Source organism: Maritalea sp. (genome assembly GCF_051251695.1).
GTDB lineage: Bacteria > Pseudomonadota > Alphaproteobacteria > Rhizobiales > Devosiaceae > Maritalea.
This window is the reverse complement of the sequence record NZ_JBPOEU010000019.1, coordinates 1-55,261: the sequence shown is the minus strand read 5'-3', so window position 1 is coordinate 55,261 and position 55,261 is coordinate 1. Positions and strand designations below refer to the sequence as shown.

Below are 55,261 nucleotides of genomic sequence, written 5' to 3'. Positions count from 1 at the left end.
GCTGATGGCCCTATGCCTCAAACACGTGAGCACATTCTTCTTGCCCGTCAGGTTGGTGTTCCAGCGCTTGTTGTTTTCTTGAACAAAGTTGATCAAGTTGATGACGAAGAGCTTTTGGAATTGGTTGAAATGGAAGTTCGTGAGCTTCTTTCTTCTTATGAATTCCCTGGTGACGACATTCCGATTATTGCAGGTTCTGCTTTGGCAGCGCTTGAAGGTCGTGATGACGAAATCGGCAAGAACAAAATTCTTGAGTTGATGGCGGCTGTTGATGAGTTTATCCCAACACCAGCACGTCCTGTTGATCAGCCATTTTTGATGCCAATTGAAGATGTGTTCTCAATTTCTGGCCGTGGTACAGTTGTTACCGGTCGTGTTGAGCGTGGCATTGTTAAAGTTGGCGAAGAAGTTGAAATCGTTGGCATTAAAGACACACAGAAAACAACAGTTACTGGTGTTGAAATGTTCCGTAAGTTGCTCGACAGCGGAGAAGCTGGCGACAATATCGGTGCTTTGATCCGTGGTGTTGATCGTGAGCAAGTTGAGCGTGGCCAAGTTCTTTGTAAGCCAGGTTCAGTAACGCCGCACACCAAGTTCATTGGTGAAGCGATTATTCTGACGAAAGACGAGGGTGGTCGTCATACGCCATTCTTTGACAACTACCGTCCACAGTTCTACTTCCGTACAACTGACGTGACTGGTGTTGTGACTTTGCCAGAAGGCACCGAAATGGTGATGCCTGGTGACCGTGTTGAGATGAATGTTGAATTGATCGTACCGATCGCGATGGAAGCTCAACTGCGCTTCGCTATTCGTGAAGGTGGCCGTACCGTTGGTGCCGGCGTCGTTTCAAAAATCATCGAGTAGTCTTTTTAAAAGACTACAAGAGACTTAAGGCGGCCTTCGGGTCGCCTTTTTTGTTGCCTGTTTTAAACCTAGATCGCCAAACTTACGGTCAAATCTTCCATAATATCGGTAGCCTAAACTTCAGCCCTCATGCTTTAGCGGCGGGACGATTGTCAACAAAATTCGAAGGGGGTTTAACAAACTTCCTAAGTAACCAGATATTCATTCTTGTTGCTCATGATATTTCTAATACTGAAAGCAAATTTAAGTTTCAATTAGGGGTGATTTCATTGACGTTTGACCAGTTGCGTGCCCGAGGGACTCAGGCAATTTCATTAGTAGCTCTCGTGTTTGCGATTGCCGTTGCCGTGGTTGAGTATATTGTACAAGGCTCGCCCGGGCTTGGTACGGCGTTGGGTACAACAGGTGTTGTATTTCTCGCAATCACCTTTCTTTGGAAGAAAAACTCACCAACTTTTCGTTATCTTGCGGTGACGGTTATGATGGCTGAGGTGATGGCGATCCTGATCGCTACGCGCGGTCAGCCCTACCAAATTGATATGCATATGGCATTTTTCGCTTCGCTGGCCTTATGTGCGCTTTTGTATGATTTTCGCGCGATTTTGGTCGGTGCTGTTGTCGTTGCAGTCCACCATTTGGGTCTTGGTCTAACTTTTGATACGCTTGTATTTTACGGCGGTGGATCATTGGGACGTATCGTTTTACATGCGGTTGTCTTGGTTGTTGAGGCTGTTGCTCTTGTTTGGCTGACACGAAATACGACGGAACTGTTTAGGCTTACCGAGCAAAAATCTGAAGAAGTTGCCCAACAAGCTGAACAAGTGCGTGAAATGAGCGTCGAGGATGTAAGAAAGTCTGAGGTCGCCCGTGAAGAACGCACATTGATGCTGAACGAGTTGCAGATGGAGTTTGGTGAGGTCGTGGCCGCGGCGACAAACGGCGACTTTAGCCGTCGGGTGCGAAACAACTTTGAAGTTGATGCGCTCAATAAGCTCGCGACTGACGTGAATGAGTTGGTTGATGAAGTCGAAAAAGGGGTGAGCGAAACAGGCCGTGTGCTTTCTTCGCTTGCAAATGCAGATTTGACCGACCGGATGAATGGTAATTACCGCGGCGCCTTTGATACTTTAAAGCGCGACACAAATCGAGTTGCTGACAAACTTACGGACGTAATAGGTCAGTTGCAAATGACCTCTGGTACATTGCGAGCGGCGACAGGTGAAATTTTATCCGGTGTCTCTGATTTGAATGAACGCACCTCCCGGCAATCGATTACCTTGCAGCAAACATCAAATGCTATGACAGACATGGCAAAAACCGTTGCGGAGAATGCCTCGTTGGCAGAAAATGCACGCACATCCGCGCGAGCTGCTCACGGTACGGCGAACCAGGGCAGCGAAGTCATGGAGGACGCTAATCAGGCGATGGGCCGAATTACCGCCGCCTCAAATAAGATCTCCGATATTATTTCGCTTATCGACGACATCGCTTTCCAGACAAACCTTTTAGCGCTTAATGCGTCCGTGGAAGCAGCGCGGGCCGGTGAAGCTGGTAAGGGCTTTGCTGTTGTTGCGGTGGAAGTGCGGCGGTTGGCCCAGTCGGCTGCAGAAGCATCTTCTGATGTGAAAACGCTTGTGAAGGAATCTTCAGACGAAGTGAGTAGCGGTAGCAAGCTTGTTTCCCAAGCCTCAGACAGTCTTTCAGGTATCGTTACAGCTGTGCGTGAGATGACGGAGCTGATGGAAGCTATTGCGGAACAAAGCCACGATCAGGCGTCTTCCATTGATGGCGTTTCAAGTTCGATGAAACAGTTGGAAGAGATGACCCAACATAATGCCGCCCTTGTAGAAGAGACAAATGCGGCAATTGAACAAACTGAGTCCCAAGCCACTGAGCTGGATAAAATTGTTGAGGTGTTCAACCTTGTCAGACACGAACCTTTGAATGACACTTTCCACACTCAAGGCAACTTTGCCAAACAGGCTCGAGCGTCTTAGGGCCAAGAAATCTGGAAATTGACCTTGTCAAAAATCAGCGACATTCCGGCCAAATCGATTGACGAGAAGCAAAAGGGTGTTGGACCATTTGTGCCGGCGCTGATTTTGATGGCACTTATGCTGGTCTTTGGCGCGATAGGGCTTTCTGAGGCACCGGCCCAGGGCGAAATGGCCGTCGTTTTTGCGCCATTTCAGCCCGAACAAAAATACGTTTCGCGTATCATTAAATCTGGGGCTCAATATATCAGCCCCAGTCGTTTTCACAATGTTATCGTTGTCAATGTGGATAGCGCGGCGGTTCGTGAAAGTTTGCGGCAGCAAGGGGCGCTTTTCTTTGTAAATGCCGGTGGCCTCTGCGCGCCAGTGGTATGATGTTAGAAATGCAAGCCTGAAACGTGTCAGAAGTGTTGAAGTAGAGCATGCTCTTTTGTCAATTTAACTGCGATAATTATGCTTGTACTGTCACCGTGTTGACTGATGGCACAAGACCTCCGTTCAGTACTGAGAATTTGACCTAAACCGCTCGTTCTTCCTCCCCAATAGCGCCCGACCTTAAACGCGTTAAGAGTTGAGACAACTCCCTATGAGTGAATTGAATTGAGTCTGTCATCGTCCTAGAGTCAAAAACAATAGGAGGAAAGAAACATGCTCATTTGGATTGTTGTCGGTATTGCACTGTATTTTTTGCAGTTGCTATTGTCCAGTTTAATCAGAATTCCCCAGATCGGAATTGCTAAATATGTTGGTTCGCGTGACGACCTGCCAGAACTTCCCGTAATTGGCCAGCGCGCCAGCCGTGCTTTCAACAATATGCGGGAAAGTTTCCCGATTTTCCTTGGGCTTGCCGTATTGAATCTGGTGTTGGGGGATGTTTCCAGCGATGCTATTCTTGGCGCGCAAATGTTTGTGATCGCAAGGGCTGTATATGTCGGAACGTATCTCGCAGCAGTCCCATGGGGGCGTTCACTGGTTTGGTCAGTAGGATTTCTTGGTCTCTTGTTCATGCTGAAACCAATCGTCTTAGCAATTTAGTAAAAAACTACGTACAAAGCACTTGCAACAAATCGCTGTTGGCATTAGACCCTTGCCAGCGGCTTTTGTCGCACATGCAGGGGTGTAGCTCAGTTGGTAGAGCATCGGTCTCCAAAACCGAGGGTCGTGAGTTCGAGTCTCTCCGCCCCTGCCATTTAAATCATTGAAATTGTTGGCGGCCGGACTTTTGTGTAAGTGCTGCTTTGTATCATTGGTCCATGACTTTTGTATCATTGGACCATGTCCAAAGACGCCCCAGCAGGTTGCTGAGGCGTTTGTTTTTACGGGTATTAGTTGCTTATTTTGCCGCCCATGGCGCTTGGTAAGCAAGTTACTTGCACCTGATATTGTAGATAATCGCTTTCGGTGTCGGTGTTCCAATAACCCCAGTCATTCTTTTTGGCTTTGTTTTTTCGCGCTGCGACGGCTTCTAGGTTGAATGTTGCGTGAGCAGTTGTGGATTGTTTTTGGTTTAGGACCGCAACTTTTGATGATCCGTTTTGGCGTTTTTGGGCCAATAATGCATTGCATCTATCGACTGGCGAGCCGCCAACCCAAGTTAGTTTTGAAACGGGCACTTTAAGTGCGTAGTTCCGTTTCCAAGTGCGATATGCGCCGTTGCTTACATCACGCCCAACGAAATTCTTTCTCCATTCTGTTGAATCAAGACCTTCGAAAAAGTTCGCCTTTTTTGTGCTCAAAGATGCGCCGACAATGCGTTCGCCGTTCGTGGCGCGGGCGTATAGTTCAAAAAGGAAGCGGTGCTTGTTGGTTTTTATGCTCGTGTAGCCTGAGCCGTTGGCTCTAACCTCGATCGGAATAACGTCGACGCCGCCCTTGCTGACTTTGACGCTTTGGATCCAGTCTTTTGCGTATGATGTGGTTGGTGCTAGCGTCGCTGCTGCCAATGTTAGGAGTAAAAGTGCTTTTGATGCTTGTTTCATGATTTGCCCTCAAGAAATTCGTGTTGTTGATGGGCGTAAATTGGTTGGCTGCGGCTGAACTATAGCTGAACGGAGTTGTCAGGTTTCTGCGATGTTTGGGGTTTTGGCGTATCACCTTTCGAAAAATTTATGTTATTATAAAAGCTTAACTGGAAAAACCTCAGTTTCAATTCTATCCTTTAAGGGCGGGGCGCGAAGGAGAACTGAACATGACCAACTTCAAAACAAGCATTTTGGCGATTGGACTGGGTGGGCTAATCGGCCTTTCTGGCCTTAGCAATGTTTATGCACATGGGGAAAAATTGCCATTAGGGGATGGGCAGGTTTCTTCGTCGCCAAAGGTGGATAATGTTTATTCATGTCAACAGCAGTTCAATCCGAACGCGCCGGGTGCGCAGGCCACCGGAGACTGGATCGTTGGCGATTACTGGTACCCAGAACTTAAGCCCACGGTCGATGGTGATGTAAAATGGTCCGACGGCGGTGTGCAGGTTTCAGTGAGCGGTGGTACGCGAATGGTGACGTCCAACTTGTTGCCAACACACGGCACTGGTATTTATCCTGTGCAACGGACTGATGATGCTTATCAGTATGATCGCAATCCCAATTCGATTGAGGCGCAAAATCTATCTCTAAATTTGCCTGCGGACCCGCAAGTTGCCTCATCTGCTAGCTGTGTGCCGATGGGCATGATCGGGATTTCGCTTTCTGGTGCTGCGATTTTTAACGCATTGGACGCGCGCGGAGATGATGCGCCAGCACATGAAATTCAGGATGAGTGCAACGGTCACCCGGAACGCGATGGTGTTTATCACTATCACAATGCATCGTCTTGCATGGTTGCGCAGGAAGAAACTGCAGACGGGCATTCAGGTTTAGTTGGATATGCGATGGATGGTTTTGGAATTTATGGCATGGAAGGCGAGGGCGGTGTTCATCTGAGTAATGACGATTTAGATGCTTGTCACGGACATGTCGAAACTGTCGTCTGGGACGGCATCGAAACGGAGATTTATCATTATCATTTGACCGACGAATATCCATACACCATTGGTTGCTTTGTCGGCACGCCGGTGAACTAGTGTGATCGAAAGTATTGAATTGCCTTTGGGTTGGTGATGGCAATGGAGAAGCCTTCCCAAAAGATAGCGCCGTAGGTGCGTTCGGACTTTTGTTTGGATGGATCGCCCAGCGCGCTAGTGTTGCGCGACCGAATTTGCTTTATCCCCAAATAGATCAAATAGGCGGCGCCCAGTATTTTGACGATCGTAAATGCAGTTGATGACGCGGCGAGTACGGCACTGACGCCGATGATTGAAGCCACTGAAACAAAAAACATTCCCAATGCATTGCCCAGGGCCTGGCAAAGAGCTGCAAACATGCCTTTGGTCGCACCGTTGCTGATGGCAAGTAAGATGGCTGGGCCGGGGCTAAAGATATTTAGGGCCGCAATTGCGCAAAAAGCGAGCCAAGTTTGGATGGTCATTTTGAATGGCTCTTGAACTGGCGAGAATTTAGGCTTACATCTCTGCGAAGCATCCCGCAAGGCTTATCGAAAGATGACCCATTTCTACGCGGCAAAGGGGTTGCGTTTTCGCACATGAAGGTCTAATACAGCGGTTCCAGCCGTGCGGGCGACTCGCGCGGCTATTTGGTTATGGACACACGGAAGCAGTTTCGTGTTGAAACTCAAGGGAATTTTATGGCGCGGACAAACCCGTTCACATTTTTGCAGCAAGTCCGATCGGAAGTTGCAAAGGTCGTATGGCCAACCCGTAATGAAACTTTGGTTTCAACGATTATGGTTTTGATCATGGTGGCTTTGGCCAGTGTGTTCTTTTTAGCGGCGGACCAAATTGTAGCTTGGTTTGTAGGATTGCTACTCAGCATTGGCTGAGTATTGATGATAAACGGTAAGGTTTTTTACTGATGGCAAAACGCTGGTATATCGTCCAGGCCTATTCAAATTTCGAGCGCAAAGTCGCCGAGTCAATTCAAGAAAAGATTGTGGCCACTGGCCTTGATCACTTGTTTGATAATGTGCTGGTTCCAACCGAGAAGGTTGTGGAAGTGCGTCGTGGCCGTAAGGTTGACGCAGAGCGTAAGTTTTTCCCCGGTTATGTTCTTGTAAATATGGAACTTACCGATGAGACGTTTCACTTGATCAAAAATACGCCGAAGGTTACGGGTTTTTTGGGTTCAGAGCATAAGCCGATCCCAATTTCCGAAGCCGAAGCGAATTCAATTTTGCATCAGGTACAAGAAGGTGTTGAGCGGCCTAAGCCGTCAATCAGCTTTGAAGTTGGTGAAGCTGTTCGTGTGTCGGACGGTCCATTTGCTAGCTTTAACGGTGTGGTTGAAGAGGTTGATGAAGAGCGCGCGCGCCTTAAAGTTGAAGTATCTATCTTTGGCCGGGCAACCCCGGTTGAACTGGAATATGGTCAGGTTGAAAAAGCCTAACCATTTAACCCTGTGTGGGAGAGGGTGCTGATTGGCCAAATCAGCACATAAAACCTTGCACCACGCTGTTGTGAATGTCCGCATGGTGCGGACGCATTTGAAAAGGCAACAAAATGGCAAAAAAGATTGAGGGCTATCTTAAGCTCCAAGTGCCGGCTGGCGCAGCTTCGCCGTCACCCCCGATTGGTCCTGCATTGGGTCAACGTGGTTTGAATATTATGGAATTCTGTAAGGGTTTCAACGCTGCAACACAGGAAATGGAAAAGAATTCACCGATTCCGGTGACGATTACCATTTTTGCGGACAAAAGCTTCACATACTCAATGAAGCAACCGCCAGTGAGCTACTTTTTGCTGAAGACTTTGGGCTTGCCTAAAGGGTCGCAAAAGCCAGGTCACGAAGTTGCGGGTTCTGTTTCGCAAGACCAGTTGCGCGAAATCGCAGAAAAGAAAATCCAAGATCTAAACGCGGACACAATTGAAGCGGCGATGGCACAAATCGCAGGTTCAGCTCGCGCGATGGGTCTTGAGGTTCAGGAGTAAACGAGAATGGCTAAACTAGGTAAACGTACCGTCGCTGCTCGTGAAGCTGTTGACCGCAAGAAACTTTACACATTGGACGAGGCTGTTGCGCTTGTGAAAAGCAATGCGACATCTAAGTTTGATGAGACAATTGAAATTGCAATGAACTTGGGCGTTGACCCTCGTCACGCTGACCAAATGGTTCGTGGTGTGGTTGCGCTGCCAAACGGCACAGGCCGTACGGTTCGTGTTGCTGTTTTTGCTCGTGATGCGAAGGCTGATGAAGCCAAAGCAGCTGGTGCAGACATTGTTGGTGCTGAAGAGCTTGTTGATGAAGTTCTTAAAGGCAAAATCGATTTCGATCGTTGTATCGCTACACCAGACATGATGCCTCTTGTTGGTCGCTTGGGTAAAGTATTGGGTCCTCGTAACCTTATGCCAAACCCTAAAGTGGGCACAGTGACACCAGATGTGAAAACGGCTGTTGAAGCTGCAAAAGCCGGTTCTGTTGAATTCCGTGCTGAAAAAGCAGGTATTTTGCACGCCGGTGTTGGTAAAGCATCATTTGACGAAGCTAAATTGGTTGAGAACATCAAAGCATTTGCTGATGCAGTTCAAAAATCAAAACCAGCTGGCGCAAAAGGCACTTTCCTTCTGCGTGTTGCTTTGACATCTACAATGGGCCCTGGCGTTCATGTTGATGTGTCATCTGTTCAAGCTTAACTGCTGAGCGTATGGCAATAGGCACTTATGGGGAATTTCCTGGGTGCTAAAACAAAAGAATTCGGGTGGTTTCGGTCACCCGATTTCAGATCCCAACGTTTGGGGTTTGAATAAGACCTGTCCGAGACTGTAGGTGTTCCGTGAAGGGACTTAAAATTCCAGCCAACAATAGACGGCGTGACAACCGATACAGAATTTGCCCGAATGGGTGTTTTAATGTTTCGGTTCGAACAAACCAGTTTTGCCCAAGCTTTGTTTGGTCATTTCAGGTTGGCAGGCATTTCACCGTTGCTTTGGTCATCTGATTTGATTGGACGAGCAAAGCATCAAAACTGTAACGGTTTGAGGGGAACCTTGAACCTTTAGTGGAGAGAAGCAGTGGATAAAGCGGAAAAGCGAGAGCTGGTATCGTCATTGCAAGATGCGTTTAGCGCATCTGGTTCTGTCGTTGTAGCTCAATATTCAGGCTTGACAGTTGCCGACATGGAAGATCTGCGCGTGCAGATGAAACAAGCCGGTGGCCAAGTTAAAGTTGCGAAAAACCGCCTTGCCAAGCTCGCTCTTGAAAATGCTGATATTGCGGATTTCGGTGAATATCTCACCGGTCCAACAGTATTGACTTACGCAGAAGATCCAATCACGGCAGCGAAAATTTCTGCCAAGTTCGCTAAGGGCAATGATAAGTATATTGTTCTTGGTGGCGCGATGGGTGAAACCAAGCTGGACGCAAAAAGCGTTGCAGCATTGGCTGAACTTCCAAGTCTTGATGAATTGCGTGCGAAACTTGCAGGTCTTGTTAAACAACCTGCAACAAACATCGCTGCAATCCTCAATGCACCTGGTGGTCAAATTGCTCGGGTTATCTCAGCATATTCTACAAAGGGCGAAGAAGCGGCATAGCGCCTTCGCATCAAAACCACAGTTCGAATTGAAATATATAAGGAAAATACAATGGCTGATCTAGCAAAGCTCGTTGAAGACCTATCTGCCCTAACCGTTCTTGAAGCATCAGAACTTTCTACAATGCTTGAAGAAAAATGGGGCGTTTCTGCCGCTGCTCCAGTAGCTGTTGCTGCTGCAGCAGGCGACGCTGGTGGCGCTGCCGCTGAAGAGCAAACAGAATTCGACGTAATTCTGACTTCTGCAGGCGACAAGAAAATCAACGTGATTAAAGAAGTTCGCGCAATAACAGGTCTTGGCTTGAAAGAAGCTAAAGACCTTGTTGAAGGTGCACCTAAAGCTGTTAAAGAAGGCGTTTCTAAAGCTGAAGCTGAAGAGCTTAAAGGTAAGCTTGAAGCTGCTGGCGCTGGCGTCGAACTTAAGTAAGTCTTTGGAAGTGGCGCGGTATTAAGCCGCGTCACTTTCTTTCGCTCTGCGTAAATGAGCGTAAAAAATTTGGTCCGTTACATCTGGCGGGCGAAGTTGCGGTAAACAAAAAATAGGGCAGATGTCCCGAGTGCCGACGGCTGATTGTCGGCATTCTGGACAGTTGCCCTTAAGTTATTTCAAAATATAGGAGCGGGCATGACCACCAACTACCAAGGTCGTCGTAAAGTACGCAAATCCTTTGGCAGCATTCGAGAAGTCATCGAAATGCCAAATCTGATTCAAGTTCAAAAAGCATCATATGATAAATTTTTGATCGTTGACGCCCCAGAGGGCGGTCGTGATGACACAGGACTTCAATCAGTATTTAAGTCAGTTTTCCCTATCTCTGATTTCGCCGGCACAGCATCATTGGACTTCGTGTCCTATGAGTTTGAACAGCCAAAATATGATGTAGATGAATGTCGTCAACGCGACATGACATTTGCGTCGCCTTTGAAGGTCACTCTTCGTTTGATCGTTTTCGAAATCGACGAAGAAACGGGCGCGAAGTCAGTTAAAGACATTAAAGAACAAGACGTTTACATGGGCGATATGCCGTTCATGACCGGCAACGGTACGTTCGTTGTTAATGGTACTGAGCGTGTTATTGTTTCTCAAATGCACCGTTCACCAGGTGTGTTCTTTGATCATGACAAAGGCAAGTCTCATTCATCAGGCAAATTGTTGTTTGCCGCGCGTATCATTCCATATCGCGGCTCTTGGCTCGATATCGAATTTGATGCGAAAGATGTTGTTTATGCCCGCATCGATCGCCGTCGTAAAATTCCGGTTACGTCTTTGCTCAAAGCTTTGGGTATGGATGCAGAGGAAATTCTGGATACATATTACAACACAATCACCTATGATCGCACTGAAGCGGGATGGCGTCAGCCATACGTTTGGGAAAAATTGCGTGCCACTAAGCCGCTAAAAGACCTGATCAATGCCGACACTGGTGATGTTGTACATGAAGCTGGCAAAAAGCTTTCTGCACGTGCGGCGAAAAAGCTGCATGAAGGCGGCATGACCCACATTTTGGTTGAAGATGTTGATTTGTTCACCAACTATGTTGCTGAAGATCTGATCAATGAAGAAACCGGCGAAATCTACATGGAAGCCGGCGACGAGCTTGATGAAGAAACACTCGCTAAATTGGTTGAAGCAGGCTTTGATAGCATTCCGGTGCTTGATATTGACCACGTAACTGTGGGCGCATATTTGCGCAACACATTGGCGTTGGACAAAAACGAGTCTCGTGAAGATGCATTGTTCGATATTTATCGGGTTATGCGTCCGGGTGAGCCCCCCACCATCGATACAGCCGAAGCGATGTTTGAATCATTGTTCTTTGATTCCGAGCGTTATGATTTGTCTGCCGTTGGTCGTGTGAAATTGAACATGCGTCTTGACATTGATTGTGAAGACACAGTTCGCGTTCTGCGCAAAGACGACATTGTTGAAGTTGTCCGTACGTTGGTTAACCTTCGCGATGGCAAGGGTGAAATTGACGACATCGACAACCTCGGTAACCGTCGTGTGCGTTCAGTTGGCGAGTTGATGGAAAACCATTACCGTCTTGGCTTGTTGCGCATGGAACGTGCGATCAAAGAGCGGATGTCATCTGTCGAAATCGACACCGTGATGCCTCAAGATTTGATCAACGCGAAACCAGCTGCCGCTGCGGTACGTGAATTCTTTGGTTCATCACAGCTTTCACAATTTATGGACCAAACCAATCCGCTTTCAGAGATTACGCATAAGCGTCGTCTTTCAGCGCTTGGCCCTGGTGGTTTGACACGGGAGCGTGCTGGTTTTGAAGTACGCGACGTTCACACCACTCACTATGGTCGTATCTGCCCGATTGAAACACCAGAGGGTCCAAACATTGGTTTGATCAACTCTTTGGCGACGTTCGCTCAAGTCAACAAATATGGCTTTATCGAAGCGCCATATCGTAAAGTTGTCGACGGTAAAGTGACCGATGATGTTGTCTATCTTTCAGCGATGGAAGAAGCCAAGTATAACGTTGCGCAAGCGAACGCGAAACTGGCGGACGATGGCGGATTTGCGAACGAGTTGGTGACATCACGTCATTCAGGTGAGGTGTCTTTGACACCACGTGAAGCGATCGATTTGATGGACGTTTCACCTAAACAGGTTGTTTCGGTTGCGGCTTCACTTATTCCATTTTTGGAAAACGATGATGCGAACCGTGCTTTGATGGGTTCAAACATGCAGCGTCAGGCTGTGCCATTGCTTCGCGCACAGGCACCGTTTGTTGGTACTGGCATGGAAGCTGTTGTGGCGCGCGATTCAGGTGCGGCGATTGTTGCGAAACGTCCAGGTATTGTTGATCAAGTTGATGCGACACGTATCGTTATTCGTGCGACGCAAGAAACTGACGCTTCAAAGTCTGGTGTGGATATCTACACGTTGATGAAGTTCCAGCGTTCTAACCAGTCTTCATGTATCAACCAGCGGCCTTTGGTTGTTGTGGGTGACCATGTTGATGCTGGCGATACAATTGCTGATGGCCCGTCTACGGATATGGGTGATCTAGCACTTGGTCGGAACGTTCTCGTGGCGTTTATGCCATGGAATGGCTACAACTATGAGGATTCAATCCTTCTTTCTGAAAACATCGTGAAAGATGACGTGTTTACGTCAGTTCACTTGGAAGAGTTTGAAGTGATGGCGCGGGATACCAAATTGGGTCCTGAGGAAATCACACGCGATATTCCAAACGTTTCTGAAGAAGCTCTGAAAAACCTCGACGAAGCAGGCATCGTTCATATTGGTGCAGACGTTGAAGCTGGCGACATTTTGGTGGGTAAGATCACACCAAAAGGCGAAAGCCCAATGACACCAGAAGAAAAGCTCTTGCGGGCGATCTTTGGTGAAAAAGCGTCTGATGTTCGTGATACGTCTTTGCGCGTTCCTCCTGGGGACGCGGGTACAGTTATCGAAGTTCGTGTGTTTAACCGCCACGGCATTGATAAAGACGAACGTGCGATGGCCATTGAGCGTGAAGAAATTGAACGTTTGGCGAAAGATAGGGATGACGAACAGTCAATCCTTGATCGTAACGTTTATGCGCGTTTGAAAGAGATGTTGTTCGGCAAAGAAGCGACAGCTGGTCCAAAGGGCTATGTTGCGGGCACTAAGCTTAACGACGTTGTTTTTGAAAGCCAGCCTCGTTCTAAATGGTGGCAGTTTGCTGTCGACGAAGACAAAGTGATGTCTGAAATCGAAGCTTTGCAAGGTCAGTATGAAGACAGCCGTACACAGCTAGAGCAGCGTTTCATCGACAAAGTTGACAAACTTCAGCGTGGTGACGAATTGCCACCGGGCGTTATGAAGATGGTCAAAGTCTTTGTTGCGACTAAGCGTAAAATCCAGTCTGGCGATAAAATGGCCGGCCGTCATGGTAACAAGGGTGTTGTATCGCGCATTATGCCGATTGAAGACATGCCTCACTTGGCTGACGGTACGCCAGTTGACATCGTTTTGAACCCACTTGGCGTGCCAAGTCGGATGAACGTTGGTCAGATTTTGGAAACACATCTTGGTTGGGCCTGTGCCGGTATGGGCAGGAAAATCGGCGAGATGTATGATACTTACAAGCGTGAAGGTCAGAACAATGTCGCGCCGCTTCGTGAAGAGTTAGACGCTCTTTATACGGACGACAAATATATTGCTGATCTTGATGACGATAGTGTTGTTCGTTTGTCTGAGTATTTGGGCACCAAAGGCGTTTCAATCGCAACACCAGTTTTCGATGGTGCAAAAGAAGCTGACATTGTCGTGATGCTTGAGCAGGCAGGGCTTGCAGCCTCTGGTCAATCTCGTTTGATCGATGGACGTACTGGGGAAGAGTTCGACCGTGATGTGACCGTTGGTTACATTTACATGCTCAAGCTCGGCCACATGGTGGATGACAAAATCCACGCACGTTCTATTGGACCATACTCTCTTGTTACCCAGCAGCCGCTTGGTGGTAAGGCACAGTTTGGTGGTCAGCGCTTTGGTGAGATGGAAGTGTGGGCACTTGAGGCATATGGCGCAGCTTATACGCTTCAAGAAATGCTTACTGTTAAATCGGATGACGTTGCTGGCCGGACGAAAGTCTACGAAGCAATCGTTCGGGGCGATGACACGTTTGAAGCTGGAATTCCAGAAAGCTTTAACGTGTTGATCAAGGAAATCAGATCACTTGGTCTCAATGTTGAATTGAGTAGCGCAAGCGAAGATGACTTTGAAGATGAGGATGAGCAGGAACAGATCGAACAAGGTCAACCTGCAGATGCAGCTGAGTAATCAGAGCATTCTTAATCGCTTTAATTTTCCGCAGGTATTGAAGGGGATCGGGAGACGTTCCGCCCCACCTGCAACAAAGGAGATACGAAATTGAACCATCAAGTTATGGATCTTTTCAATCCGCAAACTCAGGCGCAAGTGTTCGATCAAGTTAAGATCAGCATTGCGAGCCCTGAGAAAATTCTTAGCTGGTCTTTTGGCGAAATCAAAAAGCCAGAAACGATCAACTATCGTACGTTTAAGCCGGAGCGTGATGGCTTGTTCTGTGCGCGTACATTTGGTCCGCAAAAAGACTACGAATGTCTTTGCGGCAAATATAAGCGCATGAAGTTCAAAGGCGTGATCTGTGAGAAGTGTGGCGTTGAAGTCACCTTGTCTCGGGTTCGTCGTGAGCGTATGGGCCATATCGAACTAGCAGCACCGGTTGCACACATTTGGTTCTTGAAGTCACTTCCTTCTCGTATCGCGCTATTGCTCGATATGACGTTGAAAGACGTGGAACGTGTTCTTTATTTCGAACATTATGTGGTTATTGAGCCGGGTCTTAGCCCGTTCAATGTGAACCAGTTGATCACGGAAGAAGAATTTATCGACGCCCAAGACGAATATGGCGCCGATAGCTTTACCGCGATGATTGGTGCGGAAGCCATTCGTGAGATGCTTGCGGCGCTTGACTTGGAAAAGTTGGCAGCAACACTTCGCGTGGAAATTGCAGAAGCAACCACAGAGCTTAAGCCGAAGAAATTGGGCAAGCGCCTTAAAGTTGTTGAGCAGTTCATCGTTTCGGGCAACCGTCCTGAATGGATGATCATGACGATCGTGCCGGTTATTCCACCTGAGCTGCGCCCATTGGTGCCGCTAGATGGTGGCCGTTTCGCGACGTCTGATTTGAACGATTTGTATCGTCGGGTGATCAACCGTAACAACCGTTTGAAGCGTTTGATGGAGCTTCGGGCGCCTGACATTATCATTCGTAACGAAAAGCGGATGCTTCAGGAATCTGTTGATGCGTTGTTTGATAACGGTCGTCGTGGTCGTACGATTACTGGCGCGAACAAACGTCCACTGAAATCTCTTTCAGACATGCTGAAGGGTAAACAGGGTCGTTTCCGTCAGAACTTGCTTGGTAAACGTGTTGATTATTCTGGTCGTTCAGTGATCACCGTGGGCCCTGAGTTGAAACTGCACCAATGTGGATTGCCGAAAAAGATGGCGCTTGAATTGTTCAAGCCGTTTATCTATTCGCGTCTTGAAGCAAAAGGTCTTTCAACAACGGTTAAGCAAGCGAAAAAGCTGGTTGAAAAAGAACGTCCCGAAGTTTGGGATATCTTGGACGAAGTTATTCGTGAGCACCCAGTGATGTTGAACCGTGCGCCTACATTGCACCGTTTGGGCATTCAAGCGTTTGAACCGACATTGATCGAAGGTAAAGCTATTCAGCTTCACCCACTGGTTTGTGCTGCGTTTAACGCTGACTTTGACGGTGACCAAATGGCGGTTCACGTGCCTCTTTCACTGGAAGCCCAGTTGGAAGCACGCGTATTGATGATGTCTACAAACAACATCTTGCACCCAGCCAACGGTCAGCCGATCATTGTGCCATCGCAGGATATCGTTTTGGGTCTTTATTATCTGTCTTTGATGTCAGACAATGAACCAGGTGAGGGCATGGCCTTCGCTTCTATGGGCGAAATTGAGCATGCTCTTTCTCGCGGCATCATTACGCTGCACACCAAAATTAAAGGCCGCTTCAAATCGGTTGATGCTGAAGGCAATGAAACAAGCGAAATTCATGAGACCACGCCTGGTCGTATGATGATCGCCAAATTGCTGCCCAAGAGCGACAAAGTGCCGTTCTCTGAGTGTAACCAATTGATGACGAAGAAAATGGTCTCAAAATTGATCGACACGGTTTACCGTGGTTGCGGTCAAAAAGAGACAGTGATCTTCTGTGACCAAATTATGGAACTTGGTTTCCGTAATGCGTGTAAAGCTGGTATTTCGTTTGGTAAGGATGACATGGTTATTCCTGATACCAAGGCGAAGATCGTTGACGATACTCGTCGTCAGGTTGAAGAGTTCGAACAGCAGTATAATGACGGCTTGATCACACGCGGCGAGAAGTACAACAAAGTTGTTGATGCTTGGGCCAAATGTGGTGACAAAGTTGCTGATGAGATGATGGCTCGGATTTCGTCTGTTCAGATGGATGAAGAAACCGGACGTCAAAAACCGATCAACTCGGTTTACATGATGGCGCACTCTGGTGCGCGTGGTTCACCAGCTCAAATGAAGCAACTTGCGGGTATGCGCGGTTTGATGGCTCGTCCTGATGGCGGCATCATTGAAACGCCGATTATCTCGAACTTTAAAGAAGGTTTGACCGTTAACGAGTACTTTAACTCGACCCACGGTGCGCGTAAGGGCTTGGCTGATACGGCGATGAAAACTGCGAACTCGGGTTATCTAACTCGTCGTTTGGTTGACGTTGCTCAAGATTGTATCATTACAACAAATGATTGCGGCACAGACGATGGTCTGACGATGACGCCAATTATCGATAGTGGTAACATTATCGCTTCGATTGGTAGCCGCATTCTTGGTCGTACTTCTGCTGAAGACATCGTACATCCTAAAACTGGCGAAGTGCTGGTTGCTAAGGGCGTGTTGATGGACGAAGCTGACGCAGACCGCGTTGAAGCTGGTAAAGTCAACTCAGTTAAGATCCGTTCGGTTCTAACTTGTAAGCAGCGCCACGGCGTTTGTGGATCATGTTACGGACGTGACCTTGCACGTGGTACACCTGTTAATATGGGTGAAGCGGTTGGTGTTATCGCCGCTCAGTCAATTGGTGAGCCGGGTACACAGCTGACCATGCGTACATTCCACATTGGTGGTACAGCGCAGGTTGTTGATACCTCGTTTATTGAGGCTAACCACACGGGTAAGGTTTCGTTCCGCAATGGAACTGTGGTGAAAGATAGTGAAGGCAAATGGGTCAATATGAGCCGTTCGCTACAACTTGTGATCACAGGCGATGATGGCAATGAACTTGGGCATCATAAAGTGCCGTACGGTTCAGCTTTGAAAGTTGAAGTTGGCGACATGATCAATGCTGGCCAACGTGTTGCTGAATGGGATCCTTATGTTCGTCCAATCTTGACTGAACTTGCGGGTGAAATCGGCTTTGAAGACCTTGTTGACGGCGCGTCTGTTTCAGAACAGACCGACGAAAGCACAGGCTTTACCAAGCGTTTGGTTATTGACTGGCGTTCAAACCCACGTGGCGAACATCTTAAGCCTGCTCTTACGATTTTGGGCAAAGACGGCAAAGTTGTTCAATCGGAACGTGGCAGCGATGCGCGTTACCTCTTGTCAGTTGATGCGGTTATCGCGGCTGAGCCGGGTTCAAAAGTTGGACCAGGTGACGTTATTGCGCGTATCCCACTTGAAAGTGCGAAAACAAAAGACATTACCGGTGGTTTGCCACGGGTAGCGGAATTGTTTGAAGCGCGTCGTCCTAAAGATCATGCGATTATCGCTGAGATCGATGGAACAATTCGCTTTGGTCGTGACTACAAGAACAAACGTCGTATCGTTATCGAACCTCGTGATGAGACAATGGAGCCAGCGGAATATCTCATTCCAAAAGGTAAGCCATTCCATCTTCAAGAGGGGGACCCGATTGAGCGTGGCGAATATATCTTGGACGGCAATCCTGCACCTCACGACATCTTGGCAATTAAAGGTGTTGAGGAGTTGGCGAGATACCTCGTGAATGAAATTCAAGAGGTTTACCGTCTGCAGGGTGTGGGCATCAACGATAAGCACATCGAAACGATCGTTCGTCAGATGCTGCAAAAAGTTGAAATCACGGATCCAGGTGATTCAGGTCTGATCAAAGAAGAAAATGTTGATACGATCGATTTTGATGAACTCAATGAGCGGTTGGTTGCTGATGGTCGTAAGCCAGCAGTGGGCGTACCTGTTCTGTTGGGTATCACCAAAGCGTCACTGCAAACACGTTCGTTCTTCTCAGCGGCTTCATTCCAAGAGACAACACGCGTGCTGACTGAAGCCGCGGTTAGCGGTAAGGCTGATCCACTTGAAGGTCTGAAAGAGAACATCATCGTTGGTCGCTTGATCCCAGTGGGAACAGGTGCCTTCACAGCGGATACACAGCGTATCTCTGGGAAACGTGATGATCTCATTTTGGCTGAGCGTAAGCGTCAAGCTGACGAAGAGCTTGCTACCCGCAATGCACTTCGCCTTGAAGCATCGCCTGAGACAAGTGAACAACCTGCTGAGTAGTTGCCAGTAGCGGCACCTAGCTACATGCAAAATTTACGGAGGGCGTCCCAGTGGGGCGCCCTTTGTCGTTAAAGCGGTGAATCACCTGTTTGAAGTGGTGATTCTGCAAAGTGGCCTAAGTGGTTGAAATATGATTCAAAATTGGTGCTTTTATCTAATTCAAGCGCTAATATTGATTAGTTTGATTGAATATTACGGGTTGGGTCCATCAATATCGACCTGATTGGCTGAATTCGCAAAAAAATGCCAGAAACCCTTGACGTCAGGGCCAGATCGAACTAATAACGCCCTACCTTCACAGTAGGTCGTGAAGCACCAAAATATTCGGGTCAGCCTAAAAGGCCTGAAATACAAGTGCTTCAAACACACTGACGGGTAACAGACGCGACAATTGCGAGACGCAAGATTTCCTGTTTACAGGTAATCCTCTGTATTATTTGGCGCTGCCGAGCCCCTATTTGGGGAAGGGCGGGTGCCATGTTGGTTGTTGTGAACTGTTAAACATGAGTTTTTGAACGGATGAAAAAGAAGGTTCGAGCAATATGCCGACCATAAACCAGTTGATCCGCAAGCCAAGGCAGCCAAAGCCGAAGCGGAACAAAGTACCAGCGATGGAAGCGAACCCGCAAAAGCGTGGCGTTTGCACCCGTGTGTACACAACGACCCCTAAGAAGCCTAACTCTGCGTTACGTAAAGTTGCGAAGGTTCGTCTAACGAACCAGCGTGAAGTTATTTCTTATATTCCAGGTGAAGGCCACAACCTACAAGAACACTCTGTTGTTCTTATTCGCGGTGGCCGTGTACGTGACCTTCCAGGTGTACGTTACCATATTTTGCGCGGCGTTTTGGATACCCAAAGCGTCAAGGATCGTAAACAACGTCGTTCTAAGTACGGCGCAAAGCGGCCTAAGTAAGGAGCTGTTGTAATATGTCACGTCGACATCGCGCAGAAAAACGAGAAGTCAACCCGGATCCAAAGTTCGGTGACCTAGTCGTTACGAAATTTATGAACTCGCTCATGATTGATGGCAAAAAGTCAGCAGCAGAGCGTATTGTTTACGGTGCATTCGACTTGGTCGAAGAGCGTACGAAACAAGATCCAGTTGGTGTGTTCCACACGGCTTTGGATAATATTCGCCCAGCGGTTGAGGTTCGTTCTCGCCGTGTTGGTGGTGCGACTTATCAGGTGCCTGTGGAAGTGCGGACTGAGCGTCAGCAAGCTTTGGCCATTCGTTGGTTGATTATTGCTGCTCGCGGCCGTGGTGAAAACACAATGGTTGATCGTTTGTCAGGTGAGCTAATGGACGCCCTTAACGGTCGCGGCCAAGCTGTTAAAAAACGTGAAGATACGCACCGGATGGCTGATGCCAACCGTGCATTCTCACACTACCGCTGGTAGAGCGAAAAGGGTATCACGATTATGTCTCGCGAATATAAGATCGAAGACTATCGCAATTTCGGTATCATGGCGCACATCGATGCGGGTAAAACCACAACGACTGAGCGGATCCTTTATTACACCGGTAAAAGCCACAAGATTGGTGAAGTGCACGATGGCGCTGCAACCATGGACTGGATGGAGCAAGAGCAGGAGCGGGGCATAACAATTACCTCTGCTGCAACAACTACATTCTGGCCTGGTCGTGACGGCAAAAAACGTCGCTTCAACATTATTGATACACCAGGACACGTTGATTTCACGATTGAAGTTGAACGTTCACTGCGTGTTCTTGATGGCGCGGTTGCATTGCTTGATGCGAACGCAGGTGTTGAGCCACAAACCGAAACTGTTTGGCGTCAAGCTGATAAGTACAACGTGCCGCGCATGGTTTTTGTCAATAAAATGGACAAAATCGGCGCTGATTTCTACAACTCTGTAGATATGATCAAAAAGCGCTTGGGTGCTATTCCAGTTGTTATGCAGTTGCCAATCGGTGCTGAAAACGAATTTGCTGGTGTTGTTGATCTTATTGAGATGAACGCTCTTGTTTGGAAGTCTGAAGCGCTTGGCGCTGAATGGGATGTTGTTGAAATCCCTGACGACTTGAAAGACAAAGCTGTTGAATTTCGTGAATTGTTGATCGAGACTGTTGTTGATCAAGACGAAGCTGCAATGGAAGCTTATTTGGAAGGCGTGATGCCTTCTAACGATAAGATCCGTGAATTGGTTCGTAAGGGTACAATCGACGTAGCTTTCTACCCAGTATTCTGTGGTTCTGCCTTTAAGAACAAGGGTGTACAGCCTCTTCTTGATGCTGTGGTTGATTACTTGCCGTCTCCCATCGATATTCCAGCTATCACTGGTATTGACGTGCGCACTGAAGAACCTGTTACACGTCATGCTTCTGATGATGAGCCATTTTCAATGCTTGCGTTTAAGATTGCTAACGATCCTCACATGGGTTCATTGACATTCTGTCGTATTTACTCTGGTACGCTTGAAGCTGGTTCTGCTGTAGAGAACACAGTTAAAGAGAAAAAGGAGCGTGTTGGTCGTATGTTTGAGATGCACTCAAACAGCCGCGAACAAATTCAAAACGCTTATGCTGGTGATATTGTTGCTATCGTTGGTCTTAAGGACACAACAACTGGCGACACTCTTTGTGCCCCGAATTCAAAAGTAATTCTTGAGCGCATGGAATTCCCAGATCCAGTTATTGATATTGCTGTGGAGCCAAAGACTAAAGCTGACCAAGAAAAGATGGGCCTCGCGCTTAATCGTCTTGCTGCTGAAGATCCAAGTTTCCGGGTGAAATCAGACGAAGAGAGCGGCCAAACAATTATCTCAGGTATGGGCGAGTTGCACCTCGACATTCTTGTGGATCGTATGAAGCGCGAATTTGGCGTTGAAGCGAATATTGGTCAGCCTCAAGTGGCATACCGGGAGACAATCACCAAGGTTGCAGATCACGACTATACCCACAAGAAACAATCTGGTGGTTCTGGTCAGTTTGCGCGCATCAAGTTCACAATTGAACCTGGTGAACCAGGCGTGGGTCTAGAGTTTAACGACACTGTTACTGGTGGTAACGTTCCTAAAGAATACATTCCAGGTGTTCACAAAGGTGCGAAGTCTATCATGGCATCCGGTCCAATTGCTGGTTTCCCATTGGTTGACGTTAAGTTCACTTTGAAAGACGGCGCATATCATGATGTTGACTCATCTGTGATGGCGTTTGAATTGGCCGGTCGTGCTGGTTTCCGTGAAGCTATTAAGATGGCTGGACCGAAACTTCTCGAACCGATCATGAAAGTGGAAGCGGTTAGTCCTGAAGAATATACCGGTTCAATTATTGGTGATCTGACTTCACGTCGTGGTCAGGTTCAAGGTCAAGACATGCGTGGCAATGCTACGGTTATTGATGCATTCGTTCCATTGGCCAACATGTTTGGTTATGTGAATACATTGCGCTCAATGAGCCAAGGTCGTGCCCAGTTTAGCATGGTGTTTGATCACTACGCACAAGTGCCACAACAAGTGGCTGATGAAGTTGTGGCGCAAAGCGCCAGTTAATTTTGAGTTTAACGCCAGCACTACGCTGATACGAAATACGGAGAGAGCGATATGGCGAAGGAAAAGTTTGAGCGGAACAAGCCGCACGTAAACATTGGAACGATTGGTCACGTTGACCACGGCAAGACAACATTGACAGCAGCGATTACGAAAGTATTGGCTGAGGCTCAAGGTGGTGTTGCTACGGCGTTTGACGAGATTGACAAAGCGCCAGAAGAAAAAGCACGTGGTATTACGATTTCTACTGCTCACGTTGAGTATGAGACAGACAATCGTCACTACGCACACGTTGATTGCCCGGGTCACGCTGATTATGTGAAAAACATGATCACTGGTGCGGCGCAAATGGATGGCGGGATTTTGGTTGTTAACGCAGCTGATGGCCCTATGCCTCAAACACGTGAGCACATTCTTCTTGCCCGTCAGGTTGGTGTTCCAGCGCTTGTTGTTTTCTTGAACAAAGTTGATCAAGTTGATGACGAAGAGCTTTTGGAATTGGTTGAAATGGAAGTTCGTGAGCTTCTTTCTTCTTATGAATTCCCTGGTGACGACATTCCGATTATTGCAGGTTCTGCTTTGGCAGCGCTTGAAGGTCGTGATGACGAAATCGGCAAGAACAAAATTCTTGAGTTGATGGCGGCTGTTGATGAGTTTATCCCAACACCAGCACGTCCTGTTGATCAGCCATTTTTGATGCCAATTGAAGATGTGTTCTCAATTTCTGGCCGTGGTACAGTTGTTACCGGTCGTGTTGAGCGTGGCATTGTTAAAGTTGGCGAAGAAGTTGAAATCGTTGGCATTAAAGACACACAGAAAACAACAGTTACTGGTGTTGAAATGTTCCGTAAGTTGCTCGACAGCGGAGAAGCTGGCGACAATATCGGTGCTTTGATCCGTGGTGTTGATCGTGAGCAAGTTGAGCGTGGCCAAGTTCTTTGTAAGCCAGGTTCAGTAACGCCGCACACCAAGTTCATTGGTGAAGCGATTATTCTGACGAAAGACGAGGGTGGTCGTCATACGCCATTCTTTGACAACTACCGTCCACAGTTCTACTTCCGTACAACTGACGTGACTGGTGTTGTGACTTTGCCAGAAGGCACCGAAATGGTGATGCCTGGTGACCGTGTTGAGATGAATGTTGAATTGATCGTACCGATCGCGATGGAAGCTCAACTGCGCTTCGCTATTCGTGAAGGTGGCCGTACCGTTGGTGCCGGCGTCGTTTCAAAAATCATCGAGTAGATTTAACAGCGCATAGGCGGCGCGTTTTCAACGTGCCGCTGACGCGTATTTTTAGGAAGCATCGACATGAATGGTCAAAACATTCGTATCCGGCTTAAAGCGTTCGACCATCGAGTACTCGATAGTTCAACGAGTGAGATCGTAAACACTGCTAAGCGCACAGGCGCTCAAGTTCGTGGCCCGATCCCATTGCCAACACGAATTGACAAATACACTGTCAACCGTTCGCCGCACGTTAATAAAAAGAGCCGCGAACAATTTGAAATTCGGACTCACAAGCGTCTTTTGGACATTGTTGAGCCTACTCCACAGACAGTGGATGCACTCATGAAGTTAGACTTGGCGGCCGGTGTGGACGTCGAGATCAAACTTTAAGATAAAAGAAAAAGGTGTAAACCGATGCGTTCAGGTGTGATCGCACAGAAGCTGGGCATGACCCGGATCTTTACAGAAGATGGACAAGACATCCCTGTAACGGTTCTCGGTCTTCAGAACTGCCAAGTTGTCGCTCAGCGGACGGCGGACAAAGATGGTTATACAGCGCTCCAATTGGGTGCTGGTACGGCCAAAGTAAAGAATGTAACTCGAGCTGGCCGTGGCCATTTCGCGGTTGCTAAAGTTGAGCCTAAGCGCAAGCTGGCTGAATTCCGGGTAACGGAAAGCAACATGATTGATGTGGGCGCCGAAATGTTGGCCGACCACTTTAATATCGGTCAGTTGGTTGACGTGTCTGGTACTTCAATCGGTAAGGGTTTTGCCGGTGCGATGAAGCGTCACAACTTTAGCGGCATGCGTGCTACTCACGGTGTTTCTATCTCTCACCGTGCACATGGTGCGACCGGTCAGTGTCAAGATCCAGGTAAAGTCTTCAAAGGTAAGAAGATGGCTGGTCATATGGGTGCTGTTCGTTCAACTACTCAGAACCTTAAAGTGATTAAGACCGATGTAGATCGTGGCTTGATCATGGTTCAGGGTGCTGTGCCAGGCTCAAAAGGCGGTTGGATTATGGTTCGCGACGCTGTTAAAAAAGCAATTCCTTCGGATGCACCAACACCTGGTTCATTCAAAGCAATTGAAGCAGCAGCTACACCAGCAGCAGAAGTTCAAGAAGGGGGCGCTGAATAATGGAATTGTCAGTAACAACTCTTGAAGGTAAAGCAGCTGGTAAAGTTGAGCTTGCAGATGACGTGTTTGGTCTAGAGCCACGCGCAGACATTTTGCACCGTATGGTTCGTTATCAGCAGTTGAAAAAAATGGCTGGTACGCACGAAACTAAAGGTCGTTCCGATATTCGCGGAACAACCAAGAAGTTCGTACGCCAAAAAGGTTCAGGTGGCGCGCGTCACGGTAACCGTAAGGTTCCTCAGTTCCGTGGTGGTGGTCGTGCTTTTGGTCCGGTTACTCGTTCACATGCGATTGATTTGCCGAAAAAAGTTCGTGCCATGGCGCTAAAACATGCTTTGTCTACCAAAGCAAAATCTGGTGACTTGGTCATTCTTGATAAAGCCGAAGCAAAAGAGCCTAAGACTGCTGCACTACTGAAGTCTTTTGGCGCACTTGGTTTTGACAATGCATTGATTATCGGTGGCGCTGAATTGGACGAGAACTTCTCTCGTGCAGCAAGCAACATCATGCATATCGATGTTTTGCCGGCTCAAGGTATCAACGTTTATGACATCCTTCGTCGCACTAAATTGGTCTTGACCAAAGCGGCATTGGAAAGCTTGGAGGCACGTTTCTCATGAGCACTGAACGCGCATACAACATTATTCGCAACCCAGTTGTGACAGAGAAATCAACTATTGCTTCCGAGCATAACCAAGTTGTTTTTGACGTGGCGATTGACGCGACTAAGCCTGAAATTAAGGCTGCTGTTGAAGGTTTGTTCTCTGTAAAGGTACAAGCGGTCAACACGCTGATCCGCAAAGGCAAAGAAAAACGTTTTAAGGGCCGTGTTGGTCAACGTAAAGACGTTAAGAAGGCCATCGTAACTTTGGTAGAAGGTCAGTCTATTGACCTTTCAACCGGACTTTAGGGTAGGGACGATTAAAAAATGGCTTTGAAGCATTATAATCCCACCACGCCAAGCCAACGTGCTTTGGTCGGTATTGATCGCTCTGAACTACACAAGGGCGGCCCGGTCAAGAAGTTGACGTCTGGTTTGACGAACAAGGGTGGTCGAAATAATTCTGGTCGCATCACTATGCGTCGCCAAGGTGGCGGTGTTAAGCGGTCATACCGTTTGATCGACTTCAAACGTCGCAAGTATGACGTTGTTGGTACTGTTGAGCGTTTGGAATATGATCCAAACCGTACAGCCTTCATCGCGCTTGTGAACTATGAAGACGGTGAACAAGTTTATATCTTGGCGCCACAGCGCTTGGGTGCTGGTGATAAAGTTGTCGCCTCACGCAATGCGGTTGATGTGAAGCCAGGTAATGCGATGCCACTTGAGCGTATGCCAGTGGGTACGATCGTACACAATGTTGAGATGAAGCCCTTGAAGGGTGGCCAAATGGCGCGTTCAGCTGGAACTTATGTTCAGTATGTTGGCCGTGACCAAGGAATGGCAATTCTTCGCTTGGGTTCTGGTGAACAACGTCTTGTTCCTGGTTCTTGTATGGCAACTGTTGGTGCGGTTTCAAACGCCGACCATTCGAACACAAATATTGGTAAAGCTGGCCGTAATCGCTGGTTGGGTAAACGTCCAAGTGTTCGTGGTGTTGCAATGAACCCGGTTGATCACCCACACGGTGGTGGTGAAGGTCGTACTTCTGGTGGTCGTCACCCAGTGACACCTTGGGGTAAACCAACTAAGGGCAAGCGTACACGCTCAAATAAATCCACGGACAAATTCATTGTTCGTTCACGTCATCAGAAGAAGGGCAGGTAGGTCAAATGACACGTTCTGTTTGGAAAGGTCCGTTTGTAGACGGATATCTGATCAAAAAAGCCGAGAAGGTCCGCGAAGGCGGCCGCAACGAGGTTATCAAAATCTGGAGCCGTCGCTCTACTATTTTGCCTCAGTTTGTTGGATTGACCTTTGGTGTTTATAACGGCCAGAAACACGTGCCTGTTAATATTAGCGAAGAGATGATTGGCCACAAGTTTGGCGAATTCTCTCCGACCCGGACATATTACGGACACGGCGCCGATAAGAAGGCGAAGAGGAAGTAACGATGGGTAAGGCAAAGCGGGAACGTTCGCTTAAAGACAACGAGGCACGAGCAGTGTTGCGCCAAGTGCGCACCAGCCCTCAAAAGCTGAACCTCGTTGCAACTACCATCCGTGGTAAGAAAGTTGAAAAGGCCTTGGCTGAATTGACTTTCTCTCCTAAGCGGATTGCAAAAGACGTGAAAAAGACATTGGAAAGCGCCATTGCCAATGCGGAGAACAACCACGGTCTGGATACAGACGCATTGGTTGTTGCTGAAGCATATGTCGGCAAATCGCTTGTGATGAAACGTTTTCGTCCGCGTGCACGTGGTCGTGTAGGAAAGATTTTGAAACCTTTCTCACACTTGACAATCGTTGTGCGTGAAGTTGAGGAGGCCGCATAATGGGCCATAAGATCAATCCAATTGGTTTTCGCCTTGGCGTAAACCGCACTTGGGACAGCCGCTGGTACGCCAACAAAGGCGAATTCGGAACGTTGTTGCAAGAAGATTTGAAGATCCGCAAAATGCTTGAGGAAACACTCAAACAAGCTGCGGTATCTAAGATCGTTATCGAGCGTCCTCACCGGAAGTGTCGTGTGTCTATTCACACAGCCCGTCCTGGTATCGTGATCGGTAAAAAGGGCGCTGACATTGAAAAGCTTCGTGCAAAAGTACGTAAGTTTACAGATTCAGAAGTGCACTTGAACATTGTTGAAGTTCGCAAGCCTGAAACAGATGCAACTTTGGTTGCGCAAGGTATCGCACAGCAACTTGAACGTCGGGTTTCATTCCGACGCGCAATGAAGCGTTCGGTACAAACAGCAATGCGCATGGGCGCTCAAGGCATTCGAGTGAATGTTGCGGGTCGTTTGGGCGGTGCTGATATTGCGCGGACTGAATGGTATCGTGAAGGTCGGGTTCCGTTGCACACTTTGCGTGCGGATATCGACTATGGTACTGCAGAAGGCGAAACAACATTCGGCATTATCGGTATTAAAGTTTGGATTTTCAAAGGCGAAATTCTTGAACATGATCCGATGGCACACGAACGTCGTGCTACTGAAGGCTCAGGGGATAAGAAACCTCAGCGTCAGCAGCGTCGCCAGAACGCCGGTTAAGGAGCATATTGAAAAATGTTGCAACCTAAACGCACTAAATTCCGCAAAATGCATAAAGGCCGCATTCGCGGTGTTGCAAAAGGCGGTAGCGCTTTGAACTTTGGGTCTCACGGCCTTAAAGCACAAGAGCCAGAACGTGTGACGTCGCGCCAAATTGAGGCTGCTCGTCGCGCAATGACTCGCCATATGAAACGGGCGGGTCGAGTATGGATCAGAATTTTCCCTGATGTACCAGTAAGCTCTAAGCCTACTGAAGTCCGGATGGGTAAAGGTAAGGGTTCTGTAGATTATTGGGCCGCTCGGGTTAAACCTGGTCGGGTCATGTTTGAGATCGACGGTGTGTCGGACGAAGTTGCTCGTGAAGCCTTGCGCCTAGCAGCAATGAAGTTGCCGATCAAGACACGTGTTGTTACACGTATCGCCGACTAAGGGATCGATGAGATGAATGCGAATGATGTGCGGACTAAAACCGCAGACGAGCTGAACCAAGAATTGTTAAACCTTAAGAAAGAGCAGTTCAATCTGCGCTTTCAAGGTGCAACTCAGCAGCTTGAAAATACCGCGCGAATTCGGCAAGTACGCCGCGACGTCGCACGGGTGAAAACAATCCTGCGCGAAAAAAGCGTAGCAGGCGAGTAGGAGCGGCTTGATGCCAAAGCGTATATTGCAAGGGACTGTAGTCTCTGACAAGAACGATAAAACGATTGTTGTGCGCGTCGAACGTCGATTCACACACCCACTTTTGAAAAAAGTGGTACGTCGTTCAAAGAAATATCAGGCTCACGATGAAGCTAATGTTGCCAAAACTGGTGATATTGTCCAAATCGAAGAATGTGCGCCGATTTCGAAGAATAAAAGATGGACCGTTGTTCCTGCCTCTTAATTGAGTGCAGAATTTCGGATTTGGATTTAAGTAGAGGTTGGGTTACACCAACCGACAATTAAGAAGGCTACCAGTCATGATTCAGATGCAGACGAATCTCGATGTCGCGGATAATTCCGGTGCGCGTCGTGTTATGTGCATCAAGGTGCTGGGCGGCTCTAAGCGTAAATACGCTTCTGTTGGCGACACTATTGTTGTTTCCGTTAAAGAAGCTATTCCGCGTGGCCGTGTTAAAAAGGGACAAGTTATGCGTGCAGTAGTTGTACGTACAGCTAAAGACATCCGTCGTCCTGATGGCACTACGATCCGTTTTGACCGCAATGCAGCGGTTTTGGTGAACACTAGTGAAGAGCCAATCGGCACACGTATTTTTGGCCCAGTTCCTCGTGAATTGCGTTCCAAGAACCACATGAAGATTGTTTCGCTTGCGCCGGAGGTGCTCTAGCAATGGCCGCAAAGATTAAAAAGGGTGACAAGGTTATTGTCCTCACTGGTCGCGATAAGGGTAAAACCGGCGACGTGTTGAACATTAACCCAAGCGACAACCGTGCGCTTGTACAGGGTGTAAACCTTGTTAAACGTCACACACGTGCAACTCAAACTGATGAGGGCGGCATCTTGACAAAAGAAGCGCCGATTCATCTGTCAAACATTGCGCTTGTTGATCCTAAAGAGAACAAGGCAACTCGTGTTGGTTTTGTTGTTAAGGATGGCGAGAAAAAGCGCGTTGCGAAACGCTCGGGAGAAGTGATCAATGGCTGAGAACAACGTCCCACGCCTACGCACGCACTATGATGAAGTTGTTCGTGCGGCTTTGGCCGAAGAATTTAACTACAAGAACCCAATGCAAATCCCAAAACTCGAGAAAATCGTGTTGAATATGGGTGTGGGTGCTGCGGTTAATGACAGCAAAAAAGTCAAGTCAGCTGCTGCTGATTTGGAAGCTATTGCTGGTCAAAAAGTTGTTATTACACACGCAAAGAAATCAATTGCGGGCTTTAAAGTTCGTGAAGAGATGCCTTTGGGTTGTAAAGTGACACTTCGCAAGGCGCAGATGTACGAATTTATGGACCGTTTGGTGAACATTGCTTTGCCACGCGTACGTGACTTTCGTGGGTTGAATATAAAAAGCTTTGACGGTCGTGGCAATTTTGCTATGGGCATCAAGGAACATATTATTTTCCCTGAAATTAATTACGACCAAGTAGACCAAATTTGGGGCATGGACGTGATTGTTTGTACGACTGCAAACACAAATGAAGAAGCGTTGGCGCTTCTTAAGGGCTTTAACTTCCCGTTTGGGCAAACAGCCTAAGACGTGACAGTCGGATAAGGACTATAGAAGAATGGCAAAGAAAAGCGCCGTAGAGAACAATGAGAAAAAGCGTAAAATGGTTGCACGTGATGCAGCTAAGCGCGCCGCTCTCAAAGCGATCACAAAAGACGCATCAATTCCACTTGAAGAGCGGTTTCAGGCTCAGCTTAAATTAGCTGCTATGCCTCGCAATGGAGCCGCAACTCGTGTGCGCAACCGTTGTGAAGTTACCGGTCGCCCTCGTGGTTATTATCGTAAGCTCAAATTATCACGTATTGCATTACGCGATTTGGGCAATAAGGGAAAAATCCCTGGCCTCGTGAAATCGAGCTGGTAAGGAGAATTAAGCGATGAGTTTTACTGATCCGCTTGGTGATATGCTAACACGTATTCGGAATGCGCAAATGCGCAGCCGGACTACTGTTAAAACACCTGCATCTAAATTGCGGGCTCGTGTGTTGGATGTTTTGAAGTCTGAAGGCTTTATTCGTGGCTATACTGTTTCTGAATTTGAAAACGGTGTCTCGGAAATTGACGTTGAGTTGAAATATCTTGACGACAAGCCTGTCATTCGCGAAATCCAACGTGTTTCAAAACCTGGCCGTCGTGTGTATGCCTCTGTGAAAAGTATTCCACAGGTTGCAAATGGCTTGGGCGTTTCGATCGTTTCTACACCAAAAGGTGTAATGGCTGATCATGAAGCACGTATAAACAATGTTGGTGGAGAAGTTTTGTGCCGCGTCTTCTAGACCGGTTACGATTTTCCTTTATTAAAGCTACGGTTTGATCCGAGAAGGCAAAATAAAATGTCTCGTATTGGCAAGAAACCAGTCGCCCCAGTAGATGGTGTGACGGTCACAATCGAAGGCCAGACAATCAAGGCAAAAGGCCCAAAAGGCGAGTTGTCTGTTGATCTGGTAAGTCTCGTGACTGTTGAAATGACCGACGAAGGCGTCCAGGTCACTCCAGTAAACGACAGCAAAGCTGCTCGTTCTGCATGGGGAATGTCACGTACATTGGTACAGAATATCGTTACTGGTGTTAAAGAGGGTTTCCAAAGGAAGCTGGTTATCACAGGTGTTGGTTACCGGGCGCAAATGCAAGGTTCAGACCTTAAATTGGCGCTAGGTTTTTCACACGATGTGATCTTCAAAGCTCCTGAAGGTATCCAAATTCAAGCGCCTCAGACGACAGAGATTATTGTCTCTGGTGCTGATAAGCAAATTGTTGGGCAAGTTGCCGCAAACATTCGCGAATTCCGGCCACCTGAGCCCTATAAGGGCAAGGGTATCCGTTATGAAGACGAATATATCTTCCGCAAAGAAGGTAAGAAGAAGTAAGGACGCGAAATTATGGCGAACCGCAGCCAATCCAAGGACCGCCGCAAGGCGAGGGTACGTCGCGCAGTTAAGTTGCGCGCTAATGGGCGTCCTCGTTTGTCGGTATTCCGCTCTGAGAAAAATATTTATGCTCAGGTCATCGATGATACAACAGGGCGCACAGTTGTTGCCGCTTCAACTTTAGACAGCGATGTTAAAGTTGAAAAAGGCTCCAACCAATCAGCAGCTGGTGAAGTGGGCAAATTGCTCGCAGCACGTGCAGTAAAAGCTGGTGTTGAAGACGTTGTATTTGACCGTGGTGCATATCTTTATCATGGCCGTGTGAAAGCTTTAGCAGAAGCTGCACGCGAAGGTGGTCTACGCTTCTAATGGGTGCGTTGACTGTATTTGAAACGAATAAGAAGAACTGGTTGAGACGATGAGAGACAATCAAGAGCGCGATAGCGAATTTGTTGATCGCCTAGTCCACATCAATCGCGTGGCGAAAGTTGTAAAGGGCGGACGTCGTTTCGGTTTTGCTGCACTTGTTGTGGTTGGTGATCAAAAAGGCCGCGTTGGCTTTGGCCATGGTAAAGCACGTGAAGTGCCTGAAGCGATCCGCAAAGCAACAGAACAAGCCAAGCGTCAAATGATCCGTGTGCCACTACGTGAAGCACGTACATTACACCATGACGTAAATGGTCGTCACGGTGCGGGTAAGGTTTTGCTTCGTGCAGCTCCTGCAGGTACTGGTATTATTGCTGGTGGCCCGATGCGTGCGGTTTTTGAAACTTTGGGTATTTCGGACATTGTTGCGAAATCTCAGGGTTCAGCAAACCCATATAACATGGTACGCGCTACCTTTGATGCTTTGAAAAACCTTGAAAGCCCACGTTCAGTTGCTGCACGTCGTGGTTTGAAAGTTTCTGAAGTCCAAGGTCGTCGTCGTGAAACTGACGTTGGCGAAACAGCAAGCGCTTAATAGGCGGTTGAACTGGAGTTGAGACATGGCTGATAAAACAGTAACAGTAGAGCAGACCGGTAGCCCGATCCGCCGTACTCAAGACCAGCGTGCTACGCTTGTTGGTCTTGGTTTAAACAAGATGCATCGCCGTCGTACGCTGGAAGATACACCAGCGGTACGGGGCATGATCAAAAAAGTTTCCCACCTCGTTCGCGTTGTCGACGAGAAGTAATTGAAGGATTTGTCATGCGACTGAATGAGTTAGCCGACAATGAAGGCTCGTCAAAAGACCGTACCCGCATTGGTCGTGGTATTGGTTCTGGCAAAGGCAAAACAGGTGGACGCGGTGTTAAAGGCCAAAAGTCACGCTCAGGTGTGTCTGTAAATGGTTTCCGTGGTGAACAAACTAACCTGATTCAGCAAATGCCTAAGCGTGGGTTTAACAACCCATTTGCGAAGAAGTTTAATGCTGTGCGTTTGGACCGTATTCAAACAGCTATCGATGCTGGTCGGTTGGACGCTAAAGGCGTGATTGACGTTACTGCACTTGTTGGTGCAGGCGTTATTCGCCGGGCAAAAGACGGTCTTCGTTTGATTGCTGGCAACAATGAATTCACTTCGAAAAAAGTGACGTTCAAAGCTGACCACGCTTCAAAAGGCGCTTTGGCGGCTGTTGAAGCTGCTGGCGGTAAAATTGATCTGCCAGCTGCAGCACCCGCTGAAGCTGAATAATCGTAAACATTTTTCCTTGAGTTAAGGACTGAGCTATATGGCTTCGGCAGCAGAACAACTTGCCCGGAACTTAAATTTTTCGACCTTTGCCAAGGCAAAAGATCTTCAACAGCGCATCTGGTTTACCCTAGGTGCGCTGCTGGTGTATCGGTTGGGCACCTATATTCCTATTCCTGGCATTGATGGCGACGCATTTGCGGCGACATTTGATCGGGCGCAATCTGGCATCTTTGGCATGTTTAACATGTTTGCTGGTGGCGCGGTTGAGCGGATGGCAATTTTTGCCCTCAACTTGATCCCATACATTACCGCCTCGATTGTTATCCAAGTGATGACAACGGCTTCTCCAACGCTTGAAGCGTTGAAGAAAGAAGGCGAGAGCGGACGACGCAAGATCAATCAATATACCCGCTATTTAGCTGTGGTGTTCTGTGCCTTGCAAGCTTACGGCATCGCTGTTGGTCTAGAAGCCAGTGAAGGGGTTGTTTCAAATCCTGGTTGGTTCTTCCGGATTTCGACAGTTGTTACCCTTGTTGGTGGCACAATGTTCCTGATGTGGCTTGGTGAACAGGTGACTTCACGCGGCGTTGGTAACGGTATTTCCTTGATCATCTTTGCCGGCATCGTTGCGACATTGCCTGCAGCTATTGCTCAAACGCTAGAATTGAGCCGTACAGGTGCGCTACCAACTGTTGGTGTTATCGGTCTGTTGGTCCTAGCCATTGTGGTGATTGCGGTCATTGTGTTCTTCGAACGGGCGCAAAGGAAGTTGCTTGTGCAATATCCTAAGCGTCAAGTTGGGAACAAAATGTTCCAAGGTGATACATCTCACTTGCCTTTGAAATTGAACACTGCCGGCGTTATTCCAGTGATCTTTGCATCATCTCTCTTGCTGCTTCCTGCCACTATGGCATCGTTTGCAGCCCAAGGTGACGCCCCTGGTTGGTTGACGACTGTGGCAGCTGTTCTGGGACGTGGACAACCGGTTTATCTCGGCATCTTTGCATCGTTGATATTCTTCTTCGCGTTTTACTACACCTCGATCGTGTTTAACCCGACTGAAACAGCAGACAATCTTAAAAAGTCTGGTGGATTTATTCCGGGCATCCGGCCGGGTGAGCGTACAGCGCAACATATCGATTATGTGCTGACGCGGATTACGATAGTTGGAGCGCTCTATTTGACGCTTGTTGCTCTGATCCCAGAGGTGCTGGTTTCCCAATTGAACGTTTCAGCGTTCCTTGGTGGTACGTCGTTGCTGATTATGGTGACGGTGACACTTGATACTATTTCGCAAGTTCAATCTCATCTTGTTGCTCAACAATATGAGGGCTTGGTGAAGAAATCTCGTTTGGGAGGACGGCGTAAAAAATGAGGCTGATTCTTTTAGGACCACCGGGTGCGGGTAAAGGTACGCAAGCGCAGTTTTTAGTTGAGCGCTTTGGCATTCCTCAATTGTCTACTGGAGATATGCTCCGTGCAGCAATTGCTGGGGAAACACCACTTGGTCTTGAGGTGAAAGATATCATTGCGCGTGGTGATTTGGTGCCCGACGAAACCGTTGTCGGCATTATTTCGGATCGCCTTGATCAATCTGATTGCCAAAAAGGCTTCATTTTGGACGGGTTTCCTCGGACGACTGAGCAAGCAAGAGCTTTAGAGGTTTTGCTTGCTGATAAAGGCATTGGCCTAGACGCCGTTGTTGAGATTAAAGTTGATGCGGACACACTTGTTGGTCGCATTCTAACCAGGGCTGCCGAATCTGGTGGTGCGCGCGCGGACGATAATGAAGAGGTTCTTCGCAATCGTTTGGACGTGTATCAGGAGCTAACTGCTCCATTGGTTGATTTTTATTCGAAGAAGGATCTTGTCAAAAGCGTTGACGGGATGGCGGGAATCGACGAAGTCACTACATCAATAATGGCAGCTTTGGCTGCTAGCTAAATTTCGAGTGCTCTGCATACAACCTAAGTGTTGACTTTATGCAGGGAACTCGGTTATGAACCGCGCTTAGTTAAACGCATTGCGAAGACTGGGCTCGGTTTCTTGAAAATTGCAAGAGGTCGAATGCCGGTCTGTTGCTGTTGTGTGAACGCGGATCATGGTGATCTGCATTGAATTTAAGGAGATCAGCAACGTGGCTCGTATTGCTGGTGTGAATATCCCGACTAATAAGCGTGTAGAAATTGCGCTTCAGTATATTCACGGGATTGGTGCAAAGCACGCATCTGAAATTTGCGAAAAAGTTGGTATTCCTGCGGAACGTCGCGTGATGGAATTGTCGGACGCTGAAGTAATTCAGGTTCGTGAAACTATTGACCGTGACTACATCGTTGAAGGTGACTTGCGTCGTTCAGTTTCCATGAACATCAAACGTTTGATGGATATGGGTAACTATCGCGGTCTTCGTCATCGTCGTGGTCTGCCTGTGCGTGGTCAAAACACGCACAATAATGCTCGGACCCGTAAGGGCCCAGCTAAGGCAATCGCTGGTAAGAAAAAGTAATTTTGGTGTCCCGATTGATCAGGACACTTATTTGTTTCGGTGGAGCTATCGTCTGAGAACGGTGGTGATGAGATCGTAAAAGGAAAAAGCATGGCTAAAGAAGCACGCGTTAAGCGTCGCGAGCGGAAAAACATCACGTCTGGTGTTGCGCACGTAAACTCTACATTCAACAACACAATGATCACGATCACTGATGTTCAGGGCAATACAATTGCTTGGTCATCAGCTGGTACTATGGGTTTTAAAGGCTCTCGTAAGTCTACTCCATATGCTGCTCAGGTTGCTGCTGAAGATGTTGCTAAGAAAGCACAAGAGCACAACATGAAAACTTTGGAAGTCGAAGTTTGCGGTCCAGGTTCTGGACGTGAGTCTGCGTTGCGCGCTTTGCAAGCAGCTGGATTTACAGTCACTAGCATTCGCGATGTGACTTCAATTCCACATAACGGATGTCGTCCACGCAAGCGTCGTCGCGTTTAATTTTTATTACCGCTCGTTTGGCCAAACGGGTGGGTGTGGAATTTTACATTTCATGCGGTTATCGGCGGATGAACCGCATATTTGAAAGGGTGTAAGCTATAATGATCCAGAAAAACTGGCAAGAACTGATTAAGCCGACGAAACTGGACATTGTACCGGGAAACGATCCGGCACGGGTTGCCTCAGTTGTCGCTGAACCACTAGAGCGTGGTTATGGTTTGACATTGGGTAACGCTTTGCGTCGGGTTTTGTTGTCTTCACTCCAAGGGGCTGCAGTTACTGCAATCCAAATTGATGGCGTTTTGCACGAATTTTCTTCTGTGCCTGGCGTTCGTGAAGATGTCACCGATATGGTGCTCAACGTAAAAGAAATTTCAGTCCGGATGGATGAAGAGGGGCCGAAGCGTCTTACTTTGTCTAAAAAGGGCCCAGGTGCTGTAATGGCGGGCGATATTGAAGTTTCTGGCGATATTGAAATATTGAACCCTGAATTGGTTCTTTGCCACCTTGATGATGGTGCTGAGATCAATATGGAGTTTACAGTCGAGACCGGTAATGGCTATGTGCCTGCTGATCGCAACCGTCCAGAAGATGCGCCAATTGGCTTTGTTTCTGTTGATGCGTTGTTCTCACCTATCAAGCGTGTTTCTTACAAAGTTGAGAATACGCGTGAGGGTCAGGTTCTTGACTATGACAAGCTTAACTTGACTGTTGAAACAGACGGTTCTTTGTCACCTGAAGATGCGGTAGCTTTTGCTGCTCGTATTTTGCAGGATCAATTGAACGTGTTTGTGAACTTTGAAGAGCCTGAAAAAGAAGTTGTTGAAGATGCAGCCCCTGAGCTTGCATTCAACCCAGCTCTTCTTAAGAAGGTTGATGAGCTTGAATTGTCTGTTCGTTCAGCAAACTGCCTGAAGAACGACAATATCGTTTACATCGGTGATTTGATCCAGAAGTCGGAAGCAGAAATGCTGCGTACCCCGAACTTTGGCCGTAAATCACTAAATGAAATCAAAGAAGTTCTGGCGCAAATGGGCTTACATCTTGGTATGGATGTAGCTAACTGGCCGCCTGAAAACATTGAAGACCTCGCGAAGCGTTTCGAAGATCATTATTGATCTGCAAGCGCTTAACGCACTGAAGTTGACAGGAGAATAGAATGCGCCACCGTAAATCGGGCCGCAAGTTGAACCGGACAGCAAGCCATCGTAAAGCGATGTTTGCTAACATGTGTGCTTCGCTTATCAAGCATGAGCAGATCGTTACAACTTTGCCTAAAGCCAAAGACCTACGTCCTATTTTGGAAAAACTCATCACGCTTGCGAAGAAGGGTGACCTTCACTCTCGTCGTATCGCTGCTTCTCGCATTGGCGATGAAACACAGGCGAAAAAGCTGTTTGATGTTTTGGGTCCACGTTACCAAGACCGTCAAGGCGGTTATACACGCGTGCTTAAAGCGGGCTTCCGCTATGGCGACAACGCTCCAATCGCTGTGATTGAGTTGGTTGATCGTGATGTTTCAGCGAAGGGCAAAGATTCTGGCCCAGTTGCTGATCGTCAAGACGAGACAGAAGAAGCAGCAGCGTAGTTTCGCTCTGTGTTCTTTATGAATTAAGGCGTCCCTCGGGGCGCCTTTTTTTGTTGTTTGCTGATTTCACAGTTGTTCATGCCAAGTCGGCGTGTGAACGTTGGACCTATGAATCGAATCCATATCACAGGCAATGCTGGGTCGGGAAAAACGACATTTGCAGCAGAACTCGGTTTGGCGCTTGGGTTGCCTGTTTTCGGCCTCGATAGTATCGTTTGGCAACCTGGTTGGCAAAAAACGCCCACAGCGGAAAGGGTTATCGAAGAAGAGGCTCTGATCTCGCAAAAAATTTGGATCATTGAAGGTGTCTCCAAACCTGTACGTGATGCTGCTGATGTGTTATATTTTTGGATGTTGTTCCCAGCGTTTCCTTATGGCGCTGTGCAAAACGCAATTGGAAATATCTGTTTAGTGGGCGGCCTGAACTGCCTGACAATTGCCCTGAAATTTTGATTGCATTTAGGATGTTCAAGATTATTTTCAACTTTTACAACAACGTTAGACCAACCATCATCGATGAACTAGATAGGCACTACGGTAGAACCTACATAGTGCAAAACCAATCCGAACTAGATGCAGTGAAGTTTGAATTGGTAAGCAGTGGGCTGACGAGTCGCAATTGATCGGGTGCTGTCGAATGAGAAACACTAGTGCTGCGTGTTGAAGTGGTTGGCTGCATTCCATGGTGCGTGTTATTCTGGTGATCCACAGATATGTAAGCAGATGTTATGACCGACCTCTTTGTCAAAGAACTCAGCAATGAACCCAACCAAGATCGACCCTTGGCTGATCTCTTGCGGCCGCAATCGTTGGATCAGGTTGTGGGACAGGATCATCTTGTTGGGGAGGAGGGCACGCTCACCCGCATGATCAAATCTGGTCGGCTGGGGTCTTTGGTGTTCTGGGGTCCACCGGGTTCAGGGAAAACCACAGTCGCGCGTTTGTTGGCGCAGAATGTGGACTATCATTTCCATCAAATATCAGCGATTTTTTCTGGCGTTGCGGAATTAAAAAAGGTTTTTGAGCAAGCGCGGGATTTGAAGCGTTCTGGGAAACGTACATTGCTGTTTGTGGATGAAATCCATCGGTTTAACCGCGCGCAGCAAGATAGCTTTTTGCCGGTAATGGAAGACGGTACGCTCGTTTTGATTGGAGCAACCACTGAAAACCCATCCTTTGAATTGAACTCTGCTTTGCTCTCAAGGGCGCAGGTGTTGATCTTCAACGCACATGACAGCGAGGCGGCTGAGCAGCTGTTGGTGCGTGCGGAAGAACATCAGGACCGTAAGGTGCCACTGACCGCCGATGCGCGTCTTGCCCTTGCGGAGATGGCAGACGGTGATGGTCGCGCGCTTTTAGGTTTGGTGGAAGAACTTTTTGCTGCAACTCAGCCTGGTGATGAGTTGGGTCGTGAAGATCTTGAGCGGATTGTTCAACGCCGGGCACCGGTTTACGACAAGGGGCAAGACGGCCATTACAACCTGATCTCAGCCCTACATAAAACCATTCGTGGCTCCGACCCAGACGCCGCGCTGTATTATCTCACGCGCATGTTGGTGTCCGGTGAAGATCCAATGTTTCTCGCTCGACGTCTAATTCGGATGGCGGTGGAAGATATTGGTATGGCAGACCCTTTAGCTTTACCCCAATGTATTGCGGCGCGCGACGCCTATCAAATGTTGGGATCGCCAGAAGGCGAGTTGGCTTTGGCACAAGCTGCTGTTTATTTAGCCACGGCGCCAAAATCGAATGCGGTTTATACGGCCTATAAACAGGCGACTTCGTTTGCCAAGCAATCTGGCTCGCCCATGCCACCGAAGAACATTTTGAATGCACCGACGAAGCTGATGGAAAATTCAGGTTATGGGGATGGCTATATCTATGACCATGATACGCCAGAGGGCTTTTCTGGGCAGGACTATTTCCCTGACGATTTAGGGCGACAAGAATTCTATCATCCTGTAGAACGCGGGTTTGAACGAGACGTGCAAAAGCGCATGGATTATTTCAAACGCTTGCGTTTGAGCAAATCTACGGGCAAAAGCTAGATTAAAGATAACAGACGAAAGACAAATTCATGTCTTACTTGCTTGTCGGTTTGGGCGGCGCGTTAGGTGCTATGGGGCGGCACGGTGTTGGCCAGTTGGTCATGCGCTTCGGTTTTGCTGGCTTTCCATACGCGACGATGATTGTGAATGTTTTGGGCTCCTTCCTTATCGGCGTTGTGGTCGGCTATTTTGCAAAGACCACGCCTGAATGGTCCCATTCGGCTCGGCTGTTATTGGCAACAGGCTTTTGTGGTGGGTTTACCACATTTTCTGCATTTTCATTGGATGCATACGCGCTTTACGAGCGTGGACAGATGGGGGGCGCTGCGGGTTATGTCGGTCTATCCGTCGTGCTTTCCATTGTAGCATTGTTTAGCGCTTTAGCGCTTATGAGAGGACTAATATGAGCGGCGTACAGCAGCGAACGGTTTCAGCTGAAGAAGAAAACATGCGGCTTGATCGTTGGTTTTCAGTTCACTTTCCGGATCTACCATTTTCACGCCTTCAGCGGATTATTCGCAAGGGCGAAGTTCGCGTCAATAAAGGGCGCGTAAAGGCAAACACGCGTTTGTCTGCTGGGCAGATTATTCGTGTGCCACCGATTGGCGACGCGCCAGCTGTGCCGCGCGAACCGAAAATTCGCATCATTGAGAAAGACGTGCAATTGTTGGCCGATCTTACCCTTTATGAGGATGAGAGCATATTGGTGATCAACAAGCCCCATGGCCTTGCGGTTCAGGGCGGCACCAACACCAAAATGCATGTCGACAAATTGCTCGAAAGTATTCCGAACAAAAAGGGTGAAAAACCACGTCTGGTTCACCGTTTGGACCGGGATACGTCGGGCTGTTTGCTGATTGCTAAAACGCGTTCTGCCGCTTCTCATTTCGGCGGTGTTTTCCGTTCTCGTTCCGCGCGCAAAATCTATTGGGCGGTTACCGCCTATGTGCCGCACCCTAAACAGGGCAAACTGTCCTGCTTTGTTGCGCGTCAGCAAACGCCAGAGGGCGACGAACAGATGCGTGTGGTTGATCAGGGCGTCGATGGTGCTCAGCATTCTGTAACGCATTATTCAGTTACAGAAGATGCGGGCGGCAAGTTTGCTTGGGTCACCTTGAAACCAGTTACAGGTCGTACGCACCAATTGCGCGTTCATATGGCTGAGTTGGGAACGCCGATCATCAACGATCCGCGCTATTTCAACATTGAAAACTGGGAAAAGCCGGACGATCTAGGTCGTGGCTTGCACTTACATGCTCGTCGGCTTGCATTGCCTTTGCCCAACGGCAAGCAGTTGGACATCACCGCGCCGTTGCCGCCGCATATGCAAAAGACGTTTGATATGTTTGGTTTCAACACGAAGTATTATGATCCCAAAGATGAAGAAGAATTAGACAAGGACTGATTTGATGCCTGATCTCAGCCATTTCGATAGATTAGATGATCATGTCGCGCCAATCGCGCATGCTGTTTATGACCTTGTGGCTGAGGTTGACCCATCACTGCATCGGATGAAAAGATGGAATTTTCCCGGTTTCGTGGCGAATTCAACAATTGTTACCGTTTGCGGGCAACCCAACTACGTCAATTTGCAGTTCTTCTATGGAGCGCACCTTCCCAACCCTCAAGGTTTGCTTGAGGGCACGGGAAAAGATTTGCGACATATCAAGTTTAGGTCAATGCCGGATATCGCGCGTGAAGGTGTGCGCGAAGTGATCCTTGCCGCGATTGAGTATGACAAGACATTGCGCGACGAAGGGTTGCGGGCAAAGGCAGATAAGTAATGCGGTTGGTGATTTTTGATGTTGATGGGACTATTGTGGATAGTGCTGCCCATGTCGTGGAAACAGCACAAGAAGTTTTCCGCAAAAATGGTTTTGAAATTCCAGCTGGTGAAGATATTCGCTCTGGCATTGGTTTGAACCTTGAGATCATCATGCAGCAATTGCTCAAAACTGAAGATGACGCGTTAGGGCGGCGACTGGCCCAAGAATATCGAGATGAATTCAACAAGAAAGTTGAAGCGGGATCGATCAATGAGCGCATTTATGATGGTGCGTTTGAAACGATTGAAAAGCTAGGGCAACAAGATCAAACATTGTTAGGTATAGCGACCGGAAAACACTTGCGCGGCGTACATCGTTTATTCCGAGATTATGATTTCGGCCATCATTTCCAAACGTTGCAGACGCCGGACAATAACCCGTCAAAACCTCATCCTGGCATGGTGAATACGGCGATGTCTGAAACAGGCGCCGATGCCAGCAAAACCGTCATGATTGGTGATACGTCATATGATATGGCGATGGCAAAAGCTGCTGGCGTACGCGCGCTTGGTGTGAATTGGGGTTATCATGACCATGCAACATTGCGCAAAAACGGCGCGGACATGGTGATTGATCACTATAGCCAACTCATTGATGCAATCGACAAACTAACAGGACAAAGCAATGCGTGAAATATTAGAAGATGCACAAGCCCATGTTGAAGATGGCTATGGCCGCGCGCAAAAACATCAAAAGCAGCAATTGCCAAAACGGTTTTACAAACAGGTTAGCGTTGGTGAACTTGATGGTGCGTATGCAATTTTGTTAGATGGTCGCCCGATCAAAACACCGGGTAAAGTCGCTGTGAGTGTGCCGAACGAAGAACTGGCAAAATTGATTGTTGTCGAATGGGAAGCCCAAGAAAAAGAAATCGACCCCGCAACCATGCCGCTAACCCGGTTGGTCAACACGATTGTTGAAAAGGGTGATGAGGCGCTTGAGGACGTTAAAGCGGAAATTGTCAAATTTGCGGGAAACGATTTGCTGGCTTATCGCGCGGACACCCCAGCGGATTTGGTTGCGCTGCAATCAAAGCATTGGGGCGATGCAATGGACGTTTTCGCGAAACGATACGATGTTTCGTTCAATGTCATCATCGGGGTTATGCATCAGGACCAGCCGCCAGAAGTCCAAGCACGTACGGCGGAAATTATCGCCAGCTACGACAAGTTCAAGGCGTTTTGCACAATGTCGGTTACCTCAATTACCGGATCAGCTATTCTTGCTATCGGCATGACTGAGGGCTTGTTTACACCAGAGCAGGTTCTAACCACCGCATATGTTGACGAAGACTATCAGGCCAAGCAGTGGGGCGAAGACGGCGAAGCCATCCGCATGCGGGCGTTTAAAAGACAAGATTTTGACGCTGCGAACACTGTGCTTGAGTTGTTGAGCGCATCTTAGTTTAGTTTTCGGTTTATGAGTGAGCCAGCGGCGACTTTGCGGACGAAGCGACTAAACTCGTTAATCGTACAATTGCCGAATTGAGCGGTCTTTGCAAATTCTGAACGACCATCTGATCCGCAGAGAACCGATTGAGCTGCTTCCACTTTTGTGAGACTTATGTGAATATTCTCCAAAATTAAGGAAGAAGATGCTGAACCTTGAGCTTGTCGTCGACCAAATTGAAAAACTTTTGAATGAAGATACTGATTCGAGCATCACTTACGCAGCGCTAGAGTGCCGTTTGGCAATTGAGTTAATCTGTTACGAACGCCTTCGTTTGGCACATGATTACATCTCTCACGACGACCTAAAAAGATGGCAACCACGCGATATTGTTAGAGTGTTAATTCAGGAGGTGGATTCTAAGGCAGCAGAGACGTATACAGTTTCGATTTCCAAAGATCCTACTCCAAAAGGGGCACAAGAGCCGACTCAGGAAGAGTATCAGGCTATGGAGTATTTGCCGATTGGCACCCACGTCGGCTTCGATCCAAAGAAACTCGGCAGCCTCTGGAACGCCTTGGCAAAGCTGGCACTACATATCAGGTTGCCTGCGAACAAGTCAGATACTGTACCCCAGTACGGAGACAAAGAAGCAACCAAGAAGAAGGTTTCCGAAGCACTTGCGGAAATTAAACGCATTGGCGAGGGAACATTAATATCTACAGGAATAGGTGAAGAGATTTCATTTGAGTGCTGTTGTGGTTCAAAGAACAAGCGGCGCTTCGAACTTCTTAATGATGGGCAAATCGTGACCTGCATCAATCCAGACTGTGATGAAAGCTATGTCTTTTTTAAATCTGACCTGACATTCGGGCAAAGAGTTCTCGAAATTGCTTGCCGAGCATGTGACACAAAACGCGACTTACCCAAGAAAAAAGTAGAGAAGTTGCGAACGGATCAAAAAATCCACTTTGATTGCGAGGGCTGTGGGGAGACCATCTATCTAGCGTGGCGCCCGATGCAGACACAGAAGACTGCGACAACCATGCAAAATTGACGTCACTCTCCAACAGCCCCCCCGGCTAGGACTGGCTTGATTGCGGAGCTCTGCATTAGGGCTGGGAGTCGTTAGCAAAATTGAAATTTCCAACCGCAATCTCGCGCTCATAATAGTTCATATTCCAACACCAAACGATTTGGCTGACTAAGCTGTTCTTGAGGAAGTGCATGGCAAGTGGATCGAATGTCAAAAACGGGCTCTAACCAGACTAGAACCATTTCAACCAAGCCGCACTCCGACTTAGCCCTTCACAGCTTGCGCTTTAATCCACTTAGCAACCGACGGCGCTATTTCCTCAAGTGGATCGAGTACAAAACTGCGTTCGTGGGCGTGGGGATGAGGCACGGTTAGGCGGTCGGTGATGAGCTTCATCTGGCCGAATGCCACAACGTCGATGTCGATGAGGCGGGGGCCCCATTTTTCTGTCCGTTTGCGGCCCATTGCTTCTTCGATCATCAAACAGGCGTCGAGCAAATCTATTGGACCCAGCGCGGTCTCGACTTCAATTGCCATATTAAGGAACGGGTCTTGATCCGTTTTGCCCCATGGGTCGGTTTCAATGATGCCAGATTTGCGGGTGATGTGGATATCGGGGTGCGCATCTAGGCGTCGCAATGCTTCAAGCATTTGCGCGCGTGGGCGACCAATGTTTGCACCAAGACCAAGCCATGCTTTGCCCATCAGCTTGTCTCCCGGTCCCGAACCATTTCAACGGCAAATTCGCCGACGACGACAGGAATTGGTGCTTCTGGTTTGCGAACGCGAATTCTGACCCATTCAATTGTTGGGAACGTTTGAAAAAGCTGATCGATGATGTGCTGGCCTAACGCCTCGATAAGCTTAAAACGCGTTTCAGTGACGTGGGTGTTTACGAGGTTGAATATTTGGTCGTAAGAAATAGTATCTTCGACTTCGTCGGTGCCGCCCGGTTTTGTGAGGTCCACGCCGCACTCCAAATCGATGCGAAAGCGCTGCCCGAGTGCGTTTTCTTCCTGCATAACCCCATGATATCCGTAAAAGGCGAGGTCGGATAAAATGATCTTGTCTTCAATGCGATCTGGTTTTGACATGAGTTAGATATCCTTAGCGGGCGGAGGGCCATAGATTGTAGCGTGCGCTACCTGCAAAGCGTCATAGTTTTCGCGCACATCATGTACGCGGAAAATATGGGCGCCCTTGGTATATGCTAGTAGCGTGGTTGCCCCGGTTGCTGCAACCCGTTCTTTAGGCTCAACCCCTAATAGTTTGCCAAGTGAAGATTTGCGAGAAAAGCCAACCAATACTGGGTATCCCAAAGCGCAGATCTCATCGATGCGATTAAGAAGGGTGAAGTTTTCTTCGTAATTTTTGCCAAACCCAAACCCGGGATCAAGCAAAATTTGACCTTTAATTAATCCCGCATCTTCAGCGATTTGAACGCTTTTATTAAAGTATCGCTTCATTTCCGAAACGATATCTTTTGAGGTGTCCCGGTTTGGATCCCAATGCATCAAAATTGAAGGGGTGTTATAGTGGGCCGCGACGTCCGCCAGTTCCGGATCTCGTTGAAACCCCCATACATCATTGATGATGGTAGCGCCGGCTTGGATCGCTTGATGGCCAACGACGGCTTTATAGGTGTCGATTGAAACAGGCTTGCCAATTTTGGCTTCCTGCAGCGCATCGAGCACGGGCATGACGCGGTCAAGTTCAACCTGTGCGCCAACTTCATTTGCGCCGGGGCGGGTGCTTTCCCCGCCAACATCGATGATGTCAGCTCCGGCTTCGACCATTCGCGTGGCTTGCGCCACCGCGTCAGCGACGTGATTGTGGTCGCCGCCGTCCGAAAAACTGTCCGGCGTTGCATTTAATATGCCCATCACCAAAGGTTTAGGGCCGAGTTCCAAAGTCTTGTCGCCCATTTGCAGGGAGAAAGACTTATGCATCGCTTATCGCCTGATATTGCGCATCTGTTGGGGTGCCAAACAGATCATACTCGTCAGAATCGTTGATTTTGACTTGAACCATGTCGCCGGGTTTGATGTTCTTCGCATCATCAATGAAGACTTGCCCGTCAATTTCTGGCGCATCCCATTGGGAACGGCCAAGGGCTTTGTTGTCTTCTGGTGCAACATCATCAATTAACACATCAATCGTGCGACCAACCTTTTGGCCCAAACGGTCGATTGAAATCGCCTGTGCTTTTTCCATCAAACGGCCATAGCGCTCTTGTTTGACTTCGTCAGGTACAGCGCCTTCAAGTTCGTTCGCCAGTGCGCCCGTTACGGGTTCATAGGTAAATGCGCCAACGCGATCGATTTGGGTTTCGTCGAGCCAATCCAGCAATTGTTGGAAATCATCCTCAGTTTCACCGGGGAAACCCACAATGAATGTTGAGCGGATGGCCAAGTCCGGACAGACCTCGCGCCACGATTTGATGCGGTCAGCGGTTTTGACTTGATTGGCGGGACGGCGCATGGCTTTAAGCACATTGGGTGCTGCATGTTGGAACGGAATATCAAGATAAGGCAAGATCTTGCCTTCAGCCATCAAGTGGATGGACTTATCGACATGTGGATAAGGATAGACGTAATGCATGCGGATCCATGCGTCCATGTCACCTAGTTCGCGTGCAAGATCATGAAAACGTGCGTCAATATCGCGTTTATGAAAACGTGATGAGGCATATTTGATGTCTTGGCCGTAGGCGCTTGTGTCCTGCGAAATCACCATGATTTCTTTTACACCAGCTTTCACCAAACGTTCTGCTTCGTAAAGCACGCTGGCAATCGGGCGAGATTGTAAGTCGCCGCGGATTGAAGGGATAATGCAGAAGGTGCAGCGGTTGGAGCAACCTTCAGAGATTTTCAAATAGGCATAATGGCGTGGTGTGAGACGCAGGCCGTCGGCAGGCACCAAATCTTCAAATGGCTTGTGGACAGGTGGCAAGTTCTCGTGAACCGCAGACACAACTGCCTCATATTGATGAGGTCCAGATACTGCGAGCACTTTTGGGTGCGTGTCGCGGATCAATTGTTCTTCGATGCCAAGGCAGCCGGTGACAACAACCTTGCCGTTTTCATTGATGGCTTCGCCGATTGCCTCAAGGCTTTCGGCTTTGGCGCTATCCAGAAATCCGCAGGTATTGACGATAACGAGGTCTGCACCCTCATAGTCGCGGGAGAATGTGTAGCCTTGCGCGCGCAAAGTCGTCAAAATCCGCTCGGAATCAACGAGTGCTTTTGGGCAGCCTAGGCTAACAAGTCCAATGGTCGGGTTCTGGTTCATCAAAATTGCCTTTTTGAAGGATCAAAGCGCTTTCTAACGCTTTCATACCTCACGTCAAGCAAAGTCGGCGAATACCTTGTCCAATGTGTCGCATAGGAAGTCAGCGTTTTCTTGTGAAAATACCATTGGTGGCTTGAATTTTAGCACATTATCCAACGGCCCATCCGTTGAAAGCAAAATGGCGCGGTTGCGCATTTCATTGACAATTTTGCCTGCAAGCTCAGTTGCTGGTTCCAATGTGTTGCGGTCCTTCACCAGCTCGATGCCCAAAAACAGGCCGTGGCCACGTACGTCACCGACAAACTCGTATTTGTCCTTAAGCGTGTCCCAACGCTTCAGGATATAGTTGCCAAGCGTGTTGGCGTGGTCCTGCAAGCCCTCACCTTCAATCACGTCCATTACGGCTAATCCAACAGCCATCGACACCGGACTGCCGCCGAATGAGTTGAAGTATTCCATGCCGTTGGCAAAGCTCTGCGCCAGTTCTTTGGTGGTGACAACGGCGGCGAGGGGATGCCCATTGCCGATCGGTTTGCCCATTACAACAATGTCTGGCACCACGTCTTGCAGTTCAAAGCCCCAGAAGTGCTCTCCCACGCGCCCAAAGCCGCACTGGACTTCATCGGCAATGCAAACGCCGCCTTGTGCCCTTATGGCTGCGTAAGCGGCTTTGAGGTAGCCATCAGGGAAGGCGATTTGCCCACCGACGCCCGAGATTGATTCTGCGATGAACGTTGCAGCGCCGTTGCCGGTTTTCTGTTTGATGTTTGCAACGCATTGTGCGACAGAGCGCGCATAGGCCTTACTCGCATTTTCAGAATAGCCTTTATGCGGCCCACGATAGGGATCTGGAAAATCTGCGATCTCAACAAAGTCGGGCTGAGGGAAACCGCCACCGCGTTTAAACTTGTAGGGGCTTATATCGACAGCGCCTTGTGAATTGCCGTGGTAGGCCCAGTCGAGCACGACGGTGTTTTTCTGTCCGTTTGCGTGCCGTGCGATGCGTAACGCTAATTCATTGGCTTCGGTGCCAGAATTCACGAAGTAAGCGACACTTAAGCTGTCGGGCAGTTTGGATGTGATGCGCTCGGCGTAATCAAGCACCAGGTCGTTCAAATAGCGTGTGTTGGTGTTCAGAATTCCGGCTTGGCGTGAAATGGCTTGAACAAGGTGCGGATGGCAGTGTCCGATATGGGTGATGTTGTTGACGCAATCTAAGTAGGCGCGACCTTGATGATCGAATAGGTGGACGCCTTCGCCCCGGACAATTTTGAGCTTTTTATTGTATGAAACGCTGAGTGACGGACCTAAGAGTTTCGCTCTGCGTTCCATCAAGACTTCTGGGTCATTATTATCAATTTGGTATGTTTCCGGGGCTTGGCCCAACATCAAATCAGGATCAATGCAGATTTGGCTCCAGACATGCCACAGGCTTTTGTGGCCAACACCGTAAAAATTCTCTTTGTGCCCGAACATATCCGTCATGATTTGGAAGTGCAGGTGAGGCGACCAGCCGCCATTTACGTCCCAGTCGCCGATATGGCCGATCAATTGGCCGGGCTCAATTTGATCGCCCGCTTTGTGCAGTTCAAATATTGAGGGTGAAAGGTGGCCATAAAGCGAGAAGAACGGAACGCCCTCATCGGTTTCATGGCGCAGAATTAGTGTGGGGCCGTAGTCCAAATGAAAGGCATTATCAAAAACCGTGAACACGGTTCCAGCGATGGGTGAATAGAGAGGCTCGTCTGCATCTACAAAAACATCCAGCCCCATGTGCACCGTGCGGCGCTCTGGGGATGCGGGTGATGCAAAGGCTGCGCTTTGATAGACCGTGCGGTCTTCGCCATAGCGTCCAATGCCATATCGAGCGCCGGTTTCTTGCCGTTTGGCGTTAAACCAAGTGTCAAATTCAGCCGCCGATAAATCAGGAACAGACTGGTCACTGCCATCGGCTGGGATAACGAAACGGCTTTGATATTTGAAGTCGGGCATGAACATCGGCGCAAGAACTTGGCGCAAGTTCGTGAGGTGATTCACAACATGTTGGCCATTTTCGATGGCCTCAAAACCAGCAGCATCTCGAAACAGCGCAGTCATGAACCCGACATCAACGCTTTCCAACCGCTCGAGCAGATCAAATGCTGGTTTTTGGGAAACCAATAGATATTGATTATCTGGGTATTTTTTCGCTTGTTCAGACGACATGCAAACGCTGGAAACTAGGCGCATGCGCAATAGATCGAATAGCACGTCTAATTCGTCTTCGGTCAACGCAAATGCGTTCGTATAGCCTTTCACCAAAGCGTGGCTGGCGGCATAAACGTCTTCTTGCCCCAAAAGTGCATAGGCCATGCAAACAGCCAATTCGTTGATTTGACGGCCAAAACACATATCGCCAAAATCGAAAACGCCTTTGATCTGTGTATTGTCTTGGGCGTCAACGATGATGTTGTTGTCGTTCGCATCTTGATAAAGCACTGCGTTGCGTAAGTTCTTCAGTTTGGGCTGCACTATATCTTCGTAGCGCTGGAACAGTGCTGTCACCCGTTCGCGATCACCTTGATCGGCGATGGCTGAACTCAATGGACGAAGCGAGTATACATTGTCCAAATTCCACTCAAAATTTGGGCGATGGGCAGCGGGGTGCGAAAAGCCCTGCAGGGAAGCTGATAGATGTCCAATCGCGCGGCCCAAATTCTCAAGCGTTTTTATATTGGGTTTAGCAGCACTCAGGAGCGGCCCAGAAATGAAGGAAATCAGCCGTACCGCGTGTGAAGCATCACCATGCTGGACTGTGAAAATGTTGTCGCCAGCTTTGTTTTCGATTTGGGCAGGTGCCAGCGCGTAGCCAGAAGTCGCGAGGTGGGCCATGGCCCTGGATTGCAGATCAAGGAAATCTAAATCTTCAACAATGTTGGAAATTTTTAAAACAAATTTTTCAACGCCTGTATCGATCAGGACATTCTGATCGCGTTCGCTTTCTAAAGCGGTTTGGTCGCCGTTGATCCCGAAATGTTCATCAAGGATCTGGTCAATTTGTGATGGAGTGAAGGCTGGAGGCGGAGAATCGAACGCAGACATATGTTTCCCAAACGTGAGATTGTATCCAATATGACTAACATAGCGGATTTCTCATTGGGTCAACAGGGGGAATGATAGAGGAAGGCGCGAATTTTTTGTAATGGGTTGATGCATTTAGCGCATCAACCCAATGACGTTGTTTAGATTAGTCAGCTTTTGGCTTTGGTGTTCGTTTACGTGCAGGTGCGCGCTTTGCAGCTGGTTTTTTGACCACAGTTTTTCTTACCGGCGCTTTTGCAGGTACAGGTTCGATAACTTTTTGTTCTTTGAACTCGACTTCTTCGTCCGCTAATTCTTCCAACGCATCTTTTACATCATCAAAAATGCTCATGGCTGGGCGCGTGGTTGGCGCCAGGGTAATGTGTGTTTCGTTTTTCTTGAAAAACACAAGAAGTGTTTCGCAGATCACGCGTAGCAATACGAAACTACCCAGACCAACGATGCCTATTTCCAATATGCCCCAAATGCCGGCGCCAAATGATTGTGCGAATGAGCCAAACAGATGACGGATTGCCCATAGTCCAATGCCGCCCAATCCCAAAAGGTAGAGCAGTTTAATGATTTTTGGCGCAATCATACGATCTAGATTGAATATGGTGCCGCTGGTGGCAAGTTTTTTTAAATCATCAAGTGTCATTGGTTTAATCAATTTCCAGTGGTTAAAGTGCTGTTGCTTGTTGGTTTTATCAGATTTTCAGAGATTTATCTATTCATTTGCACTGCCGGTTTCAACCGGCCCGAAGTGCCTTTGAAAACTTAGTTTTAACGCACTATCAAGTTCGGGCATTGAAATGAGTTGGCCCAAATCTTCAAAACTCGTCACGCCTTGGTCGGATATGCCGCAGGGCACAATGCCGCGATAATCATCTAAATTTGGGTTTAGGTTGATGGAAATGCCGTGAAAACTGACCCACCGGGAAACGCGCACACCGATAGCTGCAATTTTGTCCTGTCTGCCAAACCCTTTGTCTGGGCGCTTTACCCACACGCCAACTCGGCCATCAACCTGCTCACCAGCAATGTTAAACTGGGCTAATGTATCAATCACCAGTGATTCCATGGTGCGCACAAATGCGCGTACATCCCGCCCACGTTCTCGCAGGTCTAACATGAAATAAACGACGCGTTGTCCGGGGCCATGGTAAGTATACTGACCACCACGACCCGCATCAAAAACCGGCAAAAGATCTGGGTCAGTTAAATCGTCTTTTTTGGCCGAGGTGCCTGCGGTATAAAGCGCTGGATGTTCCAGCAGCCATGCTTTTTCCCCGGTTTCGTGAGCGACAAGTTTTTCCACATGGGTTTTCATCTGTGCCAGCGCGAACGGGTAGGGCACGGGCTGGTCGTCAATATGCCAGCCAACGGGCTTATCGTCATCGCGAAAAAGAGTTGCGTGGGACATGATGGTGGTGCTCTAAGCTTTCAAAATGACACAGATGATTTCATGTTGTTAATGGTTCGCTAACCATAAATTCAGCATAGTCATCTTGTTGAAGTTTCACTTATGGCTTTTTCGCCGAGATTTCAATTATCTTCAATTGCCTTTGTATCAAGATTTGGTGTTAGCAGTAAGTATGGACAGACTGAATTCTATCGAAGTCGATATCACTGTTGAGTTGGGCGCCACCGACATGCCTATCCACCATCTGCTGCGTTTAGGTCGCGGCGCGGTGATTGAACTTGATGCAACAGAGAATGACCCGCTCAAGATTTACGCGAACAATATCCTTGTTGCCATTGGTGAAATCAAGATTGACGATGGACAATTGTCTGTGGGTATTACCGAAAAAATTGTACGCAAAAGCTAAGGCGTCGCAAAACTTTCAAAAAAACAATCAATTCGCTTGTAACCCATAATCTCATTTGCTAATGGGTGTCGCGCTTGCTGTGTTTGAGTGAGCAATTGATAGATGCGGCCGTGGCGGAATTGGTAGACGCGCAGCGTTGAGGTCGCTGTGGGGTAACACCCGTGGAAGTTCGAGTCTTCTCGGCCGCACCATCAAACAACTTGCTTCAAACTTATCAAGTCGATTTCTGAAGTTCATCAGTCTTACCAGCCTAATGGTATGTGACATTTTTATGTCACCCTCGGCTTTTACTCTCCTTTCCTGTTTTTCATTTCACCTTATTGATTTTGGCCGAATCCAGCCCAGTAATGATCAATTTTATTAGCGCGCCAATCGGATAGTTACTGTTTCTTTACCTTGTTTTTATACATTCAAAACTGATGATATTTTGCGGGGCTTGGCTTCGAAAGGGACGATCGTAGTGATTGGAAATTGGCTAAAACAAAACTTTGGAAATTCGGGTGCTGCTTCAGACGCAGAAATGATCGTAGCGGGAATTTCAAGATCTCAGGCGGTAATTGAGTTTGATTTGTCAGGCACAATCATAACGGCAAACGAAAACTTTTTGTCAGTTCTTGGTTATGAACTCGATGAAATTGTCGGGCAACATCACAGTCTGTTTATCGATCCTGAATATGCCAAAGGCGTCGAGTATGCCGATTTCTGGAAGCGCTTGTCGGCTGGGGAGTTTTTCTCGGATGAGTTCATGCGGATTGCTAAAGGTGGCAAAGAAGTCTGGATACAAGCAACATATAACCCTGTTTTGGATGCTGATGGGAAGCCCGTTAAGGTCGTCAAATTTGCTTCAGATATTACTGAACAAAAACAAAAAACTGCCGATGCGCGTGGACAAATTGAGGCGATTGGTCGATCGCAGGCCGTCATTGAGTTTGATTTAGACGGAACCATTTTGGACGCCAATCAGAACTTTTTGGATACGCTGGGGTACTCACTGAAGGACATAGTAGGTCGTCACCACAGAATCTTTGTCGATCCATCAATTGTAAATTCTGACGACTACAAACACTTCTGGGCTAAGCTCGGGCGTGGTGAGTATGATGCTGGGCAATATGAGCGATTTGGCAAGCGGGGGCAGTCAGTTTGGATTCAGGCCTCTTACAACCCGATTTTTGATGATTCTGGGCGACCGGTAAAGATTGTTAAATACGCGACCGATATTACGGCTCGCCGCCGCGCAATTTCTCTAATTGGTGAGACATTAGAGTATATGGCGCAGGGCGACCTATCCCACAAGATCGAAGAAAAACTAGACGGTGAACTGGACGAAATCCGCCAAGCGCTCAATCAAACAATTGAGCAGTTTAGTACGATTGTGACCAAGTTGCAGCAGACATCTCGTGCTTTGCGCGGCGCAACCGGCGAAATTCTCGCGGGTGCAAACGATTTGAGCGACCGTACAGCGAAAGAGGCTGCTGCTGTCGAAGAAACATCTGCTGCAATAGAGGAAATGTCGACAGCGGTTACTGAAACGCGACAACGTGCGTCAGAAGCATCTGAAACCACCAGGCAGGTCGCCGCTGATGCAACTTCAGTTGGTGAAGTGATGGATCGCGCTAACAATGCCATGGAAGGTATTGCGACGTCAGCAACAGAGATTTCCAACATTATCGGGTTAATCGATAATATCGCATTCCAAACCAATTTGTTGGCGCTGAATGCTTCGGTTGAGGCGGCCCGTGCTGGCGAAGCTGGAAAAGGGTTTGCCGTGGTTGCCGTGGAGGTTCGTCGTCTTGCTCAATCTGCCGCAGAGTCTTCAAGCGAAATCAAAGCACTTATTGAAAAGTCGACTGAAGAAGTTGTCAATGGAACTGAATTGGTGGCAGACGCCAGTTCACAAGTTGGCAGTATGGTTGAGCGGATTTCTCAGAGCAGCTCATTGGTTGAAGAGATTTCAGTGGCCATGAGCCAGCAGGCGGATACGATTTTGGAAGTAGGGCAGGCGGTTCGTCAGATTGACGAAATGGCGCAGCAAAACGCTGCCTTAGTCGAAGAAACAAATGCTGCTATCGAGCAATGCGAAACGCAAACGGTTGAGTTGGACAATGTTGTTGATGAATTTAAGCTTAGTCCAGCTGGCCAAACGCTGAGATCAAACAACAGCCTTGCCGCCTAAGTAGAGTAAAAAAACTGCCGAAGTTTTTGCTTCGGCAGTTTTACATAATTTAATTTCCAGCAGATTTTGCAGTGAAATCGTCCCAAATAGCTTTTAGCGCTTCTTGGTTGTCACCCGCGGCTTGAATTGCTGCCTTTAGAAGGTTCTTTTCAAGGTCGCCGAGATCAGATTCGTCGACCGATTTGATCATAGACTCTGCAGTAAGGGCGTTTTCAACACTCTCCACCACATTCTTGACTTCTTCTTTAGCTGCGGCCGCTGCGTCTTCAGCTGCTTTTGCAGCTTCTTCGGCTGCCATTGCAGCTTCTTCTGCGGCTTTAGCGGCTTCTTCTAGCATTTTGGCGTCTTCAGCAGCCTTTTCTTCGGCAGCTTTTGCTTCCATAGCTGCTTTTTCCTCAGCGGCTTTGGCTTCCATAGCAAGCTTTTCAGCAGCGTCTTTTTCAGCTTGAAGCGCCATTTCAGCTTGGACACGAGCTTGTTCTGCTTTTTGACCGCTGTCGTAAATATAGTAACCACCACCAATCACAATAATGGCTGCGATAATCGCAATAACTGTCTTATTCATTTGTTTAGCCCCATTTGTTCCCTAGCGCGAATTGCGCGTGTGCTACTCGATTGCGCGAATTAAAGGCGCAATTGTGGCGATGCCTCAATTGGCCCTTAGGTATAGTTGCAATTTCGATGGGTTTTTACTGGGCTAGTCAAACAATTTGAACGATAGGCGGGAGCAGTTGAATTCGTTCAAAATCTAGCAAAATTTGAGACTGATGATGCTAGTGAGACGCTGCCGAGGGCGTACCCTCGGCAGCAAAATTGTTGGCCTAGTTCCCAGATGACTGCGCAGTGAAATCATCCCAGATTGCTTTAAGAGCTTCCTGATTGTCGCCTGCAGCTTGAACAGCCGCTTTGAAGAGGCTTTTTTGAACATCATCTAGATTGGATTCATCAATCATGGTGGTCAATGATTCAACAGACAGTGGAGACTCTGCAGCTTTTGCGGCGGCTTCTTCAGCAGCAGCCTTTGCAGCGACTTCTTCGGCGGCAGCCTTTGCAGCGACTTCTTCGGCGGCAGCCTTTGCAGCGACTTCTTCGGCGGCAGCCTTTGCAGCGGCTTCTTCAGCAGCAGCCTTTGCAGCGGCTTCTTCAGCAGCAGCTTTTGCGGCGGCTTCTTCGGCAGCAGCCTTTGCAGCGGCTTCTTCGGCGGCAGCCTTTGCAGCGGCTTCTTCGGCGGCAGCCTTTGCAGCGGCTTCTTC

General features: G+C 48.2%; 65 protein-coding genes and 2 tRNA genes (1 of these 67 cut by a window edge). 56 read left to right on the top strand and 11 right to left on the bottom strand.

The window, feature by feature from the left end:
* From tuf (ACSHWX_RS12545) to ACSHWX_RS12525, 5 genes are all read left to right on the top strand, one after another.
* Nucleotides 1-867, top strand: partial view of an elongation factor Tu gene (gene tuf, locus ACSHWX_RS12545; protein WP_435668553.1) — the 3' portion only. It extends 324 nt beyond the left edge of the window; 867 of the gene's 1,191 nt are visible here — the last part of the coding sequence; its start codon lies beyond the left edge, outside the window; the stop codon is at nt 865-867.
* A gap of 269 nt (nt 868-1,136) precedes the next feature.
* Nucleotides 1,137-2,864, top strand: a complete 1,728-nt coding sequence (locus ACSHWX_RS12540; RefSeq protein WP_435668569.1) for a methyl-accepting chemotaxis protein — start codon at nt 1,137-1,139, stop codon at nt 2,862-2,864.
* A 24-nt stretch (nt 2,865-2,888) separates the two neighbouring features.
* On the top strand, nt 2,889-3,236 hold the full coding sequence (locus tag ACSHWX_RS12535) for a hypothetical protein (protein ID WP_435668568.1): 348 nt from the start codon (nt 2,889-2,891) through the stop codon (nt 3,234-3,236).
* 273 nt (nt 3,237-3,509) lie between these two features.
* The gene (locus ACSHWX_RS12530; RefSeq protein ID WP_435668567.1) at nt 3,510-3,896 is read left to right on the top strand and encodes an MAPEG family protein; all 387 of its coding nucleotides are present in this window, start codon (nt 3,510-3,512) and stop codon (nt 3,894-3,896) included.
* 78 nt (nt 3,897-3,974) lie between these two features.
* Nucleotides 3,975-4,050 (top strand) — tRNA-Trp (locus tag ACSHWX_RS12525).
* Between the two features lie 136 nt (nt 4,051-4,186).
* On the opposite strand, the gene ACSHWX_RS12520 is transcribed toward ACSHWX_RS12525, so the two are convergent.
* Nucleotides 4,187-4,840 (bottom strand): hypothetical protein, encoded by a 654-nt coding sequence (locus tag ACSHWX_RS12520; RefSeq protein ID WP_435668566.1) that lies wholly within the window; start codon nt 4,838-4,840, stop codon nt 4,187-4,189.
* A gap of 209 nt (nt 4,841-5,049) precedes the next feature.
* On the opposite strand from ACSHWX_RS12520, the gene ACSHWX_RS12515 reads away from it, so the two are divergent.
* Entirely contained in the window at nt 5,050-5,922 is an 873-nt protein-coding gene (locus ACSHWX_RS12515) for a YHYH protein (protein ID WP_435668565.1), read from the top strand.
* On the opposite strand, the gene ACSHWX_RS12510 is transcribed toward ACSHWX_RS12515, so the two are convergent.
* Nucleotides 5,919-6,326: a LysE family translocator gene (locus tag ACSHWX_RS12510; protein WP_435668564.1), complete on the bottom strand. Its 408-nt coding sequence runs from the start codon at nt 6,324-6,326 to the stop codon at nt 5,919-5,921. The genes ACSHWX_RS12515 and ACSHWX_RS12510 overlap by 4 nt on opposite strands.
* Nucleotides 6,327-6,542: 216 nt before the next feature.
* On the opposite strand from ACSHWX_RS12510, the gene secE reads away from it, so the two are divergent.
* The 47 genes from secE (at nt 6,543) to ACSHWX_RS12275 (ending at nt 43,676) form a co-directional block, all read left to right on the top strand.
* Nucleotides 6,543-6,737, top strand: a complete 195-nt coding sequence (gene secE / locus ACSHWX_RS12505) for a preprotein translocase subunit SecE (RefSeq protein WP_435668563.1) — start codon at nt 6,543-6,545, stop codon at nt 6,735-6,737.
* A 32-nt stretch (nt 6,738-6,769) separates the two neighbouring features.
* Nucleotides 6,770-7,300: a transcription termination/antitermination protein NusG gene (gene nusG, locus ACSHWX_RS12500; protein ID WP_435668562.1), complete on the top strand. Its 531-nt coding sequence runs from the start codon at nt 6,770-6,772 to the stop codon at nt 7,298-7,300.
* A 113-nt stretch (nt 7,301-7,413) separates the two neighbouring features.
* A complete protein-coding gene (rplK, locus tag ACSHWX_RS12495; protein ID WP_435668561.1) occupies nt 7,414-7,842 on the top strand; it encodes a 50S ribosomal protein L11 in 429 nt (142 codons plus the stop codon).
* 6 nt (nt 7,843-7,848) lie between these two features.
* Complete coding sequence (rplA, locus tag ACSHWX_RS12490; protein WP_435668560.1) at nt 7,849-8,544, top strand: 50S ribosomal protein L1; 696 nt, start codon at nt 7,849-7,851, stop codon at nt 8,542-8,544.
* A 378-nt stretch (nt 8,545-8,922) separates the two neighbouring features.
* Nucleotides 8,923-9,444 carry a 50S ribosomal protein L10 gene (gene rplJ / locus ACSHWX_RS12485; RefSeq protein ID WP_435668559.1) on the top strand — a complete coding sequence of 174 codons (522 nt, stop codon included), beginning with the start codon at nt 8,923-8,925 and terminating at the stop codon, nt 9,442-9,444.
* 51 nt (nt 9,445-9,495) lie between these two features.
* Entirely contained in the window at nt 9,496-9,870 is a 375-nt protein-coding gene (gene rplL, locus ACSHWX_RS12480; protein WP_435668558.1) for a 50S ribosomal protein L7/L12, read from the top strand.
* A 198-nt stretch (nt 9,871-10,068) separates the two neighbouring features.
* Nucleotides 10,069-14,229 (top strand): DNA-directed RNA polymerase subunit beta, encoded by a 4,161-nt coding sequence (gene rpoB, locus ACSHWX_RS12475; protein ID WP_435668557.1) that lies wholly within the window; start codon nt 10,069-10,071, stop codon nt 14,227-14,229.
* 90 nt (nt 14,230-14,319) lie between these two features.
* Nucleotides 14,320-18,540, top strand: a complete 4,221-nt coding sequence (gene rpoC / locus ACSHWX_RS12470) for a DNA-directed RNA polymerase subunit beta' (protein WP_435668556.1) — start codon at nt 14,320-14,322, stop codon at nt 18,538-18,540.
* Between the two features lie 542 nt (nt 18,541-19,082).
* Nucleotides 19,083-19,454, top strand: a complete 372-nt coding sequence (gene rpsL, locus ACSHWX_RS12465; protein ID WP_415158197.1) for a 30S ribosomal protein S12 — start codon at nt 19,083-19,085, stop codon at nt 19,452-19,454.
* Nucleotides 19,455-19,468: 14 nt separating this feature from the next.
* Complete coding sequence (gene rpsG / locus ACSHWX_RS12460; RefSeq protein WP_435668555.1) at nt 19,469-19,939, top strand: 30S ribosomal protein S7; 471 nt, start codon at nt 19,469-19,471, stop codon at nt 19,937-19,939.
* A 21-nt stretch (nt 19,940-19,960) separates the two neighbouring features.
* Nucleotides 19,961-22,054 (top strand): elongation factor G, encoded by a 2,094-nt coding sequence (gene fusA, locus ACSHWX_RS12455; RefSeq protein ID WP_435668554.1) that lies wholly within the window; start codon nt 19,961-19,963, stop codon nt 22,052-22,054.
* A 51-nt stretch (nt 22,055-22,105) separates the two neighbouring features.
* A complete protein-coding gene (gene tuf / locus ACSHWX_RS12450; protein WP_435668553.1) occupies nt 22,106-23,296 on the top strand; it encodes an elongation factor Tu in 1,191 nt (396 codons plus the stop codon).
* Nucleotides 23,297-23,362: 66 nt separating this feature from the next.
* Entirely contained in the window at nt 23,363-23,671 is a 309-nt protein-coding gene (gene rpsJ / locus ACSHWX_RS12445) for a 30S ribosomal protein S10 (RefSeq protein WP_435668552.1), read from the top strand.
* Between the two features lie 24 nt (nt 23,672-23,695).
* Nucleotides 23,696-24,421: a 50S ribosomal protein L3 gene (gene rplC / locus ACSHWX_RS12440; RefSeq protein ID WP_435668551.1), complete on the top strand. Its 726-nt coding sequence runs from the start codon at nt 23,696-23,698 to the stop codon at nt 24,419-24,421.
* The gene (gene rplD / locus ACSHWX_RS12435; RefSeq protein ID WP_435668550.1) at nt 24,421-25,041 is read left to right on the top strand and encodes a 50S ribosomal protein L4; all 621 of its coding nucleotides are present in this window, start codon (nt 24,421-24,423) and stop codon (nt 25,039-25,041) included. Before rplC ends, rplD begins: the two co-directional genes overlap by 1 nt.
* On the top strand, nt 25,038-25,331 hold the full coding sequence (locus ACSHWX_RS12430; RefSeq protein WP_435668549.1) for a 50S ribosomal protein L23: 294 nt from the start codon (nt 25,038-25,040) through the stop codon (nt 25,329-25,331). Before rplD ends, ACSHWX_RS12430 begins: the two co-directional genes overlap by 4 nt.
* Before the next feature lie 18 nt (nt 25,332-25,349).
* Nucleotides 25,350-26,189, top strand: coding sequence for a 50S ribosomal protein L2 (gene rplB, locus ACSHWX_RS12425; protein ID WP_435668548.1), 840 nt, complete (start codon nt 25,350-25,352; stop codon nt 26,187-26,189).
* A 5-nt stretch (nt 26,190-26,194) separates the two neighbouring features.
* Nucleotides 26,195-26,473 (top strand): 30S ribosomal protein S19, encoded by a 279-nt coding sequence (gene rpsS, locus ACSHWX_RS12420; protein ID WP_435668547.1) that lies wholly within the window; start codon nt 26,195-26,197, stop codon nt 26,471-26,473.
* Nucleotides 26,474-26,475: 2 nt separating this feature from the next.
* Nucleotides 26,476-26,856 carry a 50S ribosomal protein L22 gene (gene rplV, locus ACSHWX_RS12415; RefSeq protein ID WP_435668546.1) on the top strand — a complete coding sequence of 127 codons (381 nt, stop codon included), beginning with the start codon at nt 26,476-26,478 and terminating at the stop codon, nt 26,854-26,856.
* Nucleotides 26,856-27,572 carry a 30S ribosomal protein S3 gene (gene rpsC, locus ACSHWX_RS12410; protein WP_435668545.1) on the top strand — a complete coding sequence of 239 codons (717 nt, stop codon included), beginning with the start codon at nt 26,856-26,858 and terminating at the stop codon, nt 27,570-27,572. Before rplV ends, rpsC begins: the two co-directional genes overlap by 1 nt.
* Nucleotides 27,573-27,587: 15 nt before the next feature.
* Nucleotides 27,588-28,001 (top strand): 50S ribosomal protein L16, encoded by a 414-nt coding sequence (rplP, locus tag ACSHWX_RS12405; protein WP_435668544.1) that lies wholly within the window; start codon nt 27,588-27,590, stop codon nt 27,999-28,001.
* Nucleotides 28,002-28,013: 12 nt separating this feature from the next.
* Nucleotides 28,014-28,211 (top strand): 50S ribosomal protein L29, encoded by a 198-nt coding sequence (gene rpmC / locus ACSHWX_RS12400; RefSeq protein ID WP_435668543.1) that lies wholly within the window; start codon nt 28,014-28,016, stop codon nt 28,209-28,211.
* Between the two features lie 10 nt (nt 28,212-28,221).
* Complete coding sequence (gene rpsQ, locus ACSHWX_RS12395; protein WP_435668542.1) at nt 28,222-28,455, top strand: 30S ribosomal protein S17; 234 nt, start codon at nt 28,222-28,224, stop codon at nt 28,453-28,455.
* 76 nt (nt 28,456-28,531) lie between these two features.
* On the top strand, nt 28,532-28,900 hold the full coding sequence (gene rplN / locus ACSHWX_RS12390) for a 50S ribosomal protein L14 (protein ID WP_284365725.1): 369 nt from the start codon (nt 28,532-28,534) through the stop codon (nt 28,898-28,900).
* Between the two features lie 2 nt (nt 28,901-28,902).
* Nucleotides 28,903-29,217, top strand: a complete 315-nt coding sequence (gene rplX / locus ACSHWX_RS12385; protein WP_435668541.1) for a 50S ribosomal protein L24 — start codon at nt 28,903-28,905, stop codon at nt 29,215-29,217.
* Nucleotides 29,210-29,770 carry a 50S ribosomal protein L5 gene (gene rplE, locus ACSHWX_RS12380; RefSeq protein ID WP_435668540.1) on the top strand — a complete coding sequence of 187 codons (561 nt, stop codon included), beginning with the start codon at nt 29,210-29,212 and terminating at the stop codon, nt 29,768-29,770. Before rplX ends, rplE begins: the two co-directional genes overlap by 8 nt.
* 31 nt (nt 29,771-29,801) lie before the next feature.
* Entirely contained in the window at nt 29,802-30,107 is a 306-nt protein-coding gene (gene rpsN, locus ACSHWX_RS12375; RefSeq protein ID WP_435668539.1) for a 30S ribosomal protein S14, read from the top strand.
* A 13-nt stretch (nt 30,108-30,120) separates the two neighbouring features.
* The gene (rpsH, locus tag ACSHWX_RS12370) at nt 30,121-30,519 is read left to right on the top strand and encodes a 30S ribosomal protein S8 (RefSeq protein ID WP_435668538.1); all 399 of its coding nucleotides are present in this window, start codon (nt 30,121-30,123) and stop codon (nt 30,517-30,519) included.
* A 57-nt stretch (nt 30,520-30,576) separates the two neighbouring features.
* Nucleotides 30,577-31,110 (top strand): 50S ribosomal protein L6, encoded by a 534-nt coding sequence (rplF, locus tag ACSHWX_RS12365; RefSeq protein WP_435668537.1) that lies wholly within the window; start codon nt 30,577-30,579, stop codon nt 31,108-31,110.
* A gap of 12 nt (nt 31,111-31,122) precedes the next feature.
* Complete coding sequence (gene rplR / locus ACSHWX_RS12360) at nt 31,123-31,479, top strand: 50S ribosomal protein L18 (RefSeq protein WP_435668536.1); 357 nt, start codon at nt 31,123-31,125, stop codon at nt 31,477-31,479.
* Between the two features lie 49 nt (nt 31,480-31,528).
* Nucleotides 31,529-32,071 carry a 30S ribosomal protein S5 gene (gene rpsE / locus ACSHWX_RS12355; protein ID WP_435668535.1) on the top strand — a complete coding sequence of 181 codons (543 nt, stop codon included), beginning with the start codon at nt 31,529-31,531 and terminating at the stop codon, nt 32,069-32,071.
* Nucleotides 32,072-32,096: 25 nt separating this feature from the next.
* Nucleotides 32,097-32,285 (top strand): 50S ribosomal protein L30, encoded by a 189-nt coding sequence (gene rpmD, locus ACSHWX_RS12350; protein WP_435668534.1) that lies wholly within the window; start codon nt 32,097-32,099, stop codon nt 32,283-32,285.
* 14 nt (nt 32,286-32,299) lie between these two features.
* Nucleotides 32,300-32,785: a 50S ribosomal protein L15 gene (gene rplO, locus ACSHWX_RS12345; RefSeq protein ID WP_435668533.1), complete on the top strand. Its 486-nt coding sequence runs from the start codon at nt 32,300-32,302 to the stop codon at nt 32,783-32,785.
* A 37-nt stretch (nt 32,786-32,822) separates the two neighbouring features.
* Nucleotides 32,823-34,160, top strand: coding sequence for a preprotein translocase subunit SecY (gene secY / locus ACSHWX_RS12340; protein ID WP_435668532.1), 1,338 nt, complete (start codon nt 32,823-32,825; stop codon nt 34,158-34,160).
* Nucleotides 34,157-34,729: an adenylate kinase gene (locus ACSHWX_RS12335; protein WP_435668531.1), complete on the top strand. Its 573-nt coding sequence runs from the start codon at nt 34,157-34,159 to the stop codon at nt 34,727-34,729. The genes secY and ACSHWX_RS12335 overlap by 4 nt, the downstream gene beginning before the upstream one ends.
* A gap of 193 nt (nt 34,730-34,922) precedes the next feature.
* Nucleotides 34,923-35,291: a 30S ribosomal protein S13 gene (gene rpsM / locus ACSHWX_RS12330; RefSeq protein ID WP_435668530.1), complete on the top strand. Its 369-nt coding sequence runs from the start codon at nt 34,923-34,925 to the stop codon at nt 35,289-35,291.
* A 90-nt stretch (nt 35,292-35,381) separates the two neighbouring features.
* A complete protein-coding gene (gene rpsK / locus ACSHWX_RS12325) occupies nt 35,382-35,768 on the top strand; it encodes a 30S ribosomal protein S11 (protein ID WP_435668529.1) in 387 nt (128 codons plus the stop codon).
* A gap of 101 nt (nt 35,769-35,869) precedes the next feature.
* Nucleotides 35,870-36,886, top strand: a complete 1,017-nt coding sequence (locus ACSHWX_RS12320) for a DNA-directed RNA polymerase subunit alpha (RefSeq protein WP_435668528.1) — start codon at nt 35,870-35,872, stop codon at nt 36,884-36,886.
* A gap of 41 nt (nt 36,887-36,927) precedes the next feature.
* Nucleotides 36,928-37,356, top strand: coding sequence for a 50S ribosomal protein L17 (gene rplQ, locus ACSHWX_RS12315; RefSeq protein WP_435668527.1), 429 nt, complete (start codon nt 36,928-36,930; stop codon nt 37,354-37,356).
* Between the two features lie 108 nt (nt 37,357-37,464).
* Nucleotides 37,465-37,809, top strand: coding sequence for a hypothetical protein (locus tag ACSHWX_RS12310; RefSeq protein WP_435668526.1), 345 nt, complete (start codon nt 37,465-37,467; stop codon nt 37,807-37,809).
* A 275-nt stretch (nt 37,810-38,084) separates the two neighbouring features.
* Nucleotides 38,085-39,404 carry a replication-associated recombination protein A gene (locus ACSHWX_RS12305; protein WP_435668525.1) on the top strand — a complete coding sequence of 440 codons (1,320 nt, stop codon included), beginning with the start codon at nt 38,085-38,087 and terminating at the stop codon, nt 39,402-39,404.
* Between the two features lie 29 nt (nt 39,405-39,433).
* Complete coding sequence (crcB, locus tag ACSHWX_RS12300) at nt 39,434-39,811, top strand: fluoride efflux transporter CrcB (protein ID WP_435668524.1); 378 nt, start codon at nt 39,434-39,436, stop codon at nt 39,809-39,811.
* Nucleotides 39,808-40,809 carry an RluA family pseudouridine synthase gene (locus ACSHWX_RS12295; RefSeq protein WP_435668523.1) on the top strand — a complete coding sequence of 334 codons (1,002 nt, stop codon included), beginning with the start codon at nt 39,808-39,810 and terminating at the stop codon, nt 40,807-40,809. Before crcB ends, ACSHWX_RS12295 begins: the two co-directional genes overlap by 4 nt.
* Before the next feature lie 4 nt (nt 40,810-40,813).
* Entirely contained in the window at nt 40,814-41,188 is a 375-nt protein-coding gene (locus ACSHWX_RS12290; protein WP_435668522.1) for a DUF1801 domain-containing protein, read from the top strand.
* Nucleotides 41,188-41,862: an HAD-IA family hydrolase gene (locus ACSHWX_RS12285; protein WP_435668521.1), complete on the top strand. Its 675-nt coding sequence runs from the start codon at nt 41,188-41,190 to the stop codon at nt 41,860-41,862. The genes ACSHWX_RS12290 and ACSHWX_RS12285 overlap by 1 nt, the downstream gene beginning before the upstream one ends.
* Nucleotides 41,855-42,634, top strand: a complete 780-nt coding sequence (locus ACSHWX_RS12280; RefSeq protein ID WP_435668520.1) for an ATP12 family chaperone protein — start codon at nt 41,855-41,857, stop codon at nt 42,632-42,634. Before ACSHWX_RS12285 ends, ACSHWX_RS12280 begins: the two co-directional genes overlap by 8 nt.
* A 190-nt stretch (nt 42,635-42,824) precedes the next feature.
* Nucleotides 42,825-43,676, top strand: coding sequence for a hypothetical protein (locus ACSHWX_RS12275; protein ID WP_435668519.1), 852 nt, complete (start codon nt 42,825-42,827; stop codon nt 43,674-43,676).
* Nucleotides 43,677-43,919: 243 nt separating this feature from the next.
* Here ACSHWX_RS12275 and folK read toward each other — a convergent pair whose 3' ends face one another.
* The 7 genes from folK to lipB form a co-directional block, all read right to left on the bottom strand.
* Nucleotides 43,920-44,360 (bottom strand): 2-amino-4-hydroxy-6-hydroxymethyldihydropteridine diphosphokinase, encoded by a 441-nt coding sequence (gene folK / locus ACSHWX_RS12270; RefSeq protein WP_435668518.1) that lies wholly within the window; start codon nt 44,358-44,360, stop codon nt 43,920-43,922.
* Nucleotides 44,360-44,749, bottom strand: a complete 390-nt coding sequence (gene folB, locus ACSHWX_RS12265; RefSeq protein ID WP_435668517.1) for a dihydroneopterin aldolase — start codon at nt 44,747-44,749, stop codon at nt 44,360-44,362. The genes folK and folB overlap by 1 nt, the downstream gene beginning before the upstream one ends.
* Nucleotides 44,750-44,752: 3 nt before the next feature.
* Complete coding sequence (folP, locus tag ACSHWX_RS12260; RefSeq protein WP_435668516.1) at nt 44,753-45,604, bottom strand: dihydropteroate synthase; 852 nt, start codon at nt 45,602-45,604, stop codon at nt 44,753-44,755.
* A complete protein-coding gene (gene rimO, locus ACSHWX_RS12255; protein ID WP_435668515.1) occupies nt 45,597-46,946 on the bottom strand; it encodes a 30S ribosomal protein S12 methylthiotransferase RimO in 1,350 nt (449 codons plus the stop codon). The genes folP and rimO overlap by 8 nt, the downstream gene beginning before the upstream one ends.
* Nucleotides 46,947-47,000: 54 nt before the next feature.
* Nucleotides 47,001-50,027 carry an aminotransferase class III-fold pyridoxal phosphate-dependent enzyme gene (locus ACSHWX_RS12250; RefSeq protein ID WP_435668514.1) on the bottom strand — a complete coding sequence of 1,009 codons (3,027 nt, stop codon included), beginning with the start codon at nt 50,025-50,027 and terminating at the stop codon, nt 47,001-47,003.
* A 145-nt stretch (nt 50,028-50,172) separates the two neighbouring features.
* Nucleotides 50,173-50,664 carry a DUF4282 domain-containing protein gene (locus ACSHWX_RS12245; RefSeq protein WP_435668513.1) on the bottom strand — a complete coding sequence of 164 codons (492 nt, stop codon included), beginning with the start codon at nt 50,662-50,664 and terminating at the stop codon, nt 50,173-50,175.
* A gap of 69 nt (nt 50,665-50,733) precedes the next feature.
* Nucleotides 50,734-51,429, bottom strand: coding sequence for a lipoyl(octanoyl) transferase LipB (gene lipB, locus ACSHWX_RS12240; RefSeq protein ID WP_435668512.1), 696 nt, complete (start codon nt 51,427-51,429; stop codon nt 50,734-50,736).
* 172 nt (nt 51,430-51,601) lie between these two features.
* Here lipB and ACSHWX_RS12235 point away from each other — a divergent pair, with 172 nt between their 5' ends.
* From ACSHWX_RS12235 to ACSHWX_RS12225, 3 genes are all read left to right on the top strand, one after another.
* The gene (locus ACSHWX_RS12235; RefSeq protein ID WP_435668511.1) at nt 51,602-51,835 is read left to right on the top strand and encodes a FliM/FliN family flagellar motor switch protein; all 234 of its coding nucleotides are present in this window, start codon (nt 51,602-51,604) and stop codon (nt 51,833-51,835) included.
* Nucleotides 51,836-51,939: 104 nt separating this feature from the next.
* A tRNA-Leu gene (locus ACSHWX_RS12230) sits at nt 51,940-52,026 on the top strand.
* Nucleotides 52,027-52,295: 269 nt separating this feature from the next.
* On the top strand, nt 52,296-54,008 hold the full coding sequence (locus ACSHWX_RS12225) for a methyl-accepting chemotaxis protein (RefSeq protein ID WP_435668510.1): 1,713 nt from the start codon (nt 52,296-52,298) through the stop codon (nt 54,006-54,008).
* A 49-nt stretch (nt 54,009-54,057) separates the two neighbouring features.
* On the opposite strand, the gene ACSHWX_RS12220 is transcribed toward ACSHWX_RS12225, so the two are convergent.
* Nucleotides 54,058-54,573 carry a hypothetical protein gene (locus ACSHWX_RS12220; protein WP_435668509.1) on the bottom strand — a complete coding sequence of 172 codons (516 nt, stop codon included), beginning with the start codon at nt 54,571-54,573 and terminating at the stop codon, nt 54,058-54,060.
* A 256-nt stretch (nt 54,574-54,829) separates the two neighbouring features.
* On the bottom strand, nt 54,830-55,261 hold a 432-nt coding region (locus ACSHWX_RS12215; protein ID WP_435668508.1), incomplete at its 5' end, for a hypothetical protein.

Bases quoted from the DNA above. Each gene is read 5' to 3' on its own strand.
- ACSHWX_RS12530 (WP_435668567.1), top strand. From the start codon at position 3,510: ATGCTCATTTGGATTGTTGTCGGTATTGCACTGTATTTTTTGCAGTTG.
- ACSHWX_RS12520 (WP_435668566.1), bottom strand. From the start codon at position 4,840: ATGAAACAAGCATCAAAAGCACTTTTACTCCTAACATTGGCAGCAGCG.
- ACSHWX_RS12515 (WP_435668565.1), top strand. From the start codon at position 5,050: ATGACCAACTTCAAAACAAGCATTTTGGCGATTGGACTGGGTGGGCTA.
- ACSHWX_RS12510 (WP_435668564.1), bottom strand. From the start codon at position 6,326: ATGACCATCCAAACTTGGCTCGCTTTTTGCGCAATTGCGGCCCTAAAT.
- secE (WP_435668563.1), top strand. From the start codon at position 6,543: ATGGCGCGGACAAACCCGTTCACATTTTTGCAGCAAGTCCGATCGGAA.
- nusG (WP_435668562.1), top strand. From the start codon at position 6,770: ATGGCAAAACGCTGGTATATCGTCCAGGCCTATTCAAATTTCGAGCGC.
- rplK (WP_435668561.1), top strand. From the start codon at position 7,414: ATGGCAAAAAAGATTGAGGGCTATCTTAAGCTCCAAGTGCCGGCTGGC.
- rplA (WP_435668560.1), top strand. From the start codon at position 7,849: ATGGCTAAACTAGGTAAACGTACCGTCGCTGCTCGTGAAGCTGTTGAC.
- rplL (WP_435668558.1), top strand. From the start codon at position 9,496: ATGGCTGATCTAGCAAAGCTCGTTGAAGACCTATCTGCCCTAACCGTT.
- rpoB (WP_435668557.1), top strand. From the start codon at position 10,069: ATGACCACCAACTACCAAGGTCGTCGTAAAGTACGCAAATCCTTTGGC.
- rpsL (WP_415158197.1), top strand. From the start codon at position 19,083: ATGCCGACCATAAACCAGTTGATCCGCAAGCCAAGGCAGCCAAAGCCG.
- rpsG (WP_435668555.1), top strand. From the start codon at position 19,469: ATGTCACGTCGACATCGCGCAGAAAAACGAGAAGTCAACCCGGATCCA.
- fusA (WP_435668554.1), top strand. From the start codon at position 19,961: ATGTCTCGCGAATATAAGATCGAAGACTATCGCAATTTCGGTATCATG.
- tuf (WP_435668553.1), top strand. From the start codon at position 22,106: ATGGCGAAGGAAAAGTTTGAGCGGAACAAGCCGCACGTAAACATTGGA.
- rpsJ (WP_435668552.1), top strand. From the start codon at position 23,363: ATGAATGGTCAAAACATTCGTATCCGGCTTAAAGCGTTCGACCATCGA.
- rplC (WP_435668551.1), top strand. From the start codon at position 23,696: ATGCGTTCAGGTGTGATCGCACAGAAGCTGGGCATGACCCGGATCTTT.
- rplD (WP_435668550.1), top strand. From the start codon at position 24,421: ATGGAATTGTCAGTAACAACTCTTGAAGGTAAAGCAGCTGGTAAAGTT.
- ACSHWX_RS12430 (WP_435668549.1), top strand. From the start codon at position 25,038: ATGAGCACTGAACGCGCATACAACATTATTCGCAACCCAGTTGTGACA.
- rplB (WP_435668548.1), top strand. From the start codon at position 25,350: ATGGCTTTGAAGCATTATAATCCCACCACGCCAAGCCAACGTGCTTTG.
- rpsS (WP_435668547.1), top strand. From the start codon at position 26,195: ATGACACGTTCTGTTTGGAAAGGTCCGTTTGTAGACGGATATCTGATC.
- rplV (WP_435668546.1), top strand. From the start codon at position 26,476: ATGGGTAAGGCAAAGCGGGAACGTTCGCTTAAAGACAACGAGGCACGA.
- rpsC (WP_435668545.1), top strand. From the start codon at position 26,856: ATGGGCCATAAGATCAATCCAATTGGTTTTCGCCTTGGCGTAAACCGC.
- rplP (WP_435668544.1), top strand. From the start codon at position 27,588: ATGTTGCAACCTAAACGCACTAAATTCCGCAAAATGCATAAAGGCCGC.
- rpmC (WP_435668543.1), top strand. From the start codon at position 28,014: ATGAATGCGAATGATGTGCGGACTAAAACCGCAGACGAGCTGAACCAA.
- rpsQ (WP_435668542.1), top strand. From the start codon at position 28,222: ATGCCAAAGCGTATATTGCAAGGGACTGTAGTCTCTGACAAGAACGAT.
- rplN (WP_284365725.1), top strand. From the start codon at position 28,532: ATGATTCAGATGCAGACGAATCTCGATGTCGCGGATAATTCCGGTGCG.
- rplX (WP_435668541.1), top strand. From the start codon at position 28,903: ATGGCCGCAAAGATTAAAAAGGGTGACAAGGTTATTGTCCTCACTGGT.
- rplE (WP_435668540.1), top strand. From the start codon at position 29,210: ATGGCTGAGAACAACGTCCCACGCCTACGCACGCACTATGATGAAGTT.
- rpsN (WP_435668539.1), top strand. From the start codon at position 29,802: ATGGCAAAGAAAAGCGCCGTAGAGAACAATGAGAAAAAGCGTAAAATG.
- rpsH (WP_435668538.1), top strand. From the start codon at position 30,121: ATGAGTTTTACTGATCCGCTTGGTGATATGCTAACACGTATTCGGAAT.
- rplF (WP_435668537.1), top strand. From the start codon at position 30,577: ATGTCTCGTATTGGCAAGAAACCAGTCGCCCCAGTAGATGGTGTGACG.
- rplR (WP_435668536.1), top strand. From the start codon at position 31,123: ATGGCGAACCGCAGCCAATCCAAGGACCGCCGCAAGGCGAGGGTACGT.
- rpsE (WP_435668535.1), top strand. From the start codon at position 31,529: ATGAGAGACAATCAAGAGCGCGATAGCGAATTTGTTGATCGCCTAGTC.
- rpmD (WP_435668534.1), top strand. From the start codon at position 32,097: ATGGCTGATAAAACAGTAACAGTAGAGCAGACCGGTAGCCCGATCCGC.
- rplO (WP_435668533.1), top strand. From the start codon at position 32,300: ATGCGACTGAATGAGTTAGCCGACAATGAAGGCTCGTCAAAAGACCGT.
- secY (WP_435668532.1), top strand. From the start codon at position 32,823: ATGGCTTCGGCAGCAGAACAACTTGCCCGGAACTTAAATTTTTCGACC.
- ACSHWX_RS12335 (WP_435668531.1), top strand. From the start codon at position 34,157: ATGAGGCTGATTCTTTTAGGACCACCGGGTGCGGGTAAAGGTACGCAA.
- rpsK (WP_435668529.1), top strand. From the start codon at position 35,382: ATGGCTAAAGAAGCACGCGTTAAGCGTCGCGAGCGGAAAAACATCACG.
- ACSHWX_RS12320 (WP_435668528.1), top strand. From the start codon at position 35,870: ATGATCCAGAAAAACTGGCAAGAACTGATTAAGCCGACGAAACTGGAC.
- rplQ (WP_435668527.1), top strand. From the start codon at position 36,928: ATGCGCCACCGTAAATCGGGCCGCAAGTTGAACCGGACAGCAAGCCAT.
- ACSHWX_RS12310 (WP_435668526.1), top strand. From the start codon at position 37,465: ATGAATCGAATCCATATCACAGGCAATGCTGGGTCGGGAAAAACGACA.
- ACSHWX_RS12305 (WP_435668525.1), top strand. From the start codon at position 38,085: ATGACCGACCTCTTTGTCAAAGAACTCAGCAATGAACCCAACCAAGAT.
- crcB (WP_435668524.1), top strand. From the start codon at position 39,434: ATGTCTTACTTGCTTGTCGGTTTGGGCGGCGCGTTAGGTGCTATGGGG.
- ACSHWX_RS12295 (WP_435668523.1), top strand. From the start codon at position 39,808: ATGAGCGGCGTACAGCAGCGAACGGTTTCAGCTGAAGAAGAAAACATG.
- ACSHWX_RS12290 (WP_435668522.1), top strand. From the start codon at position 40,814: ATGCCTGATCTCAGCCATTTCGATAGATTAGATGATCATGTCGCGCCA.
- ACSHWX_RS12285 (WP_435668521.1), top strand. From the start codon at position 41,188: ATGCGGTTGGTGATTTTTGATGTTGATGGGACTATTGTGGATAGTGCT.
- ACSHWX_RS12280 (WP_435668520.1), top strand. From the start codon at position 41,855: ATGCGTGAAATATTAGAAGATGCACAAGCCCATGTTGAAGATGGCTAT.
- ACSHWX_RS12275 (WP_435668519.1), top strand. From the start codon at position 42,825: ATGCTGAACCTTGAGCTTGTCGTCGACCAAATTGAAAAACTTTTGAAT.
- folK (WP_435668518.1), bottom strand. From the start codon at position 44,360: ATGGGCAAAGCATGGCTTGGTCTTGGTGCAAACATTGGTCGCCCACGC.
- folB (WP_435668517.1), bottom strand. From the start codon at position 44,749: ATGTCAAAACCAGATCGCATTGAAGACAAGATCATTTTATCCGACCTC.
- folP (WP_435668516.1), bottom strand. From the start codon at position 45,604: ATGCATAAGTCTTTCTCCCTGCAAATGGGCGACAAGACTTTGGAACTC.
- rimO (WP_435668515.1), bottom strand. From the start codon at position 46,946: ATGAACCAGAACCCGACCATTGGACTTGTTAGCCTAGGCTGCCCAAAA.
- ACSHWX_RS12250 (WP_435668514.1), bottom strand. From the start codon at position 50,027: ATGTCTGCGTTCGATTCTCCGCCTCCAGCCTTCACTCCATCACAAATT.
- ACSHWX_RS12245 (WP_435668513.1), bottom strand. From the start codon at position 50,664: ATGACACTTGATGATTTAAAAAAACTTGCCACCAGCGGCACCATATTC.
- lipB (WP_435668512.1), bottom strand. From the start codon at position 51,429: ATGTCCCACGCAACTCTTTTTCGCGATGACGATAAGCCCGTTGGCTGG.
- ACSHWX_RS12235 (WP_435668511.1), top strand. From the start codon at position 51,602: ATGGACAGACTGAATTCTATCGAAGTCGATATCACTGTTGAGTTGGGC.
- ACSHWX_RS12220 (WP_435668509.1), bottom strand. From the start codon at position 54,573: ATGAATAAGACAGTTATTGCGATTATCGCAGCCATTATTGTGATTGGT.